Annotated in this window: 46 protein-coding genes and 2 pseudogenes (1 of these 48 running past the window's edge); 21 read left to right on the top strand and 27 right to left on the bottom strand. The window is 70.7% G+C overall.

Annotation, left to right across the window (positions count from 1 at the left end; translation table 11 throughout):
* Positions 1–871, top strand: the final stretch of a protein-coding gene (locus AB0O21_RS29005; protein ID WP_365175816.1) for a hypothetical protein. It extends 32240 nt beyond the left edge of the window; 871 of the gene's 33111 nt are visible here — the last part of the coding sequence; its start codon lies off the left edge, out of view; it ends in the stop codon at positions 869–871.
* A gap of 155 nt (positions 872–1026) precedes the next feature.
* On the opposite strand, the gene AB0O21_RS29000 is transcribed toward AB0O21_RS29005, so the two are convergent.
* The 5 genes from AB0O21_RS29000 to AB0O21_RS28980 all read right to left on the bottom strand — a co-directional run bounded on the left by AB0O21_RS29000 (position 1027) and on the right by AB0O21_RS28980 (position 7753).
* On the bottom strand, positions 1027–1890 hold the full coding sequence (locus AB0O21_RS29000; protein WP_365175814.1) for a carbohydrate ABC transporter permease: 864 nt from the start codon (positions 1888–1890) through the stop codon (positions 1027–1029).
* The gene (locus AB0O21_RS28995) at positions 1887–3230 is read right to left on the bottom strand and encodes an ABC transporter permease subunit (RefSeq protein WP_365175812.1); all 1344 of its coding nucleotides are present in this window, start codon (positions 3228–3230) and stop codon (positions 1887–1889) included. Before AB0O21_RS28995 ends, AB0O21_RS29000 begins: the two co-directional genes overlap by 4 nt.
* A gap of 9 nt (positions 3231–3239) precedes the next feature.
* Positions 3240–4574 carry an ABC transporter substrate-binding protein gene (locus tag AB0O21_RS28990; RefSeq protein WP_365175810.1) on the bottom strand — a complete coding sequence of 445 codons (1335 nt, stop codon included), beginning with the start codon at positions 4572–4574 and terminating at the stop codon, positions 3240–3242.
* A gap of 29 nt (positions 4575–4603) precedes the next feature.
* Positions 4604–6283: a glycoside hydrolase family 13 protein gene (locus tag AB0O21_RS28985; RefSeq protein WP_365175808.1), complete on the bottom strand. Its 1680-nt coding sequence runs from the start codon at positions 6281–6283 to the stop codon at positions 4604–4606.
* Between the two features lie 198 nt (positions 6284–6481).
* Positions 6482–7753, bottom strand: coding sequence for an ABC transporter substrate-binding protein (locus AB0O21_RS28980; protein ID WP_365175806.1), 1272 nt, complete (start codon positions 7751–7753; stop codon positions 6482–6484).
* A 166-nt stretch (positions 7754–7919) separates the two neighbouring features.
* Between AB0O21_RS28980 and AB0O21_RS28975 the strand changes: the two genes are divergently transcribed.
* The 9 genes from AB0O21_RS28975 (at position 7920) to AB0O21_RS28935 (ending at position 18942) form a co-directional block, all read left to right on the top strand.
* On the top strand, positions 7920–8426 hold the full coding sequence (locus tag AB0O21_RS28975) for a PadR family transcriptional regulator (RefSeq protein ID WP_365175804.1): 507 nt from the start codon (positions 7920–7922) through the stop codon (positions 8424–8426).
* On the top strand, positions 8423–9199 hold the full coding sequence (locus AB0O21_RS28970) for an ABC transporter ATP-binding protein (protein ID WP_365175802.1): 777 nt from the start codon (positions 8423–8425) through the stop codon (positions 9197–9199). The genes AB0O21_RS28975 and AB0O21_RS28970 overlap by 4 nt, the downstream gene beginning before the upstream one ends.
* 2 nt (positions 9200–9201) lie before the next feature.
* Positions 9202–11544: an FtsX-like permease family protein gene (locus AB0O21_RS28965; RefSeq protein WP_365175800.1), complete on the top strand. Its 2343-nt coding sequence runs from the start codon at positions 9202–9204 to the stop codon at positions 11542–11544.
* A gap of 149 nt (positions 11545–11693) precedes the next feature.
* Positions 11694–12671 carry a 4-hydroxy-3-methylbut-2-enyl diphosphate reductase gene (gene ispH / locus AB0O21_RS28960; RefSeq protein WP_365175798.1) on the top strand — a complete coding sequence of 326 codons (978 nt, stop codon included), beginning with the start codon at positions 11694–11696 and terminating at the stop codon, positions 12669–12671.
* 248 nt (positions 12672–12919) lie between these two features.
* Complete coding sequence (locus tag AB0O21_RS28955; protein ID WP_365175796.1) at positions 12920–13282, top strand: hypothetical protein; 363 nt, start codon at positions 12920–12922, stop codon at positions 13280–13282.
* A gap of 233 nt (positions 13283–13515) precedes the next feature.
* Entirely contained in the window at positions 13516–14196 is a 681-nt protein-coding gene (locus AB0O21_RS28950) for an alpha/beta hydrolase (RefSeq protein ID WP_365175794.1), read from the top strand.
* Between the two features lie 144 nt (positions 14197–14340).
* Positions 14341–17262, top strand: a complete 2922-nt coding sequence (locus tag AB0O21_RS28945; RefSeq protein WP_365175792.1) for a LuxR family transcriptional regulator — start codon at positions 14341–14343, stop codon at positions 17260–17262.
* 56 nt (positions 17263–17318) lie between these two features.
* Complete coding sequence (locus tag AB0O21_RS28940; RefSeq protein WP_365175790.1) at positions 17319–18008, top strand: alpha/beta hydrolase; 690 nt, start codon at positions 17319–17321, stop codon at positions 18006–18008.
* 175 nt (positions 18009–18183) lie between these two features.
* Positions 18184–18942, top strand: a complete 759-nt coding sequence (locus tag AB0O21_RS28935; RefSeq protein ID WP_365175788.1) for an alpha/beta hydrolase — start codon at positions 18184–18186, stop codon at positions 18940–18942.
* An 83-nt stretch (positions 18943–19025) separates the two neighbouring features.
* Here AB0O21_RS28935 and AB0O21_RS28930 read toward each other — a convergent pair whose 3' ends face one another.
* Positions 19026–21860 (bottom strand): AAA family ATPase, encoded by a 2835-nt coding sequence (locus tag AB0O21_RS28930; RefSeq protein ID WP_365175786.1) that lies wholly within the window; start codon positions 21858–21860, stop codon positions 19026–19028.
* Positions 21861–22196: 336 nt separating this feature from the next.
* On the opposite strand from AB0O21_RS28930, the gene AB0O21_RS28925 reads away from it, so the two are divergent.
* The 3 genes from AB0O21_RS28925 to AB0O21_RS28915 all read left to right on the top strand — a co-directional run bounded on the left by AB0O21_RS28925 (position 22197) and on the right by AB0O21_RS28915 (position 24507).
* A complete protein-coding gene (locus AB0O21_RS28925; protein WP_365175784.1) occupies positions 22197–23075 on the top strand; it encodes a hypothetical protein in 879 nt (292 codons plus the stop codon).
* A gap of 204 nt (positions 23076–23279) precedes the next feature.
* Positions 23280–23948, top strand: a complete 669-nt coding sequence (locus AB0O21_RS28920) for a LuxR C-terminal-related transcriptional regulator (RefSeq protein WP_365175783.1) — start codon at positions 23280–23282, stop codon at positions 23946–23948.
* A gap of 58 nt (positions 23949–24006) precedes the next feature.
* The gene (locus AB0O21_RS28915; protein WP_365175781.1) at positions 24007–24507 is read left to right on the top strand and encodes a DUF3224 domain-containing protein; all 501 of its coding nucleotides are present in this window, start codon (positions 24007–24009) and stop codon (positions 24505–24507) included.
* Here the strand turns inward: AB0O21_RS28915 and AB0O21_RS28910 are convergent.
* From AB0O21_RS28910 to AB0O21_RS28885, 6 genes are all read right to left on the bottom strand, one after another.
* Complete coding sequence (locus AB0O21_RS28910) at positions 24474–25430, bottom strand: PfkB family carbohydrate kinase (protein ID WP_365175779.1); 957 nt, start codon at positions 25428–25430, stop codon at positions 24474–24476. The two genes, AB0O21_RS28915 and AB0O21_RS28910, sit on opposite strands and share 34 nt — an antisense overlap.
* Entirely contained in the window at positions 25427–26419 is a 993-nt protein-coding gene (locus AB0O21_RS28905; protein ID WP_365175777.1) for a zinc-dependent alcohol dehydrogenase family protein, read from the bottom strand. Before AB0O21_RS28905 ends, AB0O21_RS28910 begins: the two co-directional genes overlap by 4 nt.
* Complete coding sequence (locus tag AB0O21_RS28900; RefSeq protein WP_365175775.1) at positions 26416–27243, bottom strand: carbohydrate ABC transporter permease; 828 nt, start codon at positions 27241–27243, stop codon at positions 26416–26418. The genes AB0O21_RS28905 and AB0O21_RS28900 overlap by 4 nt, the downstream gene beginning before the upstream one ends.
* On the bottom strand, positions 27240–28193 hold the full coding sequence (locus AB0O21_RS28895; RefSeq protein WP_365175822.1) for a sugar ABC transporter permease: 954 nt from the start codon (positions 28191–28193) through the stop codon (positions 27240–27242). The genes AB0O21_RS28900 and AB0O21_RS28895 overlap by 4 nt, the downstream gene beginning before the upstream one ends.
* A gap of 8 nt (positions 28194–28201) precedes the next feature.
* Positions 28202–29575, bottom strand: coding sequence for a sugar ABC transporter substrate-binding protein (locus AB0O21_RS28890; RefSeq protein ID WP_365175773.1), 1374 nt, complete (start codon positions 29573–29575; stop codon positions 28202–28204).
* A gap of 72 nt (positions 29576–29647) precedes the next feature.
* Positions 29648–30409, bottom strand: a complete 762-nt coding sequence (locus AB0O21_RS28885; RefSeq protein ID WP_365175771.1) for a DeoR/GlpR family DNA-binding transcription regulator — start codon at positions 30407–30409, stop codon at positions 29648–29650.
* Positions 30410–30710: 301 nt separating this feature from the next.
* Here AB0O21_RS28885 and AB0O21_RS28880 point away from each other — a divergent pair, with 301 nt between their 5' ends.
* Both AB0O21_RS28880 and AB0O21_RS28875 read left to right on the top strand, forming a co-directional pair.
* Positions 30711–31502 carry a LamG domain-containing protein gene (locus AB0O21_RS28880; protein ID WP_365175769.1) on the top strand — a complete coding sequence of 264 codons (792 nt, stop codon included), beginning with the start codon at positions 30711–30713 and terminating at the stop codon, positions 31500–31502.
* A 388-nt stretch (positions 31503–31890) separates the two neighbouring features.
* Entirely contained in the window at positions 31891–32436 is a 546-nt protein-coding gene (locus AB0O21_RS28875) for a sigma-70 family RNA polymerase sigma factor (RefSeq protein WP_365175767.1), read from the top strand.
* Positions 32437–32443: 7 nt separating this feature from the next.
* On the opposite strand, the gene AB0O21_RS28870 is transcribed toward AB0O21_RS28875, so the two are convergent.
* Entirely contained in the window at positions 32444–33400 is a 957-nt protein-coding gene (locus AB0O21_RS28870) for a hypothetical protein (protein ID WP_365175765.1), read from the bottom strand.
* Positions 33401–33606: 206 nt separating this feature from the next.
* Between AB0O21_RS28870 and AB0O21_RS28865 the strand changes: the two genes are divergently transcribed.
* The gene (locus tag AB0O21_RS28865) at positions 33607–37986 is read left to right on the top strand and encodes an FtsK/SpoIIIE domain-containing protein (RefSeq protein ID WP_365175763.1); all 4380 of its coding nucleotides are present in this window, start codon (positions 33607–33609) and stop codon (positions 37984–37986) included.
* A gap of 66 nt (positions 37987–38052) precedes the next feature.
* Here the strand turns inward: AB0O21_RS28865 and AB0O21_RS28860 are convergent, their stop codons facing one another.
* From AB0O21_RS28860 to AB0O21_RS28840, 5 genes are all read right to left on the bottom strand, one after another.
* A complete protein-coding gene (locus AB0O21_RS28860; protein WP_365175761.1) occupies positions 38053–39489 on the bottom strand; it encodes a hypothetical protein in 1437 nt (478 codons plus the stop codon).
* A 21-nt stretch (positions 39490–39510) separates the two neighbouring features.
* Positions 39511–40149, bottom strand: coding sequence for a hypothetical protein (locus AB0O21_RS28855; RefSeq protein WP_365175759.1), 639 nt, complete (start codon positions 40147–40149; stop codon positions 39511–39513).
* 13 nt (positions 40150–40162) lie between these two features.
* Positions 40163–40450, bottom strand: coding sequence for a hypothetical protein (locus AB0O21_RS28850; protein WP_365175757.1), 288 nt, complete (start codon positions 40448–40450; stop codon positions 40163–40165).
* 94 nt (positions 40451–40544) lie between these two features.
* Complete coding sequence (locus AB0O21_RS28845) at positions 40545–40841, bottom strand: WXG100 family type VII secretion target (protein WP_365175755.1); 297 nt, start codon at positions 40839–40841, stop codon at positions 40545–40547.
* A gap of 101 nt (positions 40842–40942) precedes the next feature.
* Complete coding sequence (locus AB0O21_RS28840) at positions 40943–41704, bottom strand: DeoR/GlpR family DNA-binding transcription regulator (protein ID WP_365175753.1); 762 nt, start codon at positions 41702–41704, stop codon at positions 40943–40945.
* A 309-nt stretch (positions 41705–42013) separates the two neighbouring features.
* Between AB0O21_RS28840 and AB0O21_RS28835 the strand changes: the two are divergent.
* The 3 genes and pseudogenes from AB0O21_RS28835 to AB0O21_RS28825 all read left to right on the top strand — a co-directional run.
* A pseudogene (locus AB0O21_RS28835) lies at positions 42014–42268 on the top strand (hypothetical protein); the annotation flags it as partial.
* A 159-nt stretch (positions 42269–42427) separates the two neighbouring features.
* Positions 42428–44038, top strand: a complete 1611-nt coding sequence (locus AB0O21_RS28830) for an IS1182 family transposase (protein ID WP_365175820.1) — start codon at positions 42428–42430, stop codon at positions 44036–44038.
* A 411-nt stretch (positions 44039–44449) separates the two neighbouring features.
* A complete protein-coding gene (locus AB0O21_RS28825) occupies positions 44450–44878 on the top strand; it encodes a DUF3052 domain-containing protein (protein ID WP_365175751.1) in 429 nt (142 codons plus the stop codon).
* Positions 44879–44957: 79 nt separating this feature from the next.
* Here AB0O21_RS28825 and AB0O21_RS28820 read toward each other — a convergent pair whose 3' ends face one another.
* From AB0O21_RS28820 to AB0O21_RS28810, 3 genes are all read right to left on the bottom strand, one after another.
* Complete coding sequence (locus AB0O21_RS28820; protein WP_365175749.1) at positions 44958–45245, bottom strand: DUF6233 domain-containing protein; 288 nt, start codon at positions 45243–45245, stop codon at positions 44958–44960.
* Positions 45246–45412: 167 nt separating this feature from the next.
* The gene (locus tag AB0O21_RS28815) at positions 45413–46582 is read right to left on the bottom strand and encodes a cysteine desulfurase family protein (protein WP_365175747.1); all 1170 of its coding nucleotides are present in this window, start codon (positions 46580–46582) and stop codon (positions 45413–45415) included.
* On the bottom strand, positions 46579–47247 hold the full coding sequence (locus AB0O21_RS28810; protein WP_365175745.1) for a metalloregulator ArsR/SmtB family transcription factor: 669 nt from the start codon (positions 47245–47247) through the stop codon (positions 46579–46581). Before AB0O21_RS28810 ends, AB0O21_RS28815 begins: the two co-directional genes overlap by 4 nt.
* A gap of 86 nt (positions 47248–47333) precedes the next feature.
* Between AB0O21_RS28810 and AB0O21_RS28805 the strand changes: the two genes are divergently transcribed.
* Both AB0O21_RS28805 and AB0O21_RS28800 read left to right on the top strand, forming a co-directional pair.
* Positions 47334–48698: a rhodanese-like domain-containing protein gene (locus tag AB0O21_RS28805; RefSeq protein WP_365175743.1), complete on the top strand. Its 1365-nt coding sequence runs from the start codon at positions 47334–47336 to the stop codon at positions 48696–48698.
* Positions 48695–49993 carry an MFS transporter gene (locus tag AB0O21_RS28800; RefSeq protein ID WP_365175741.1) on the top strand — a complete coding sequence of 433 codons (1299 nt, stop codon included), beginning with the start codon at positions 48695–48697 and terminating at the stop codon, positions 49991–49993. Before AB0O21_RS28805 ends, AB0O21_RS28800 begins: the two co-directional genes overlap by 4 nt.
* A 118-nt stretch (positions 49994–50111) precedes the next feature.
* On the opposite strand, the gene AB0O21_RS28795 is transcribed toward AB0O21_RS28800, so the two are convergent.
* The 6 genes and pseudogenes from AB0O21_RS28795 to AB0O21_RS28770 form a co-directional block, all read right to left on the bottom strand.
* A complete protein-coding gene (locus tag AB0O21_RS28795; RefSeq protein ID WP_365175739.1) occupies positions 50112–52415 on the bottom strand; it encodes an XRE family transcriptional regulator in 2304 nt (767 codons plus the stop codon).
* Positions 52412–52738 carry a helix-turn-helix transcriptional regulator gene (locus tag AB0O21_RS28790; RefSeq protein ID WP_365175737.1) on the bottom strand — a complete coding sequence of 109 codons (327 nt, stop codon included), beginning with the start codon at positions 52736–52738 and terminating at the stop codon, positions 52412–52414. The genes AB0O21_RS28795 and AB0O21_RS28790 overlap by 4 nt, the downstream gene beginning before the upstream one ends.
* On the bottom strand, positions 52735–53763 hold the full coding sequence (locus AB0O21_RS28785) for a tyrosine-type recombinase/integrase (protein ID WP_365175818.1): 1029 nt from the start codon (positions 53761–53763) through the stop codon (positions 52735–52737). The genes AB0O21_RS28790 and AB0O21_RS28785 overlap by 4 nt, the downstream gene beginning before the upstream one ends.
* A gap of 675 nt (positions 53764–54438) precedes the next feature.
* A complete protein-coding gene (locus AB0O21_RS28780) occupies positions 54439–55038 on the bottom strand; it encodes a hypothetical protein (RefSeq protein ID WP_365175735.1) in 600 nt (199 codons plus the stop codon).
* A gap of 438 nt (positions 55039–55476) precedes the next feature.
* Entirely contained in the window at positions 55477–55998 is a 522-nt protein-coding gene (locus tag AB0O21_RS28775) for a hypothetical protein (protein ID WP_365175733.1), read from the bottom strand.
* A gap of 26 nt (positions 55999–56024) precedes the next feature.
* A pseudogene (locus tag AB0O21_RS28770) lies at positions 56025–57389 on the bottom strand (NF041680 family putative transposase); the annotation flags it as partial.
* Positions 57390–57485 lie beyond the last annotated feature (96 nt).

The raw sequence follows: 57485 nt of genomic DNA, 5'->3' as shown, positions 1-57485 counted from the left end.
CGTACGCGAGGGCCTGGACTTCGCCGGCGCCGAGGAGGCCAAGCCCGGGCTGCTCAACGCCGTCCAGCCGCTCGGCTTCTCCGGCCTGCCGGACCTGCGCGAGAAGATCTCCCGACTCGTCCTGCCACCCGCCGCGCTCTACCCCGCCAAGATTCACGGAACGGGAGACTTCTCCTCCTACGTCTCCGCCCTGTGGCAGAACTACGTCTCCAACCCACCCCCCGGCTCAAGCTGGTTCAACCCGAGAATGAACCTGCTCCGGCAGGCCGGCGCGGTCGTCAACAAGGCCTTCCTCGGCCCCCACTTCAAACAGCTGGTCACCGACGGCGTTGCCGTCGAGATCGAGGTGCCCGGCCGCTTCTCCACCCTCAAAGCCGACCTCGAGCTGATGATGGACGTCCTCGAAGTCCACGAGGGCAACCGCACCGTCAACGAGGCGATGCTGAAGAACTCCCTCGCCAGCTCCTCGAAAGCCGGCTTCAACACCGAGGTCCTCGAGGGCTTCTACGCGGGAACCTGGCTCCAGCTCGCGGGACAGCTGGGGCCCTTCGGCGAACACGACAACGTCGGCCCCATGCTGGGCCTGGACCACCTCGCTTGGGCAACCGAAGAAGCCCCCTTCAGTGCCCAGAACGCCGAAGTCACCGGCCTGAAGACCACCGGCCGCGACCTCACCCTCCTCCACCTCGACGTCAACTGGAAAGCCGCACTCACCCCGCACAACCCCACCGCCTGGTGGAACCCCGGCAACTGGCTCAACCCTCACACCTACCAGCACAAAAAGCGCGAACTCTTCGAGAACGACCTGCCACGCCGAGTCAGCGTCTGGGTGCCCACCGAACTGAAACACCACCTCCTCAACCTCAGCTGAGTCCCCTGGACGGCGACGGGAGGGAGCGGGGAGCCGGCCGGGGCGTGGTCCACAGGGCACACATGCAGGCGGAGGCGGTTCCGGTGATCGGAACCGCCTCCGCCGCGCAGGCACCACTGAGGCCGGTCACGCGATCGGCCTCACGAGGGCTCCGGCTACTTGACCGAGCCCGCCATCACCCCCTGCACGAAGTGCTTCTGGAAGGCGAAGAACACGACGAGCGGAATCACCAGCGAGAGGAAGGCGCCCGGGGCGAGGACGCCGATGTTGCTGCCGAACTGCCGCATCTGCGACTGGAGGGCGACCGTCAGCGGCTGCGAGCCACTGTCCGCGAAGAGCAGGGCCACCAGCATGTCGTTCCACACCCACAGGAACTGGAAGATCGCCAGGCTTGCGATGGCCGGCCGGCCCAGGGGGAGGATCAGCCGGGAGAAGATCCGCCATTCGGTGCCCCCGTCCAGCCGGGCCGCCTCCAGCATCTCCTTCGGGATCTCCGCGAAGTAGTTCCGCAGCAGGAACACCGCGAACGGCAGTCCGTAGGCCACGTGGAAGACCACCACACCGGCCACCGTGCCGAAGAGGCCGACGGCGCCGAAGAGTTTGGCCACCGGGAGGAGGCCGATCTGGACGGGGACCACGAGGAGTCCCACGACCATCAGGAAGATCCAGTCCCGGCCGGGGAACTCCAGCCAGGCGAAGGCGTATCCGGCCAGGGCCGCGATGCCGACGACGAGCACCGTCGTCGGTACCGAGATCAGCACCGTGTTCCAGAACGCCCGGCCCAGCCCCGAATCGGCGAACAGGGCCGTGTAGTTGTCGATGGACAGCTGTGCGGGGTCGGTGAGCGAGGTCCACCAGCCCGTCGAGGAGTTGTCCCGCTCGGAGCGCAACGAGGACAGGAGGAGCCCGACGAGCGGGGTGAGCCAGACGACGGCGACCAGCATCAGTACGGCCTGGACGGCCGAGTTGCCCAGCCACCGGCCCGCCCGGGTTCCCCTCGTGGTGGTGTGGCTGCTCATGCTCCGCCCCTTCGGAACCGACGTATGTTGAAGATCATCGCGGGTACGACGAGGAGGAGCAGCAGCACGCTCAGCGCACTGCCCAGGCCCTGGTTGTCGCCCCCGCCGAAGGAGACCAGCCACATGCGGGTCGCCAGGACGTTGGCCTCCTCCTGCACCGGGCCCGGCGCGATGATGTAGACGAGGTCGAAGACCTTCATGACGTTGATCACGAGCGTCACGAACACCACGGTCAGGACCGGGGCCAGCAGCGGGACGGTGACCCGGCGGAAGATCTGGCCCTCGCTCGCCCCGTCCACCCGGGCGGCCTCCAGTACGTCGCGCGGGATCGCGGCCAGGCCGGCCCCGATCAGCACCATGGAGAAGCCCATCCAGACCCACAGGTAGGCGCCGATGATGGCCGGCGTGACCAGGGCCGGGCCGAGCCAGTCGACCCCCGCGTAGCCGGCGGCGAAGTTCGAGGCGGGCAGGCGCAGGGTGTACGGGGCCGAGCCGTCGAGTCCGGCGAGCCGGAAGGAGCCGTCGGGGCCGGTGGTCGCGGTGGCCGCCACCTTCCCGTCCCGCAGGGCCTCCACCCGTACGCCGGGCAGGCCCTTCTCGCCGGGGTCGACCGCGCCCTGGGTGCCGGTGGCGCCCGGGGTGACGTCCAGGTAGACGGTCCCCGTCACGGAGCCGTCCGAGCCCGCGGCGGCGGGCGCCGCCGCCGGGCGGGCGCCCGTCGGCACCGCACCGGGTGCGATGCCGACGAGCGGCAGGGCCAGGCCCTGGCCCCCGGGCCGGACGGTGCCCGGGGAGGTGTAGGGGCCGCCGGGACGGCCCGTCAGGCCCTTGCCCTCGCGGGCACGGGCCGTCGGGTACGGGGCCGGTTCCTTGAAGGCGTCGTGGACTCCGACGACCGCCGCGTTGATCACGCCCCGGTCGGGGTCCTGCTCGTACGCCAGCCGGAAGATGATGCCGGCGGCGAGGAAGGACACCGCCATGGGGAGGAAGAGCACCAGCTTGAACGCGGTCGCCCAGCGCACCTTCTCGGTGAGCACGGCGAGGACCAGACCGAGCCCTGTGAGGAGGGTAGGGGCGACGACGATCCAGACGGCGCTGTTGCGGACCGCCTTCAGCGTCGCCGGATCCCGGAACATCTCCACGTAGTTCGCGGCCCCGACGAACCGGTCGCCACGCGCATCGAAAAGGCTGCGGCCGACCGAGAACACGACCGGGTAGACGACCAGCGCCCCGAGCAGGAGCAGGGCGGGCAGGACGAAGAGGACGGCGAGGCGTCTCCTTCTGCGCCGGGCACGGACCTGTGGATCCGCCGTGCCGCGCGCCTTCGCGATGTGCGCCATGGAGCTTCCTCAGTTCCCGTAGGCCTTGGCGGCGGCTTCTTCGAGCTTCGCGGCGGTGCCCTGGGGGTCGGACGGGTCGCGCAGGAAGTCCTGGAGGAGCTTCCACTCCCCGGCGCCCTTCGTGCCGCCGAAGGCCGCGGGAGCCTGGTCGGACATGTCGAAGCGGACGGAGTCGCCGGCGGCCACCAGAGAGGCGGCGGTGGCACGTGCCGTGTCGTCCGCGTACGCCGACGCCTTGACGTTCTTGTTGGGGGAGAGGAAGCCGCCGACGCCCGCCCAGACTTCCGCCGCCTCGGGCGTGGCCAGGAACTCCAGCAGCTTCATGCCGACCTCGGCGTTCTTGCCGTCCTTCAGGACGACGGCGGCGTCGCCGCCGCTGACGACCGGAGCCAGACCGGGGCCCACGGGCGGGAACGCGAAGAACTTGGCGTCCTCACCGGGCTTCTTGCCGAACTGGTCCTTGGCGACACCGCCGACGAAGTCACCCTCGAAGACCATGCCCGCCTTGGGCTCCGGCCCGAAGACCTGGCCGACGGAGGCGGGGAAGTCGGTCCGCAGCGCGCCGCTCGCGCCGCCGGAGACCAGCTGCTGGTCCTTGAAGACCTCGGCCAGGGCGGTGAGGGCGTCGATGACGCTTTGGTCGGTCCACTTCAGCTTGTGCTGGGCGAGCTGGTCGTACCGCTCGGCGCCCGCCGTCGAGAGATAGATGTTCTCGAACCAGTCCGTGAGGGTCCATCCGTCCTCACCGGCCACCGCGAAGGCGGGCAGCCCGGAGTCGGCCAGCGACCGGCCGGTCGTGAGCAGCTCCGCCCAGGTCTTCGGCTCGGCGACACCTGCCTGCGTGAAGGCGGCGGGGGAGTACCAGACCGTGGACTTGTGGGCGGCCTTGAAGTAGAGGCCGTAGTAGGTGTTGTCGACGGTGCCGTAGTTCTTCCAGACCGGGGCGAGCCCCGCCGAGGCGGTCTGCGCGGTCTGTTCGGACAGGGGCTTCAGCCAGCCCTTCGCCGCGAACTGCTGGAGCACGCCCACCTGCGGGACCAGCACCACGTCGGGCGCGTTGCCGCCCTCGATCTTGCTGCCGACGAAGGTGGAGACGTTGTCGCCGGAGGGGACGAACTCCGTCTTCGCCCCGGTCTTCGCGCTGAAGGCGTCCAGCACCTTCTTGAAGTTCTGCTGCTCGCTGCCGGTCCACACACCCGACACGGTGACCGTCTTGCCCTTCAGGTCCCCGCCGCCCGACGCGGGCTCGGTGCTGCCGCCGCAGGCGGCGGCGGTCAGGCCGAGCACCAGGGCGGTGGAGATGGCGGCTGCGCCGCGCCGTGCCGTTCTGCTGGATCGTCCCATGACGAATCCTTCCTTGTCCGAGCCTGGGGTCAGGCGGTCTTGAGGTCCGTGATCCACCAGGCGGCGGTCGCGCCGGGCAGTACGCCGTGGGGGCAGGGCCCGCTGGCGAGGAGGGGAGCCCCGCAGGTGGGGGCGGGTACCGGATCGGAGCCGAAGTTCACCGCGCAGACGAGCCCGTCACCGCGGACCATGGCCAGCACCTGCGGGGGCGTCTCCAGCCAGCGCAGCGGCCCTTCACCCAACTGGGGCATGCTGCGGCGCAGTTGGAGGCCCTCGCGGTAGAGGTGCCAGAAGGAGCTGGTGTCGGCCAGGGCCCGGTCCGTGGCGTGCTCCGCGAACCAGGAGGGCTGCGGTAGCCAGGGCTGGGCCCCGGCCGCGCCCTGGCTGAAGCCGAACGGGGAGGCGTGGCCGGACCAGGGCAGCGGGACCCGGCAGCCGTCGCGCACGTGCTTGCGGCTGCCGGTACGGGAGAAGATCGGGTCGGTCAGGACGTCGTCGGGCAGGTCGAGCACCTCCGGCAGCCCGAGTTCCTCCCCCTGGTAGACGTAGGCGGCGCCGGGCAGGGCCAGCATCAGCAGGGCGGCCGCCCGGGCCCGGGCCGCGCCCAGTCCGCTGCCCTCGACCCCGGGCTCGCCCGCGTAGCGGGTGACGGTGCGAACCTGGTCGTGGTTGTTCAGGACCCAGGTCACCGTCGAACCGGTGCCCGCGATGTCGCGTATCGCCGCGTCGATGGTGGTGCGGAAGGCGGCGGCGTCCCAGGGGGCGCTGAGCAGGTCGAAGAAGAAGGCCTGGTGCAGCTCGTCCGGCCGTACGTACAGGGCGTGTTCGCGGGCGGTCGGTACGGACACCTCGCCGACGAGCAGCCGGTGCTGCCCGTCCCGGGCGGTGTACTCCTCGCAGACGGCCCGCCAGCGCCGCCACACTTCGTGTACCTCGGGCTGGTTCCAGGCGAGGGGGTTGACCGAGTCGCGGGAGCGCTCGTCTGCCTCCGGGTCCTCGGAGTCCGGCAGTTCGGGGTGCTTGTACAGGCCGGCCGCGACATCGATGCGGAAGCCGTCGACCCCGCGGTCCAGCCAGAAGCGCAGCACCTGCTCGAACTCGTCGCCGACCTCGGGGTGGCGCCAGTTGAGGTCCGGCTGTTCAGGGGTGAAGAGGTGGAGGTACCACTCGCCGGGGGCGCCGTCGGGTCCGGTCACCCGGGTCCAGGCCGGACCGCCGAACATGGCGCGCCAGTTGTTCGGCGGTTCGCTGCCGTCCGCACCCCGGCCGGGCGCGAAGTGGAACCTGGCGCGGGCGGCCGCGCCGGGTGCGGCGGCGAGGGCCTCGCGGAACCACGGGTGCTCGCTGGAGCAGTGGTTGGGGACGATGTCGAGCAGGACCTTCAGTCCGATCCGGTGGCTCGCGGAGACCAGCCGGTCGAACTCGGCGAGATCCCCGTAAACCGGGTCCACCGCACGGTAGTCGGCGACGTCGTAGCCGTGGTCGTGCTGCGGGGAGGGGTAGAAGGGGCTGAGCCAGATGCCGTCCACGCCGAGCTTCTTGAGGTACGGGAGGCCCGCACGGACACCGGCCAGATCGCCGATGCCGTCGCCGGTGCTGTCCAGGAAGCTGCGGACGTAGACCTGGTAGATCACCGCGTCACGCCACCAGGGAGCGGCGGTCGTGAGGGGGGAGGGATGGCCGGTGCCGGCCGGAAGCGTGGTGAGCATCTCGCGTCGACCTGTCTGCTGAATGCGAGGAGGCGTCTCGAACATCACGCCTCGTTATGCATTCATGTTAAGTATCAGCGACCGAGAGATGTCAACGATGTTGCGGCCAACTCGGGCTTGAGACAGGGGGGTTTGCCCTTTAGGGCTGCACGAAAGTGCAGAGACAAGCTCAACATGTAACTAAGGGCCGGTCGTGGCTCAGCGAGCGCTGGTGATCGTCCCCAGCTCACGGGCCAGCCGTCGGGCCGCCTGCTCCGGCGACTCGCGCTGCGCCAGCAGGTCCTGACCCACGGCCTGCACGGCGAGGCTCACCTGCCCGTAGCGCGGGCTCTTCGGGCGCGGTACGGCCGACAGGATGCTCTGCCGCAGGGTCGGCAGGTACGGATGGGCTGCGACCAGCGCCGGATCCTCGTAGAGGGCGGCCCGCACCGGCGGCTGGGCGCCCTGGGTCAGCACGCGGCGCTGCACCGCCTCGCTGGTCAGGTACGTCAGCAGGTCGGCCGCCGAGGCGCCGTGCCGAGACCGGGCGGACACCGCCAGGTTGGAGCCGCCGAGCACACTGGAGCCCGGCCCGCCCCGGCCGGGCAGGGGCACGGCGCCGAAGTGTCCCGCGACCTTCGACCCGGGCGCGCCCGCGTCGGCGTAGACGTAGGGCCAGTTCCGCAGGAAGAGCAGCCCGCCGTTCTGGAAGGCGGTGCGGGACTTCTCCTCCGTGTACGTCAGGGCCTCCGGGGCGATCCACCCCTCGCGCACCCCGCCCGCCAGGAACTCCAGGCCCGCGCGGGCCGCCTCGGAATCCACCGCGACCCGGTCCCCGTCGTCTCCGAGCACGGTGCCGCCCGCCGACTGGATCGCCTCGGTGACGTTCACCGTCAGCCCCTCGTAGGGGAGGAACTGCCCCGCGTAGCCGTCGATTCCGTACCGGGGGGCGAGCGTGCGGGCCTGCCGCTCCAGCTCGGCCCAGGTCCGCGGCGGCTGCTCGCCCGCCTCGTCCAGGATGTCCTTGCGGTAGTAGAGCAGTCCGGCGTTCGTCACGTACGGGAGGGCGTACAGCCGGTCCCCGTACGTGGCCGTGTCGACCACCGGCGGCAGGAAGGAGTCCACCGGGAACCGTCCGCGCTCCAACGGTGCGATCCACCCGGCCGCGGCGAACTCGGTCGTCCAGGCCACGTCGATGTTCAGCACGTCGAACCGGCCGCTGCCGGAGCGGAGTTCGCTGATCATCTGGGCCCGGGTCTCGTCGGCGGAATCCGGCAGCTCGACCAGGGTGACCCGCTCCCCGGGGTGGTCGCGGTTCCAGTCGTCGAGCAGCGGGGCCAGGTAGTTGGTGAGGTCGCCGGCCGTCGCCAGCGTCAGGGGGCCGCGGTCACGCTGGTCCGCGCCCTGCGCCCGCTGACCGAGGCCCGAGTAGCCGGCCAGTACCACCGCCGCGGCCAGGAGCCCCCTACCCGCGGCACGCATCCACCGCAAAGGTTCCTCCCGGTGCGAATCGCGGCCGCGTCGCCATACTCGCAGCCCATGTATACCCGTTAGCGATAAGCGATACTAGACACCCGGTCGGCAGGACTGTTTCGTGGTCCCGTACGGGTCGGTACCCGTTAACAGGTAACTACGGAACCACGAGAAAGGGGAGCGCGTGCGGCTACAGCTGCTGGCACTCCTCACCCGCGGCCCCGCCCACGGCTACGAGCTGAAGCTGGCCCTTGAACAGCTGTTGGGTGCCGCGTACCCTCAGCCCAACGTCGGCCAGATCTACGTGACCCTCGGGCGCCTGGAGAAGACCGGCCTGATCGAGGGTGAGGACGTCGAACAGACGGGCCGGCCCAACAAGCGCACCTACCGGCTGACCGAGGCCGGGCAGGAGGCCGTTTCGGCGTGGTTCGCCGAGACGGCCGACGAACCGCGGGTGCGCGACGAGTTCTTCATGAAGCTGGCCCTGGCCCCCGTCTCGGGCCTGGCCGACCCGATCGCCCTGATCAACAGACAGCGTCGGCAGTACCTCAACACCATGCGCGACCTCTCCAAGCTGGCAGCGTCGGAGGACCGCGAGAACAAGGTCTCCCAGCTGCTCATCGAGGGCGCCATGCTGCACCTGCAGGCCGACCTCGACTGGCTGGAGCGATGTCAGGAGGAGCTGGAATGAGCCCGGCCGCCACAGCCCCCACGGCACCTCCGCACGGTGCGATCGTCCACGCCGAGGGCCTCACCAAGACCCACGGTGGCGACAGCGCCCCGGTGCACGCCGTCCGGGGCGTGGACCTGACCGTGCGGCCGGGGGAGTTCGTCGCCGTCACCGGCCCCTCCGGAGCCGGCAAGTCCACCCTGCTGCACCTGTTGGGCGGCCTCCAGCAGCCCGACCAAGGGCGGCTCTGGGTGGACGGCACACGCGTCGACGGTTTTTCCGAGGCCCAGTGGGCCGTCCTGCGCCGCCGGCGCATCGGCGTCGTCTTCCAGTTCTTCAACCTGGTCTCCAACCTCACCGTCGCCGACAACGTCGAACTGCCCGCCCTGCTCGCGGGCGCCTCCACCCGGACCGCCCGCGCCCACCGCGCCGAGCTGCTGGCCGAACTCGGACTCGAAGGCCGCGAACGGGCCCTGCCCGGAGAGCTGTCCGGCGGCGAACAGCAGCGGGTCGCGCTCGCCCGGGCCCTGGTCAACCAGCCCGCGCTGCTCCTCGCCGACGAACCGGCCGGCAGCCTCGACAGCAAGGGCACCCGCGAGGTCCTGCGCCTGCTCTCCCGCTTCCACCAGCGGGGCCAGACCATCCTCATGGTCACCCACGACGCCCGCATGGCCAGCGCCGCCGACCGCGTCATCAGCTTCTTCGACGGGCACATCGCCGACGACGCGGAACTCGGCGGCGGCGGCCGGCCCGGTCGCGGCGGAGTCTCCGGCACCCTCGAACTGAAGGACTGAGCGTGCGGGCCACCCTGCGCTGGGCGCACGCAGACTTCCGCGCACACCGCGGCGAGGCCCTCTTCCTCGTCCTGGCCAGCGCGGGCATCATCGCCTCCCTCCTGCTGGCCGGAGCCCTGTTCAGCTACGCGACCAACCCCTGGCAGCGCGTCTTCAACCAGTCGCAGGGCGCCCACATCTGGCTGCACACCCGGGCGGACCCGGACACCGGCCGACTGGCCGCGCTCGACGAGGTCGACGAAGTCGCCGCGGTCTCCGGGCCGTTCGCCACCGCCCCGGCCACCGTCGAGGCGCACGGAACGCGCGGGCGCGTCACCCTGCGCGCCACCGATGACCACCCCCCGAAGGTGGGGCGTCCCCTGATCACGGAGGGACGCTGGCTCGCCGCCGCAGCCGTGAACGCCGACGAAGGGGACCGATCCGACGAGGTGGTCCTGGAGACCAGCTTCGCCCGCGCCGTCTGGGCCAGGCCCGGGGACACCGTACGGTTCACCGGCGCGCACGGAGAGCCCGTCGACCTCCGGGTCGTCGGTCTGGCGGAGGCCGCCGAACCCCACTACCGGCCCGGCTTGGCCCCCGGCGTGGCCTGGGCCCCGCAGGCGGCCCTGGACCGCTTCGGCCCGACGGACAAGGGCCGGAGCATCGGGCTGCGCCTGAAGGACCCGGCCGACACCGACTTCGTGGTCCAGCGGGCCGTGACCCTGCTGGGCAGCGACAACGTCGGACAGGTCACCACATGGCAGCAGGCGAGGGCCGACGCGGGTGGCGACGATCAGCTGCTGGGACGGATGTTCGCCGCCTTCGGCATCAGCGCCCTGATCGCGGCGGCCGTGACCGCCTCCGGAGCGGTCACCGCCCGGGTGCGCGGGCAACTGCGGGACATCGCCGTCCTCAAGGCGATCGGCTTCACCCCCGGACAGGTCATCCGCGGCTGCCTCGTGCAGCACCTGGCCTTCGCAGTCCTGGGCACGGCCCTCGGCACGGCCGCGATCGTGTTTCTGGGCGGCTGGATACCCGGCCGGATCGGCGACGCGGCCCGTCTGTGGAAGGACATGCCCGGCCACACCGCCCTCACCATCGGCCTGCCGGCCGCCACCATCCTGCTGATCGCGGGCGCCACCGCCCTCACCGCCTGGCGGGCCGGCCGCGTCCCGCCCGTACCGGCGGCCAGGGCGGCCCTGCCCACCGGAACCCCCATGACGGCCCTCGGCCGCCGCGCCCTCGGCTTGCGGCTGTCACCCGCGCTCGTACTCGGCTGGCGCGCCGCGTTCACCCGCCCCGGGCACGCGCTGGTCCCGGTGGTCCGCCTCGCCCTGCCGATCGTACTGATATCCGTCGGCCTGGTTTCCTGGTTCACCCTCGACCAGTTCCGCACCGACCCGGCCCGGATGGGCGTCCCGGCCGCCCTCACCGTCCGGTCCGGGGAGTCCACCCTGTCCGAAGCCGACCTGGACCGGGCCATCGCCTCCGTACCGCAGATCGCCACCGCCCACCCCGGCATGGAACTCGCGGCCCTGGCCCCCGGACAGACCGGCACCATCGTCCTGCGCGGCCTGGGCCTCGGGGACGTGCCGTACCCGCACACGGTGGTGGAGGGCCGCGCGCCGCACGGCAGCGACGAAGCGGTCGCCGGCCAGGGCCTCCTCGACCTCCTCGGCGTACGCGTGGGGGACTGGGTCCGGCTGACCGTCCAAGGACGCCCGCAGATCCTGCACATCGTGGGACGCAGCATCGAGCCCGACTTCGACGGAAGGGTGATCTCCACCTCCCTCGACGTGCTGCGCGAGCGCGATCCGGCGCTGCGCCCCGAGTTCCTGGCCCTCGTCCTGCGACCCGGCGCGGACCCGGGGGAGGTGCGGGACGCCCTCACCCGGGAGGCCGGAGGCACCGTTGACGTCCGCGAGACCTCCGACCCCGCCGTCCGGCTCGGCCCGGCGCGGGGCGTCATCGCGGCCCTGATCGCGGTGTCGACGCTGATCGGGCTGATCGAGCTGCTCGCCCTGATCGGCGCGGACGTACGGGCCCGCTCCCGGGACCTGCTCGCCCTCAAGGCCATCGGCCTGACCCCCCGGCAGGTCGGCGCGGTCATCGTGACCGCGGCGGGTCTGACCGCGCTGGCCTCGGCCGTTCTGGGAACCACCGTCGGCACCCTCGCGGGCGGCTGGCTGGTCGATGCCCAGGGCCGGGCCGACGGGACCGGATCGGGCATCGCCGGCCACCCGCCGACTTTCGTACTGCTCACCCTGGTGGCGGGCGCCGTGCTGGGCGCCGTGGCGGCCGCACTGGTGCCGGCCGCGCGAGCGGCCCGGCGACGGCCGGCCGACTCCCTTACCGAGACGATGTGATCCCGGGTTCCGCGCGCCCCGGCGGGTGAGCGCCCGCACCCCTTCGGGCGCCGCCGGTTCCCGTTGGTGCAGGTTTCGGACCGCGCCCGTGTCGCCGCCGGGCGCGCGGTGCTTCTCTCCTCCTCAGCCGACGAGTCCTGGAGGACGGCATGGGGAACGGGTCCGCGCGGCCGTCCGGAGCACCCGGCGCCAGATCGGTTCTGCTCGCAGTGCCCAGCGGGTTCTGCGCGGGCGTTTCCCGGGCCGTCGAGACGGTCGAGCGGGCCCTCGCCCGCCACGGGGCGCCTGTCTACGTGCGCCGCCAGATCGTGCACAACCGGCAGGTCGTGGAACGGCTGCGGCGCGCGGGCGCCGTGTTCGTCGCCGAGGTCGACGAGGTCCCGGCGGGGGCGGTCCTCGTCCTCTCCGCCCACGGAGTGGCCCCGGGAGTACGGGAGGCGACGGCGGACCGGGGCCTGCGGGTCATCGACGCCACCTGCCCGCTGGTGACCAAGGTGCACCGCGAGGCCAGGCGGTACGCCGAACTCGGCTACGACATCCTGTTGATCGGGGACCCGGACCACGACGAGGTCATCGGGACCGCCGGGGTGGCCCCCGGGCGCACGCACATCGTGGACGGCTTCGAAGCCGCACGCGTTCTGGATGTGCCGGACCCGGGGCGGCTCGTCTGGCTCGCGCAGACCACCCTCACCGTGGACGAGACCGAACGGGTCGCGGCGGAGCTGCGCAAGCGGTTCCCGGGGCTCGTGGACCCGCCGAGCGACGACATCTGCTACGCCGCGCAGAACCGGCAGGCGGGCGCGAAGCACTTGGCCGGGGCGAGCGACCTCGTCCTGGTCGTGGGCTCCGCGAACTCCCACAACTCCTGCCGCCTGGTGGAGGTGGCGAGGGCCTGTGGCACCCCGGCCCACCTGGTCGACGACCCCGCCGCGATCGAAGACGGGTGGCTGCACGACGCCGTCGCCGTCGTCGGCGTCACGGCGGGGGCCTCCGCGCCCGCGGAATCCATCGGGGCGGTGATCACGGAGCTGGCCGCCCGCGGCTACCGGGACGTGCGCACGGTGGAGGTGGCGCGCGAGGGCCAGCACTTCTCCCTCCCCCGCGAACCGGCCGAGACCCGCCCCTGATCCGGCGGCCGGAAAGAGGCTCTGCCCGCGCGCCTGGGGGTGACGGGCCCGGGCAGCGCAATCCGTTGCGGAGCCCGGCCGTTGGCCGCGCCCGATCGGCGGAACCGGCCCCTCACCTGGGGCATGGGGCGAGTCTTCCCGTCCGGGCAGAAGACCCCGTTGAACGGGCAAGCCCCGATAGGTTCTGGTCCTGCGTCCGACGACCGAGGCAATCATGAACTGACGATTTTCCAGGAAAGGGCGTCCCCATGAATCTGACCACCCGCATCAAGCGTGCCGGCGTCGCCGGAGCCACGGCCGTCGCCGCAGCAGCAGTGGTGATGGGGGTGGCGGTCCCCGCGTCCGCCGCCACTGGCACGGCCACCGTCTGCGCGTCCGGCAACTACAAGGTCCACTTCGAGTTCCCCCAGCAGGGCAGCTCCGGCGACGTTCCCCGGGGAGTGTGCCAGTACGTCCCGCTGCAGTCGGGTACCAGCTACGTCAAGATCTGGGGCTACTGGAACACCAACCCCGGCACCTTCTACGTGGGCACCGGGCACCCCCAGAACCCGGGTTCAACCTGGTTCTACGCCGGGGGCACCACGACCAATCCTTACCTCACCTTCGGCTGACCGGTCGGGTCGCCCGGAGCTGGGACTCCCCGGGCGACCCGACCGCCTGGAGCGGGCCGACGTGTGACGACCGTCATGACGACCCGGCGACCGCCGCCGACTGACGCGTCGCGCAGTGTTCGGGTGCGGAAGTTCTGCGTGCTGTTCTGCATGGGCCCGAGCACTCCGGGCGCGTTGACTGGGGCCAGTCCGACGGGCCCGCGGGGCCTGTCCATCCGCCCCGGGGAGAGAGCATGCCGTCCATCGGGAACGTTGTGATCGTGAACGGTGGATTCGTGGACGGATCCGGCTGGCGGGACGTCTACGACGACCTCGCCGGGGACGGCTTCGGCATCCGGATGGTCCAGAACCCGACGCTGTCGCTCGAAGGTGACGTCACCGCGACCCGCCGGGTGCTGGATTCGCTCGACGGCCCGGCTCTCCTGGTCGGCCACTTCTACGGCGGGGCCGTCGTCAGCCAGGCCGGTACGCACCCCAACGTCGCGGCGCTGGCGTACATCGCCGCTTTCGCCCCCGACAAGGGCGAGTCGGTCGGCACGCTCATCGCCGACCTGGCGCCCGGGGCGCCCGTGCCGCCCATCCTGCCTCCGCAGGACGGTTTCCTCTTCCTGGACCGCGACAAGTTCCACGAAGCCTTCGCCGCCGATCTGCCCGCACACCAGGCCGCGTTCATGGCCGACGCTCAGGTCCCCTGGGGCGTGAACGCCCTCAGCGGGGCGGTCACCGAACCGGCCTGGCAGCACAAGGCCAGCTGGTACCTCGTCGCCACCGAAGACCGCATGATCCCGCCGCCGGCCCAGCGGGCCATGGCCGAGCGCGCAGGCTCGACCGCCGTCGAGGCCATCGGCAGCCACGCCGTCCACGTCTCACAGCCCGGCGCGGTCGCCGGTCTCATCCGCGAGGCCGCCGCCTGACCGGACCAGTGGACGCGGCGCTCCGCGCGGCGACACTCCCACCGACTTCACCCGTTGCGACAGGGCAAGCGCCGGCCGTCGGCCACCGCGCTCCCGCCGTCGCGCCCATCTCCGGCGGCCGGCCGCCGTTTGCAGGTGAGAGTGATGAACAACCTCCTCCAGACACCCCCATTCCGTGGTTCTGCGACGGCCGGCACGTCCGGCGTCGTCCCGATGGCCGAGTACGCCATCGCTCAGAGCCGGCCCGATGGCAGCACCGGCCGTCTCGTCGGGCGATCGGCGGAACTGGCACTGGTCGACGCGATCTTCGCCGAGGCCACCACACGGGGCGCCGCGCTGTTCCTGACCGGCGCAGCCGGAGTGGGCAAGAGCGCGCTGCTCGATGCTGCGGCGCGGCGGGCGGCGCACTGTGGATTCCGCGTGGTGCGGGCCGCCGGAGCGCGGTTCGATCAGAATGTCGATTTCGCGGGGCTGAATCAGATCCTGTTGCCGTTGGCGGGAGAGCTCGCTTCCCTGCCCGCGCGGCAGGCACACACCCTTCAGGCGATCCTGGGCCTGTCGGGGGGCGAATCGCAAGAGCTGTCGGCTGTCGCGTACGCGGTACGGGCTCTGCTGTGCCGGATCGGTACCAGGAGCAGCCCCCTGGCCCTGGTCATCGACGACTACGCGTGGCTGGACCGGTCCAGTGCGGTGGTGCTCGGTACGGTCGCCCGCCACATCGACACCGGGCGCGTTGCGCTGCTGGCCGCCTCCCGGCGGGACGAGGCCCTTCTCCCTGACACGGGGACCCGGGTGCACGAGGTGCCGCCCCTCGACGCGAAGTCGGCGATGGAGCTGGTGGCGGAGCGTTTTCCGGCGATGACCTCCACGGTTCGCCGACGGCTGCTCGCGGATGCCTGCGGGAATCCCCTCGCGCTGCTGGAGCTGCCCGTCTCGCTCAGTCTCGCGCAACAGACGCAGCGACGTTCGCTGCCGATGGTGCTGCCGCTCACCGAGCGGCTGCGGATGACCTTCTCCGAGCGGGTCAGGGCCCTGCCTGATGCCACACGGAAACTGCTCCTGCTGGCCGTTCTGGATGACGCGGGCGACCTGCACTTGCCGCCGCGGATCGGCGAGGGACCCGGAGCTCTCACCGGGCTCGCGCCTGCCGAGCGTGCCGGGCTGGTGCGGGTCGACGCCCGAGCGGGGCGCCTGGTGTTCCGGCACCCGCTGACCCGCTCCGCCGTCATGGAACTCTCGACCAGCGCCGAGCGCCGCTGGGCGCACATGGCGCTCGCCGACGTACTCCCGGACGGATCTGAACGCCGCGTCCTGCACCTGGCCCGCGCCACCGTGGGGCCGGACGACAGGTTGGCCGGCCTGCTGCACGAGACTGCCTACACCACCCTGCGCCGCGGCGACGCGGTGGGCGCCGTCTCCGCTCTGCTGCGCGCCTCGGAGCTCAGCAGCTCGGGAGTGGCCAGGGGAAGGAGACTGGCCGAGGCTGCCTGCCTGGGCGCCAACGTCACCGGCGATCTGCGCAAGGTACGCGCCCTTCTCGACGATGTCGCGGCAGTCGACCCCTTGGGCGGCGCGTCGCCCGCTGCCGCCGCGGCGGCAGCCGGGGAACTCCTCAACTGTGACGGTGACGCCGACGGCGCCCACCGGCTGCTGGTCGGAGCCATCACCGACCAAGTCCCCGCGAGCCGGGCCGAGGACGTCATGCTCCGCGAGGCACTCCACACCTTGCTCTCGGTGTGCTCGTTCAGCGGGCGGCCGGAACTGTGGGACTCCTTCGACATGCTCCTGGCGCGACTCGGCCCGCACGTCTCCGACCCCCTGCTACCGGTTCTGCGCGGCACCCTCGGCGACCCGGCCCACGCGGCGCTGCCGGTACTGCCACGCCTCGACGAGCTGATCTCCGGCCTCCATCGGCAGACCGACCCCACCCGGATCGTCCGTACGGCAGCCGCCGCCGGCTACGTCGACCGTCTGTCGGGCTGCCGCAGCGCATTGATGCGCGTCGTCGAGGACGGCCGCGGCGGAGGAGCGGTGGCCTCGGCCATACCAGCTCTCCACCTCCTGGCCAACGATGCCTACGCCAGGGGACGGTGGGGCGACGTCACCGAACTGACCGACGAGGCCCTGGAGTGGTGCGCGACCCACGACTACCGACTCCAGGAATGGCCGGCCCGGTTGCTGCAGGGGCTGCTCGCCGCCGCACGAGGTGACGAGGAAGCCGCCCGGAACATCGCAGACCGCCTCGCCTCCTGGGGCAACCCACGAGGGCTGGCAGCGCTGCGCGTCCACTCCTCCCACATCAACGCCCTCTCCGCGCTGGGCCGCGGCGACTTCGAAAGCGCCTACCGGCATGTGACATCCGTCAGCCCGGCGTACCGGCCGGCGCCGCATGTCCCGCACGCCCTGTGGCTCATCTGGGACTTCACCGAGGCCGCGACGCGCACCGGGCACCACGCCGAGGCTGCCGAACATCTGGCGGCCGTCCGGGACGCCGGCATCCCCTCCATCTCACCGCGCCTGGCCATGGTCACAGAGGCGGCGACCGCCCTGGCCGACCCGCACGTCGTCGATCGCGATCTCTTCGACGAAGCCATCGCCACACCCGGCGCAGAGCACTGGCCCTTCGATCTGGCGCGGATCCACCTGGGGTACGGCGAACGACTCCGCAGAGCCCAGGCGAGCGTCGCGGCACGCCCCCACCTGGAAGCCGCCCTCAGCACCTTCGAACGCCTCGGAGCCGCCCCGTGGAGCGCACGCGCGGCCGGCGAGCTACGGGCAAGCGGCCAGGTCGCGGCCGCCGCCACGCCCGTCGAGGGCCCTGGCGCGCCACTGACCCCGCAGGAATGGCGGATCGTCCAGCTCGCTGCCACGGGGCTCACCAACAAACAGATCGCCGCCCAGCTCTTCCTGTCCCACCGAACCGTGGCCGCCCACCTGCGCAGCGCCTTCCCGAAACTGGGCATCGCCGCCCGCGGCGGGCTGCGCGACGCCCTCACCGGTACAGCGTCTCGTCCATGGCCGGTTCGCCGCGTACTAGGTCATTCAGCCGAAGCTCAAAAAGACTGAACGAGCTAGCTTTTCACGTGCATCACAGGTTCTTTACGGACAACAGGAGCCATGATATGAGTTCGCTGAAGAACGTCGTCCTCGTGCACGGAGGGTTCGTCGACGGTTCCGGCTGGCAGGCCGTGTACCGTCTCCTCACCCGCGAGGGCTTCAAGGTCAGCGTCGTGCAGAACCCGACCCACTCCCTCGAGGGCGACGTCGCGGTCACGCGGCAGGTCCTCGACGCCCAGGACGGGCCGACCGTGCTGGTGGGCCACTCCTACGGCGGCGTGGTGATCACCGAGGCCGGCCGGCACCCCAACGTCGCCGCGCTCGCCTACATCGCTGCCTTCGCCCCCGACAAGGGCGAGTCGGTCAGCTCGCTGATCGCCGACCCGGCGCCGGGCGCACCCGTTCCGCCGATCCTGCCGCCCCAGGACGGCTTCCTCTTCCTCGACCGTGACAAGTTCGCGGACTCGTTCGCAGACGATGTGGCGCCGGAGGACGCTCGGTTCATGGCTGACTCGCAGGTTCCCTGGGGCGTCGAGGCACTCAACGGGGCGGTGGCGGAGGCCGCTTGGCGCACCAAGCCGAGCTGGTACCTCGTGGCGACCCTGGACAGGATGATCCCTCCGCCGGCGCAGCGCGCCATGGCGGAGCGAGCGGGAGCCACCGTGAGCGAGGTCCCCGGTAGCCACGCCGTCTACGTGTCCCGGCCCGAGGCCGTCGCGGAGCTGATCGAGCAGGCCGCGGGCGTCCAGGGCTGACCCGATTCAGGCACACCTGCACCACAGGTGTGCGATCCGCCCGGTTGATCGCCTCAGCTGCGGCAGGGGCGACTTCCGGAATGACGAGAGGCAAGACATGCGTAGCAAGGTCGTACGCCGCGGTCTGATCGCGGCAGGCGCTTCCGGCGCAGCGACGTTCACCCTTCTAGGGTCGATGGCTTCAGCGACAACGCCGGAGCCCCAGTCCGGCGGCACCAAGCCGACGGTCGTCCTGGTGCACGGCGGTTTCGCCGACGCGTCCGCGAGCTGGGAGGGAGTGATCAAGCGGCTCCAGGACGACGGATACCCGGTCGTCGCGACCGCCAACCCGCTGCGCGGGCTCCCTACCGACGTTCCGTACCTGGAGAGCGTCCTCAAGTCGATCGACGGCCCCATCATCCTGGCGGGCCACTCCTACGGCGGCGCCGTGATCACCAACGCCGCGGCTGCCCATCCCAAGGTCAAGGCGCTGGTCTACGTGGCCGCCTTCGTGCCCGACGAGGGTGAGCAGCTCGGCGAACTCATCAACAAGTACCCGGGCACCGAGATCCCCGCCTCGCTCAATCCCGTACCGTTCCCGAACCCGGACGGCAGCACCGGCACGGACCTCTACCTCAAGGCCGACAAGTTCCGCAGCGCTTTCGCGGCGGACCTCCCGGTTTCGGTCACCAACGTCATGCAGGCGGCCCAACGGCCGTTCAGTGCCTCCTCCTTCACCGACGTCACCAAGGCCGCCGCCTGGCACGACATCCCCTCCTGGGGACTGGTCGCCGCCTCGGACAAGGCCATTCCGCCGGCCCTTCAGCGTTTCGAGTACCAGCGGGCCCACGCCCGCGGCACGGTCGAGGTCTCCGGAGCCTCGCACTCCGTCATGATCAGCCACCCGGACGCGGTCACCAAGCTCATCAAGAACGCCGACCGCTCCACCCGCTGACCTGTTCAATCTTCGGCGACAGCCCGCCTGTTCCGGGCGGGCTGTCCGTCGTGCGCTTCCGCCGAGCGGGTCTGCCGCTTGCGTCATGAAGAGGCCGGGCTTCGCGTGAGCGCGTCGCGCAGCCCCGCACGAGAGGTGACGTTCAGCTTCGGAAAGACACTGCGCAGATGTGCCGCCACGGTGCGGGGGGACAGGAACAGCTGGGAGGCGATCTGTTTGTTGGTCAGTCCTGTGGCGGCCAGCTGCGCGATCTGCTGTTCCTGCGGAGTCAGCGGCGTACGCCCGTCCTCAGCCGATGCCACGGTGGTGACGTGGACGCCGCTCGCCCGCAGCTCGTTCGCGGCTCGTGCGCACCAGGGTTGGGCCCCCAGGCGCCGGAACGTGCTGAGCGCGGCCTCCAGGTGGACGCCGGCGGCCCCGCCTGCTTTGGCTCTGCGCAACCTCTCGCCGTAGGTCAGGCAGATCCGTGCCCAGTCGAAGGGCCATCGCTCGGCGCCGGGGGCGGCGACGGCTCTCTGGAACAAGTCGTGGTCGATGGCGTCCGGGGTGGCTATGGCCTCGGCGGCGTCGGTCATCATGGCCAGGCGCGGTGAGATGGACGGGATGCCGGACGCCCTGACCGCCGCGATGTGTTCGACGGCCTCGGCATGGTGACCGGTCCGAGCCGCGGCTTCGGCGAAGTTCCAGAAGAGCCACAGGGAATGGGGCATGTGCGAGGGCAGCCGGCCAGGGGTGCTCAGGGCTCGCAGACAGCGGTACGCGCTGTCGAAGTCCGCGCTGCCGAGCGCGGCCAGCGCTCGTATGTGGGAGGCGTACACATGAAGCGCGCCAAGCCCTCGGGGGTTCCCCCAGCACACGAGGCGGTCGGCGATCTCCAGCGCGGTCTGGTTGTCACCTCGCGCGGCGGCCAGCAGGCCCCGCAGGAAATTCCCCGACCACCCCAGCAGACGGTAGTCGTGTGTCTCGCACCAGCGCAGACCTTCGTCGGTGAGGTCCGGAAGGTCGTCCCACTGTCCGCCGGCGTAGGCGTCGTTCGCCAGCAGGAAGTTCGCCTCTATCGCCGTGGCGATGGCTCCCCCGTTACGGCCGTCTTCGACGACACGCCGCAGGGCACTACGACAGCTTGGCAGCCGGTCCACATAGGCACCCGCGATGGCCGTCCGCACGATGCGCCGGGGATCGGTCTCCCGGGTGAGGCCGAGGATGAGGTCATCGAGCACGTCCAGAACCGACGACGCGGCGTGAACGGGATCACCGAAGGCGCCGCGAAGCACGCGCAGCAGGGGATCGGGAGAGTGCCGCAGGACATCTGTCACCGCGCTGTCGAAGGCAGGCCACAGGTCCGGCCGGCCGCTGAAGAAGCACACCATGAGCAGGGTGTGCAGAGCTTCGCGCAGGATGTTGTCGTCCGTGTGGCCAGGTTGGGCATGGCTGCGGATCGCGCCGACGAGCAGCCGGTGAGCGGTGTCCGCGTCGCCTTCCCCGTTGAGGAGCCGGCTGGCTGCCGCGGCCGCCGCGGCCAGCGAATCCGTGCCCACGGGATCGGCGGACACGGCATTGTCCAGCAGGGCGCGTACGTTGCGGAGGTCACCGGTGATGTTGGCGCCGAGGCATGCTGCCTCGGCCAGCATGCGGCCCTTGGCCGTCCCTGCGCTGCTCAGCTCGGAAGCGCGGAGCAGGGTGGTGATGGCGCCGACGGCGTCGCCGCGCCGCAGAGTCCTGTAGGCCACATCGTGCAGGAGCGCAGCCACTTGATCGTCCGGGCCGACGGCCGCGGCGGCCAGATGGCGGACCCGGCGTTCCGAACCTTCCGGGAACTCTTCGGCCAGATCCAGGTGCACCCGTCGACGCTCCGCACTCGTCGACAACTCCATGACCGCGGAACGGGTGAGCGGGTGCCGGAAGACCAGGCGGCCCGTCAGGGGGTCCACCTGCACCAGGCCGGTCCGCTCGGCAGGGCCCAGGCTGGTCAGGACATCCGAGCTGTCGACGGCCCGCTCGAGGACGTGCAGATCACCGGAGCCGTCCAGAACGGCGAGCAGGAGCAGCTCCCGTGTCGCGCGCGGCAGGGCACTGACCCGTACGGAAAAGATCTTCTTGAGGCGCTCGGAGAGCGGCAGCACGGCCGGCAGCGGTCCCCGTTCGGTCTGCTGAGCCTCGTTGAGCGGGACGGGCAGTTCCAGCAGTGCCAGCGGGTTGCCGGCGGCCTCCGTGACAAGACGCTGCCGGACCCTGGCCGTCATGGCCGGGAATCGCTCTGCCACCAGCGCCTGCGCGGATTCCTCGTCCAGGGCCCGAACCTCGTACGAGGGTATTCCGGTGCTGCTCAGGAAGGATTCGTCGCCGGTCCGGGATGCCGCGAGCAGGGCCAGTGAACCGGTCCGGACGTTACGGGCGACGGTGCCCAGGACCACGGCGCTGGGCCGGTCGAGCCAGGCCACGTCATCGATGACCAGCGTGACGGGGCCACGCTTCGCCGCGGTCTGGGTCAGCAGGACCTGCACCGCGTTGGCGATGGCGAGCAGCTCGGCGGGCTGCTCCTCGGACAGTCCTCGGACTGCCTGGAGCGTCCCCGCCTGCCGCGGAGGCAGCGCCGGGATCTCCTCCGCCAGCGGCTGGAGCAGCTGGGCGAGACCCGAGAAGCTGACACTCTGCTCGAACTGTGAGCCCACGATCCGTACGACTGCCAAGCCCGCCTCGGACGCCCGTTCCGCCGCGATGTCCAGCAGGGCGCTCTTCCCCACCCCTGCCTCTCCCGTCAGCACCAGCGCGGCGCCCCTGGTGGCGGCGGAATCGAGGAGGTCGTCGATGAGTGCCAACTCCGCCGACCGTCCCACGAGGCGGACCGCTGAACGCACGCCGTCGTCGCCTGCGGGGTGACTGCGGCCGTCCGAGGCTGGTAACGAAGGGAATGGCATAAAGACCTTCCATTCTGCTCGAGTTGCATCAACGACATGACGGAAGGGTCGCCCGGAAGTTCGCTTGCGATCGTATGAGCTACATCACGCTGTCAGATCTTGCGTCGCCCGCCAAGACCTCCGGTCCTTCGCCTCGTGCGCGAGCCGACGGCGCGACATGTCGGCGTCGAGGGGCCGCGGCCGACACGAACAGGAAGCAACACATGCCCCTTAGCGCTGAAGTGGCCCTCGCATGTGTCCTGGACCTCATGGCGTTCCTACAGTCTTCGAGAGAGCCACTGACGCGGCCCTCCTGCCGGCTCCTCCACCCTCCGTGCTCCAGGGAGAAGCGACGCCATGAACGTGACGAAGAAGTCCCTCGGCACAGAACTGGACACGCGCGCGACGATCCTTCCGTCCGGCCCCGGGACCGGTCCCGAGATCCGAATGCAGCCGGTCCCGCGCGCCGCTGCCCGGATCGTCTCCCACGGCGGGCGCGGCATCGCCCAGGACCGGCTCCGGCTGTGGAGCCAGTACGGCAGCCGATTCCGCAGGGCCATGTCGGACATGAGAGGGGTGCTCCCGAAGGAGGGGCCCTGTGGGGACGGCCGTCCCGTCGACGACGTCGGCGCCCTCGCGGACCTGGCCGCGCTCCGCCTCTACCTGGCCGAGGAATGGGCATGGCTGGATCCGACGCTGCTCGAGGGGAAGCCCGGAGCTCACATGCCCCTTGCCCGTTGCGTCGCATCGGGCCTGCGCAGGCTGCCTGCCCACCGAGGTCCCGCGATCGTGCGCACCGGTGTGGCCGAGGGCCTGGTGAAGTGGCACCGCGACAACCCCGTGGTCGTCGACCAGGGTTTCTGGAGCGCGACGTCGTCCCCGGCGGCGCTCGGCGCGGGTGGACCCGGGTATCTGGTGTGGTCGCTCACCGGCCGCCGTACGGACTCTGTCGATCCGCACGCCCGGGGAAGGCTGGTGTTCGTTCCCGGCACTCGTTTCAAGGCCCTCAAGGTGCTCGACGGCCGGAGGCCCCTCGTGCTGATGCGCGAGATGTTCCCGCAGGAGCCTGCCGAGGAGCGTCCGGGCGGCCCCGGCACCCGCCGCACCGAGTGGCTGGACCGGACCACGGTGGAAGAGCTGACGCAGGCGACGGCCGGGCCGTCCGGATTGATCTTCGCCGAGTTCACGGGCCCCCGGAACCGTCCCCCGGGGCTGATCGGGTACGAGCCCGCTTGAGACCGGCGCATAGTGTCCCAAGAGGGTCGAGTCGACTGAATTCATACTGGGTCATTTGACCGAAGCCGCGCCACTGGCTGTCGCCGTAGTGTGCCGATGTAGCTCGAAGTCCACTCGCAGGCCCCGTCGTCCAGGCGGCGGGCCGGGGGCGGATCCAGGTGTGCATGTCGGTTCTATCCGGGGATTGCCGAAGTGACTGTGACTGTGACTCAGACGAATGGAACGGGAACCGCGCCGGCAGCTCCGATCCGCGTTGTCCTGAGGGCGAGCGACGCCTTCCTGGAGCGTGCGACCGGCGCCTACCTGCAGTCGAGTTCTGGCGTGAACATCGTTCCCCAGCACGGACTTCCCGATGCGGACGTGTCGGTCATGCTGCTGCACAGCCTGAACGACGACTGGCTGAGGGTTCTCAGGCAGGACGCCGCCGCGCGCGCCGGCGGCGCGCCGGTCCCGGTCGTGGTGATGGCCGATCGCGTCAACGAGCGGCAACTCACCCTGGCAGTCGAATACGGACTGACCAGCCTTCTCTACCGAAGCAGCTCGAGCCTTGAGCAACTCCTCGACGCGACGATCGAGGCGAGCTCCGGACGCAGTCGTATTCCGGATGAACTGGTGGGCCATCTGATTGCCGAACTGGGGCATCAGCAACGACAGCAGACGCTTGCGCAGTTGTCGCGGAGTGGCGGACTCGCGGTTCGGGAGGTCGAGGTGCTCCGCATGCTGTCCGAAGGGATGAACACGCTTGAGATCTCCGAGAAGATGAGCTATTCGGAGCGGACGATCAAGGGAATCATCCATGACACCCTGAAGCAGCTCAACTGCAAGAACAGGACGCAGGCAGTGGCGCGCGCGGTCAGGACGGGCATTCTCTGAGCAATCCCGTCCGCCTCCGGCAATTCCTTGATAAACCATCAGAGACAGGTGCAGGGAAATGAATTGGAGCACAACCAGAGCGGCCGGCGTGGTGGCGCTCGCTCTCACAGCGCCCGTGCTCGCCGCGACGCCCGGCAGTGCGACGGGCTCGCAGATCCTGAGTCACTACTACGATCCGGGCACGGAGATCGTCCCTTCGACGGACATGGTCTGTGCTCCGGGTGGCACGGCGATCCACGGGACCGCCACGTTCGGGACGCAGCCGGGCGATGTCTGGCAAGGCACGACTACGTACGACTACTGCCTGTACCCAGAGCCTACGCCGGGTCAGTACCGCTACGTCGGGACGGAGACGCTCACCGGCTCGGTCGAGGGGTGCGGAACGGGATCGTTCACCTGGATCGGGTGGGGCAGCACAGCGGGTGGCGGAACTTGGCGGGTCGTCCCGGGATCGGGCACCGGTGACCTGGCCGACGCACGTGGCAGGGGGACGAACACCGCGACGACCAGCCTGACGTTGGAGAACTACGGGCACTTCGAGGGAGCGTTGGACTGCTGAGACCCGGGGCGAACGGGGCGCTGAGCAGCCGCCCGTGCGCCGAGTGCGGGGGCTTCCCGCAGGTCCGCCCCGGCGTGTCCGCACACCGCCGCCGCGGCCAGGGACCCCTGTTCGAGGAGGGCGCGTGCTTCGTCCGCGGACAGGTCGGCCGGGGACCGCGGGAGGTGCGTGAGGAGAGCCGCCATGAAGGCGTCGCCCGCACCGATGGTGTCGATCACCGTGACCGGCGCCGCCGGGACCGAAACCGGGGGTGTGTCGCGGAGGAAAGCGGTGCTGCCGCGGGCCCCCCGCGTCAGCACGACCAGGCGGCCGTCCTGGGCGAGGCGCCGGCATGCGGCGTCGGGGGTCTGGGAGGGCCACAGCAGTTCCGCGTCCTCGTCGCTGGCCTTGATCAGATGGGCGAGGGTGCACAGGTCCCGGAGCCGGTGCAGGCTTTCCTCGCGGTCGAGCGTACGGTCCTCCCGTACGTTGGGATCGACGGCCAGTACGGTCTGCTCGGCGGCCGCTCGCGCCGTGGCGAGTACGGCGGCGGCGGCCGGTGGCACGACCGCGGCGAGGCCGCCGACGTAGACCGCCGAGAAGCTCGACAGGTTGCCGGTCACCGCGGTGAGTCGGAAGGTCGCCGTGTCGTGGAGGTGGAAGGCGTAGCGGGTGCCGGCCTCGGAGACCCCGGCGACGGCCAGTGCGGTGGGCAGCGGGGAGCGGGCGCACAGGCTCAGGTCCACTCCCGCCGCGGCAAGCCGTGCCGCGTTGAGGTCACCGAAGTCGTCGTCGCCCAGCGTTCCGGCGAACACCGCCCGTACGCCGAGCGCCGACACCCCTGCCGCCACGTTCGCCGGGGCGCCGCCCGGCAGCGGTGTGAGGCTGCCGTCCGGGGCCGGGACCAGATCGCACAGGGCTTCGCCCATCACCAGGACGGTCACGGCTCCACCACGATCTTGCGGCCCTGGCCGGCCCGGAACCGCTCCAGTGCTTCGGGGTACTGCTCCAGTGGCAGCCGGTCGCTGATGAAGACCGCCGGGTCCAGCACCCCGGAGGCGAAGAGCGCGGCGGCGCGTTCGAAGCTGTGCAGGACCGCCATCGAACCGGTGATGGTGATCTCCTGGTTGTAGATGCGGTACGGCTCGATCACCGCGGTGGTCGCATAGTCGGACACGCCGAACTGGAGGAAGGTGCCGCCCTTGGCGACCCGGCCGAGCCCGTCCTGGATGGCGGCAGCGCTGCCGGTGGCGTCGATGACGAACTCCCAGCCGTCCGGGCGGTCCAGCTCGTCCGCGTGCGCCGCGGTGGCGGAAACTCCCAACCGGTGGGCCGTGGCGAGGCGTTCGGGGTTGATGTCGAGGACGGCCACCGAGGCGGCCCCGGTGCGCTTGGCCAGTTCCAGCATCATCAGGCCCATGGTGCCCGAGCCGTAGATCAGAACGTCCGAGCCGAGCGTGCTGTCGCGGAGCACGTCGTAGCCCCGTACCGCGCACGACAGCGGTTCGATGAGCGCGGCGTCCCGTACGTCGACGTGGTCTGGCAGCCGCACGCAGTTGGCGACGGGCGCCAGCGCGTACTCGGCGGCGCCGCCCGGGACCGATACGCCGATGGCGTTCCAGCGGTCGCACAGGTTGCCCCGCCCGGCCCGGCAGTAGCGGCACTCGTGGCAGTAGAGGGACGGGTCCACCGCCACCCGGTCGCCCACCCGGAGCTCCGTGACCTCGCTGCCGAGACCCACGACCACGCCCGCGAACTCGTGGCCGGGCACGACGGGCAGCGTGGGCGCGAACTCGCCCTGGAGGATGTGCAGATCGGTGCCGCACAGTCCGCACACCACGACCTCGACGACCACGTCCCGAGGCCCGGGCACGGGATCGGGGACGGTGGTGACGACGACCTTGCCGGGCGCCTCGATGAGCGCAGCCCTCATTTGACAGCTCCAAGGGAGAGGCCCTGGACCAGTTTGTCCTGGGCGGCGAACCCGGCGACGAGCACCGGGAGGGAGACGACGACCGAGGCGGCGCACAGCTGGGCGAGGAACAGGCCCTGGCTGGTGACGAATCCGGTCAGGAAGACAGGCGCGGTCTGCGCGGCCACCCCGGTGAGCACCCGGGCGAAGAGCATCTCGTTCCAGCTGAAGATGAAGCAGATCAGCGCGGTCGCGGCGATACCGGGAGCGGCCACCGGCGCGACGATGCGGGTGAGGACGGTGGGCAGTCCGGCGCCGTCCACCTGCGCCGCTTCGATGATCGAGACCGGCACGTCGGCGAGGAAGGACTGCAGCATCCACACCGCGATCGGCAGGTTCATCGAGGTGTACAGGAGGACGAGCAGCCAGATGTTGTCCAGCAGGCCGGTGTTCTTGGCGAAGAGGTACAGGGGGAGCAGACCGGCCACCACGGGCAGCATCTTGGTGGAGAGGAAGAAGAACATGACGTCGGTCCACTTGCGCACGGGCCGGATCGACAGCGCGTACGCGGCCGGCAGCGCCAGGCAGAGCACGAGGAGCGTGGACATCACGCTCGCCGTCATGGAGTTGATCAGCGGCGGCCAAGGTCCGTCCGCTCCGCCGGAAGTGAAGAACTTCCGGTAGCCGTCCAGGGTGAGGGCGGCGGCCAGTGAGGGCGGGTTGGTGGCTGCGTCCGGTTCGGAGTGGAAGGAGGTGAGGAGCATCCAGCCGGCCGGAAGGGCGAAGGCGATCCCGGCGGCCCAGGCCAGCAGGCCGAGGCCGGCCGATCGTCGTGCGGCAGTCATGCGCGGCCCACCTCCTCGGCGAACAGGGAGGAGACCACCCGCAGCGCGAAGGTCGCGATCACGATGGTGCCGGCGACGACGACGACCCCGGCTGCGGAGGCGAGCCCGTACTCGTGGGCCTGGTAGAAGGTCTGGTAGATCGTGTAGGGGAGGTTGGCGGTGCCCAGACCGCCCGAGGTGATGGTGAAGACGGCGTCGAAGTTCTGCACGATGTAGATCGACCCGAGCAGGATGCCGAGTTCGAGGTAGCGGCGCAGATGGGGCAGGGTCAGATAGCGGAAGGTCTGCCAGGGGCCGGCGCCGTCCAGCTTGGCCGCCTCCATCATCTCGGCCGGCCGGCTCTGCAGCCCCGCCAGCAGGATCAGCATCATGAACGGGGTCCACTGCCACACCAGCGCGGCCTCCACGGCCAGGAGCGGGGTGTCGGAGATCCATTCGGGCTGGGCGGGGGAGTCGTCGCCGAACAGACCGGCGATCCAGGTCGAGGCGCCGTTGAGGAGCCCGTACTCCGGGTTGTAGAGGGCGTGCTTCCACAGCAGCGCGGCGGAGACCGGCACCAGCAGGAACGGCGTGATCATCAGGGTCCGTACGATGCCCCGGCCGCGGAAGCTGCGGTCCAGGAGCAGTGCCAGCAGCAGCCCGAGCAATACGGACGCCAGCACCACGGTGGCCGTGAGCAGGACCGTGGTCAGCACGGACCCACGGAGGTCGGGATCGGTGGCGACGGTGGCGTAGTTGTCGAACCAGGCGAAGCCGCGGGCGTCGGGGGCCAGGGAGTTCCAGTCGAAGAGCGAGATCACCAGGGTGGCCACGAAGGGCAGCTGGGTGACCGCGATCAGGAAGATCAGGGCGGGCAGCAGCGGTGCGCGGGTGGCCCAGGCCCGCGCCCGCCCGGGTGCGGCGGGCGCGGTGCGCGGCGGGGAGGCCGCCGCTCGGGGTGCCGCGCTCACGGAGAGCGTCACCGGTGCTCCTTCGCGACCTTCTCGGCCAGTGTCTGGGACTTGGCGAGGGCCTCGTCGACGCTCTGGCGGCCGCCGATGGCGGCGCTGATCTCCTGGGAGACCTTGGTGCCGAGGTCGGTGAACTCGGGGATGCCGACGAACTGGATGCCGGGTGCCGGGCGGGGCTGTACGCCGGGGTCGGCCGGGCGGGCGGAGCGGATGGCGCCGAGGGTGACGTCGGCGAAGGCGGCCGCCTCCTTGCGGTACTCCGGGTTGTCATAGGTGGAACTGCGCTTGCCCGCCGGGACGTTGGCCCAGCCGAGCTGTGCGCCGACGAGCTCCTCGTACTTCTTTCCGGAGGCCCAGGAGATGAACTTCCAGGCGTTGTCGCCGTTCTTGGAGGCCTTCTGGATGCCCCAGGCCCAGGTGTAGAGCCAGCCGGAGCTCTCGGTCTTCTCCACCGGCGCCTGTACGTAGCCGATCTGGCCCTTGACGGGGGAGTCGGCGGCTTCCAGCGAGCCCGCCGCGGCGGTCGCGTCGTACCACATGGCCGTCTTGCCCTGGGTGAGGCTGTTCAGGCATTCCGCGTAGCCGGACTGGGGGGCGCCGGGCTGGCCGTGCTCGCGCACCAGGTCGACGTAGAACTGCGTGGCCTTCTTGAACTCGGGGGAGGTGAGCTGGGCCTGCCAGTCATTGGTGAACCAGGTACCGCCCATGGTGTTGACCACGGTGGTGAGCGGGGCCATGAGCTCGCCCCAGCCGGGCAGCCCGCGCAGGCAGATGCCCTTCATGCCCGGCCGGGCGCCGTCGGCCTTGGCGGCGAGGTCGGCGACCTGCTGCCAGGTCGGCCGGTCGGGCATGGTGAGGCCCTTCTCGGCGAAGACGTCCTTGCGGTACATGAGGAAGGAGGACTCGCCGTAGAAGGGCTCGGCGTACAGCTTGCCGTCCGCGGCGGTGAGGGAGGTGCGCAGTGGCTCCAGGATGTCGTTCTGCTCGAAGGCGGTGTCCTTCGCCACGTACGCGTCGAGCGGATGGAGCCAGTTGTTCTTGGCGTAGATCGGCACTTCGTAGTTGCTGATGGTGGCGACGTCGTACTGCCCGGCCTGGTTCGAGAAGTCCTGGCTGATCTTGTCGCGGACGTCGTTCTCCGGCAGCACGGTGAAGTTCACCTTGATGCCGGTCTCCTTGGTGAAGTGCTCGGCGGTCAGCTTCTGCAGCTCGACCATCGGCGGGTTGTTCACCATCAGTACGTTGACGCTCTGGCCGTCGCCGGTCTTGGACCCGCCGCCCGCGCCGGCGCAGCCGACGGCCGCGGTGAGCAGGGCGGCGACGGCGAGGGCCGCGGCACCGCGGCGGACGAGGGGGAGGGGTCTTGAGGCGGGTCCGGGCATGACGGCTCCTGGTGTTCGGGGTGTGGGTGGTGAAGGTGGACAGGGGGGTGGGGTGGGGCGTGCGGGGTGGGGTCAGACCCGGATGACCTGGGGGCCCAGCAGGGTGTAGCGCTGGGCCTCGCCGGGCGGCAGACCGGTGTCGGTCACGATGGCCTCGATGTCCCGCACGTCGGCGAACCGCGCGAAGCTGACGGCGCCGAACTTGGTGTGCACGCCCGCGAAGACGCGCCGACGGGCGCCGCACACGGCCTGTGCCTTGACCGCGCTCACGGCCGGGTCGGGGGTGGTGAGCCCGTGCTCGCGCGAGATGCCGTTGGCTCCGATGTACGCCAGGTCGATGACGAACCCGGCGAGCATCCGCGTCGCCCAGTGGTCGACGGTGGCCATGGTGCCGCCCCGCAGCCTGCCGCCCAGGACCAGGACGGTCGTGTGCTGGGCTCCGGCCAGTGCGTGGGCGACGGGGAGGGACGCGGTGACGACGGTCAGCGGCCGGTCCCTGGGCAGTGCCTCGGCGATCAGCTGAGGGGTGAACCCCTCGTCGATGAAGACGGTCTCCGCGTCCCCGAGGAGTTTGGCGGCGGCGGTGGCGATACGCGTCTTCTGCGGAAGGTGGCGGGTGGTGCGTACGGCGAGGGTGGTCTCGAATCCGGAACTCTCCACCGGATAGGCGCCGCCGTGGGTGCGCCGGACCATTCCGTGTTCTTCCAGTACGTGCAGATCGCGGCGGATCGTCTCCTTGGCGACGGCGAATTCCTCCGCGAGTGCGGACACCTCCGCCGAACCGGTGCGCCGGACCAACTGCAGTATTTCCCGTCGGCGTTCTTCGGTGTCCACGGCGGCTGTCCCCGTTCTGCGGTGCTGTGCGGTGCCCGTTCGGGCCGCTGCAAGTTTTGTACAAGCTGAAAGGCGGCGCTGAACAGGGAACTCGTCAAAAGGTGTGCGCCCGTTTCTGCCCGCTTCCCGATCCGGTTCCCGCTGGTCCGGATGCCCGCGCGGGCCCGCAGCGGCCGTTCGCGTGCCCGTTTGCCCGCCGGTGCCGCTCCGCTCGCCGCCCGTTCGGGAGTGAACCGGTTGCCCGCCGCGTCCGTCCACCGCAGCGCACGCCTCGCCCATACGAGATCCTGGAGCACCCACCATGACGCGCAGATGGTCACTCATCGCCTTGATCGCGGCGCTCGCCGCCGCCCTGGCCTTCGTCCTGCTCGGCGGCCTGGGCGACGACAAGGGGGATACCGCCCCGGTCGCCGAGAAGGCGGCCAAGGGGTCGGCGGCGCCCTCGAAGGCCCCTGACACGTCGAAGCTCCGCGGCATGGCCTGGTGGCCGGCCCACGAGAACAAGGGCGCGGTGATCAAGGACGCGGTCGGCAGCCGTCCCGGAACCTTCCAGGGGCGCATCGGGTGGACGGCGGGGCCCAATGGAGGCGCGCTCCAACTCGACGGTGTCACCGGCCATGTGGTCGCCGACTCGGCCGTGGTCGACACCACGAAGGCCGACTTCTCGGTGGCGGCCCGGGTGCGGATCGACAGCAAGGGCTTTCGCAGCGCGGTCACGATCGACGGCGACCGGCACAGCGTCTTCTACCTCCAGTACTCCGGCACCGACAACCGGTTCGCCTTCGCCTTCCCGAACGTCCGGGCCGTCGGTTCCGCCACCGGTGAGCCGGAGTTGGGCCGCTGGTACCACCTCACCGGGACGTACAGCCGGTTGAACGGCACCCTCAGCATCTACGTCGACGGGGTGCTCGCGGGGACGGCGCAGGGAATGAGCGAGGAGAAGCCGTCCGGCAAGTTGGTGATCGGCCGGGGGAAGTTCGAGGGCAAGCCGGTCGACTTCTGGAGCGGGGCGATCGCCGATGTCCACGTCTACGACCGGGCGCTGAAGGCGGCCGAGGTCACGGCGCTGGCGGCCCGCGAGCCGTCCCGCTAGCCGGCCGGGCCGCGGCGGCCGCCCCACCGGCGGCGCCGCGGCCCTGCGCGGACCCGGGACCCCTCCCGCCGTGCCGTTCCGACCGTTCGGAAGCAGAACGGGCGCGCCCGGAGGGATGCGGGCGGAGTCGAAACGGTCCGGGGTCCTGCCCGATCGGGCAACCGGGATCCTTGGGAATCAGTCACCCCCTGCTGTGAGCTCGGCATTTGACGGAAGGTAAGCGGGCGAACTCGGTCGCGGACTCCTACGGAACGGACCATTACGGCCTGTCCGAATGCAGGTACACATGTTCTGCGGCCCTCACCGGCAATCGCGCCGGAACGTTTCACCGCCCGCACTCCGCTCATTCGTCATGGCCCGGGGAGGGAATTCCTTGCCGTATTCAGAATTGTCCGAAAACACCGCTATTGAGTCGTTAGGGACGCGACCTGCCGAGGATTTCCTCAAAGCCCTCTACGAACAGCACGGCGCGGTACTGACCCGTTTCGCCGCCCGCCTGCTCGGCGGCGACTGGCACCGCGCCGAGGACGTCCTGCAAGAGGTGGCGATCCGGGCCTGGAACCACCGCGCCGAACTGGATCCCACGGCCGAGACCGTGCGCCCCTGGCTCTTCGCCGTCGTCCGCAACCTGGTGATCGACGGGCACCGGGCCCGTCAGGCCCGGCCCCCGGAGACGGAGGACCCGGACCTGACGGTGCTGCCGGTAGGCGACGACGTCGACCGCTTCCTCACCACCCACGTGGTCGTCGACGCCCTCCGGGACCTTCCGCACTTCCAGCGCGAGGTGCTGATGCACGTCCACTACATGGGGCGCAGCGTCAACCAGACGGCGCGCGTGCTCGGCGTACCGCCGGGCACCGTCAAATCCCGTACGCACTACGCAACCCGGGCCTTGCGCGAGGCCCTGCAGAGCCGGGGCCTCGCGATGTCCTGATGTGCCGTCAGGCGAGGCGTCCGGCATGGACGTCGATGAGCAGCCCCAGCGGTCCGGTGTCGAGCGAACCGTCCTCGCCGACCCGGAACCGCCAGCCGGCCACCGCAGTCTCGCCGATCACCAACAGCGCGTCCCCCCGCTCCAGCCAATCGAGGGCGTGCCGCTCCTCGGCGTACTGCCCGGCATCGAGGACGAACAGCCTCGGAGCCTGGTCCCGTACCGTGACCGGACCACTGCCCTCGATCATCCGGAACACCTGGGTGACGGCGGGCGTGGCCCCCGTCCTGCCGCCGGCCGTCCCGGGGCCGTCGCCGCCGCGGGCCAGCCCTTCCTCCAGTGTGGCGACCATGTGCAGCCGGGCCGAGCCCATGCCCGCGGCCATCTCCGTCCGTGCCACCGAGCCCACCAGGGTCACCTCCGCCCGGCGCCCGACCGGGCCGGTGATCAGCTCGCTCACGAAGGCCCGTACGAGTTGCTGCACCTCTGCGGCGCCACCGCTCAGGGCGATCCCGGCGGACGCCCGCGACAGGTCCACCAGCACCCGCTCGCCCGCGGCCAGCCCCACCGTGACCGCCAGGGCGTACGGCTGCTCCGCCACGGGACCGCCCATGGCCGACGGCTCGCCCAGCAGGGAGGTGTCCGCATCCCACTCCTCGCCGTCGGCGTCCGCCGTCCAGGGCGCCGGCGCGGCCGGGTCGGGCCCGGTCAGCCGCAGCGACAGCCGCTCACCCGAATAGACGACCGCGTACGCGTCCGGCACCGCGCGGGCCGCCCCCACGCAGGCGTCCGCCAGCCGGCGCAGACCCAGGTCGATCACCTCCAGGGCCTCCCGCCCGCGCACGTTCGCGGGGGCGGGCCGGGGCGGCGCCGCCGGGGACTTCCTCCGTTCCGTGCGGATGAGTTCGAACACGGCGCCGACCAGCGCCAGCCCGATCACGACGGCCAGGACGATGGACAGGTTCATACGACCACCTCTGTCGGGTCCCGGGGCCCGGGACGAGTCACCGACCGGTTACGGCCCCGCCCTCCCGATGGTTCACGCCGCCCCGCCGCACCCACCCCGTGAACCACCTGGCCCCGCGGTCCGTAGGGGCCGGGGAGCGGGGCCGGACCTCCCCTCCACGACCGGCCCCGCCATCCCGACGTCCCCCTTGCTGCCTGGAGAGCCCCGTGCCTTTGCTGCTCACGGTGGTCGACGAACTCGGCCACGCCTTCGACGTCCACCTGGACGCCGACCCCGACACACCGGTGGCCGCGATCGCCGAGGCCATCGCCGCGACCGAGGGCATGTCCATGCCGTTGCCCGGAAGCGGCCTCTACCTCGGCGCCGAGGAGCTGCCGCCGGACATGTCGCTGCGCGAATCGCCCTTGCGGGACGCCGCCGTCGTCGGTCTCGGCCGACCGGTCGGAGCGCCCGCCGCGGAACCCGGCGGCCTGGTCGAGGTCCGAGCGGTCGGCGGGCCCGGAGCCGGCGCCGTCCACCGCCTCGACATGGGCGAGTACCGGATCGGGTTCGAAGTGGACGGGTCCGTGCGGATCGCCCGCTCCGGCCACGGCCCGCACCTGGTCGGGCTCCGGGTGGGCCCGGGCGGGCGCTGCGCGGTGACCCCGGAGGCCTCGGGAGCCTCGGGATCCGTACTGCGCCTGGACCGCGAGGACCTCGACGAAGAGCGGCCCTGGCCGGTCGGCGGACAGCTCCAGCTGGGAGACTCCCTGCTCGAACTCGTCTCCCCCGAACGGCCCGACGCGGCCCTCCAGCCTTCGGAGGACGGCGCAGGCTGGGACTACAACCGGCCGCCGCGCCTGCGACCGCCCAAGCCCGAGACCCGGTTCACGCTGCCCGCCCCGCCGACCGCGCCCAGCAAGCGGCCGCTGCCGTACATCGCCGCGATCCTGCCCCTGGTGATGGCGGGCGCCGGTGTGCTCATCTTCGGCAGACTGTCGATGCTGCTGTTCGGCCTGCTCTCCCCGATGGCCGTCGTCGGCAACTACCTGACCAACAAGCGCAGCGGTCGCCAGTCCCACGCCGACGCCGTCCGCGAGTACGAGGAGAAGAAGGCCCGCATCGAGGCCGACGCGGAGGCCGCCCTGGTCGCCGAGCGCACCGCACGCCGCACCGGCTTCCCGGACTCGGCCGCCGTCCTGCTCACCGCAGTCGGCCCGCGCCGTCGGCTGTGGGAGCGCCGGACCGCCGACGCCGACTTCCTCGAACTGCGCGTGGGCACCAGCGACCAGCCCTCCGACGTCGTCCTCCAGGACCCCACCCGGGACGAGCACAAGCGCAAGTTCGCGCGCATGGCCTACGACGTGCCCGTGACGGTCGCCCTGCGCGAGCACAAGGTGCTCGGCATCGCCGGCGGCGGCCCGGGGGCGGCGGCCGCCGCCCGCTGGGTGGTGGCCCAGGCGGCCGTCCTCCACAGCCCCCGTGACCTGCACATCCACGTGCTGACCACGGGGAACGGCGGCGAGGACACCTGGACCTGGGTCCGCTGGCTGCCCCACGTACGGCAGCGGCCCGGCGACACCCTCGCCAATGTGGGGACGGACACCGAGACCTCGGCGCGCCGGGTCGCCGAACTGACGGCACTGATTGCCGCCCGACATGCGGCCGGGCGCGAGCGCAACGCCTCCCGCGAGCCCGACATCCTGGTGGTCCTGGACGGGGCGCGGCGGCTGCGCTCGCTCCCCGGGGTCGTGCAGATCCTGCGCGACGGGCCGGCGGTCGGCGTGCACGCGCTCTGCCTGGACGCGGAGGAGCGGCTGCTGCCCGAGGAGTGCCAGGCGGTCGTCGCCGAGGAAGCGGGCGGCACGCTGCGCGTGGGACTGTCCGGTGCGGAGGTCCGCAGCGGAGTACGGCCGGACGCCGTGTCCCTGGACTGGTGCCGGTCCGTCGCCCGGGCGCTCGGCCCCCTGCGCGACCCCGGAGGCCAGGCAGAGGAGGCGGCCGTCCTGCCGCCCGCCGCGCGACTGCTCGACGTACTGGCCCTCGATCCGCCGACCGGGGAAGCCGTACAGACCCGCTGGAAGGCGGGCGGCCGCAGCACGTCCGCCGTCGTCGGGATCTCCCTCGACGGGCCCTTCGCGCTCGACCTGCGGCGCGACGGCCCGCACGGCCTCGTCGCCGGTACCACCGGCTCCGGAAAGTCCGAACTGCTCCAGACCATCGTCGCCTCGCTCGCCGTCGCCAACCGACCCGACGCGATGACCTTCGTCCTCGTCGACTACAAGGGCGGCTCGGCCTTCAAGGACTGCGTGGACCTGCCGCACACCGTCGGCATGGTCACCGACCTCGACGCGCACCTCGTGGAACGGGCGCTGACCTCCCTGACCGCCGAACTCAAGCGGCGCGAGCACATCCTCGCCGAAGCGGGCGCCAAGGATATCGAGGACTACGTCGACCTGCTCCACCGGGAACCCGGACGTACGGCCATGCCCCGACTGCTCATCGTCATCGACGAGTTCGCCTCGATGGTCCGGGACCTGCCCGACTTCGTGAAGGGCCTGGTCAACATCGCCCAGCGGGGCCGCAGCCTCGGCATCCACCTCATCCTCGCCACGCAGCGGCCCAGCGGTGTGGTCTCGCCCGAGATCCGCGCCAACACCAACCTGCGGATCGCCTTGCGGGTGACCGACCAGAGCGAGAGCACCGACGTCCTCAACGCGCCCGAGGCGGCGGGCATCTCCAAGGCCACCCCGGGACGGGCCTACGTCCGCCTCGGCCAGACCTCGCTCGTCCCCTTCCAGGCCGGCCGGGTGGGCGGCCGCAGGCCCGGCACCACCGCCGACTCGGCCCCCGCCCCCTTCGTCGTGCCCGTCGGCTGGGACCAGGTGGGCCGGCCGCTGCCCGCCCGGCCGAGCGGCGGAAGCCGCCAGGCGGACGATGTGATCACCGACCTCGCGGACCTCGTACGGGCCATCGGCGACGCCAACCGGGACCTGAACATCCGCCCCCAGCACAGTCCTTGGCTGCCACCCCTGCCCACCGTCCTCGTCCCGCACGAGCTCTCCGGGACCACCGAGCGCAGCGCCTACGACCTCCAGCCGGTCGTGTACGGCATGGTGGACCTGCCCGCCGAGCAGGCCCGCCACCCCCTGGCCCTGGACCTGGCCACCCTCGGACACCTGCACATCATCGGCTCCCCGCGCACCGGCCGCTCGCAGACCCTGCGCACCATCGCGGGGACCCTCGCGAGCGCCCACTCCAGCGCCGACGTCCACCTGTACGGCATCGACTGCGGCAACGGCGCGCTGCTGGCGATGGAAGCGCTGCCGCACTGCGGGGCGGTGGTCCAGCGGACCCAGCCCGAGCGGGTGGCGCGGCTGCTGAGCCGGCTGACGGCGGAGGTGACCCGGCGCCAGGAACTGCTCGCGACGCGGGGCGCGGCCGACCTGCCGGAGCTGCGCAACGCACTGGAGCCGGCGGACCGCCCCCCGCACCTGGTCGTGATGCTGGACCGGTGGGAGGTCTTCGACAAGACCCTGGCCGATTACGACAGCGGCAGCCTGCTGGCGAACGTGCTGACGCTGCTGCGGGACGGCGCCAGTGTCGGGGTGCACGTGGTGCTGGCCGGTGACCGTACGGTGTTCTCCTCGCGGGTCGGGTCCTCCACAGAGGACAAGCTGGTGCTGCGCCTCAACGAGAAGGCCGAGTACAGCATGATCGGCGTGCCGCAGCGGTCCGTACCCGACGAGATCCCGCCGGGCCGGGCCCTGCGGGCCGCCGACAAGGCGGAGGTGCAGATCGCGCTGCTGACCACCGACCCCACCGGGGCGGCCCAGGCCGCGGCCCTGCAGCAGATCGGTGCGGACTGCCGGGAGCGGGACGCCGAAGTGCCCGCCGGGCGGCGCCCGTTCCGGGTGGATGTCCTGCCCGACCGGCTCGGGTACGCGGAGGCCGCGGCCTACGCCCAGCAGGCGCAGCCGGGCGCCCTGTGGGCGATGGTCGGCGTCGGCGGTGACGAACTCACCGCCATCGGGCCCGACTTGTCCCTCACCCCCACCTTCATCGTGGCCGGCCCGGCGCGCTCGGGACGCAGTACCGTCCTGCTGGCGATGGTCCGCTCGCTGCTGGCCGCCGGAACCTCGGTGGTGATCGGCGCCCCGGTCCGCTCGCCGCTGCGCGAACTCGCCGGACAGCCGGGCGTACTGGCCGTCTTCGAGGGGCCCGACATCGAATCGGAGGAGCTGGAGGCGGCGCTCGCACAGGCGCCCGCCGGAGCGGTCGTGGTCCTCGACGACGCGGACCTGCTGCTGAAGACCAAGGCCGAGGCGGTGCTCAACCGGATCGCGCGCACGGGCGCCGAAACCGGGCAGGGGCTGGTGCTCGCGGGCCAGATCGAGCGGCTGGCGTCCGGCTATTCGGGCTGGCACACCGATGCCCGGCGCAACCGGCAGGGCGTGCTGCTGAGCCCGCAGAGCGTGGGTGACGGGGAGCTGATCGGAACCAAGGTGCCGCGCAGCCGGCTCGGGGGAGGGCGCGCCGGACGAGGGATGGTGCACCTCGGCGACGGGGTGCTGCGTACGGTGCAGATCCCGGAGTCCGGGGCCTGAGCGACCCAATGAGAGAGGGGCTCCCGCGCCGGTCGTGGCGCGGGAGCCCCTCTCTCGTCGTGCTGCTCAGGTGCCGTCGGTGCGGGTGTTGCCCACCAGCGGTCGGCCGTGGGCCACGGCCCAACCGCCGTGGCCGGCGGTGGCGGTCGGCCCGTAGAGGGAGCCGAGGAAGGCCGTGCTCGCCCCGATCATGCCGGGGATCGAATGGCCCTTGAGGCTTTGCAGGTAGGCCGCGATCGCACCGGGATTGTTGGCGATGGACGGCGGCAGGTTCGGGATGTTCGGGGGCGGCAGCGGAGCGGGCGGCGGCGGGGGCGGCCGGGTCGGCATCGGCGGCGGTGGGGGCGTTCCCGGCCGGAACACCCCGTTGCCGATGTGCGGCATGTCGTCCAGAAAGCCGGCACCGGGCAGGTTGACCGTGACCTGCGGCGGGTTGGCCGGGAGGGGAGTACCCGGCCGGGAGGGCGGCAGCGGCGGCAGGTTCTGCAGCGGGATGTCGTCCCCGGCCCCGCCCGGGCCACCGTTGCCCTTGGGGCCCTTCCCCAGCCAGTTGACCTTCGGCATCCTGCCGGTGGTGACCAGTGTCTGGAGTCCCTTTCCGACCGCGGCGATGGCGCCGCTCAGCGCCACCCCGCCGAAGGCGGCGCCGACGGTGCCGAGCACGATGCCCACCACGTCCCAGTTTCCTGTCACGGCGCCTCTGGCGATGTTGATGCCCAGCGGGACGAGACCGGTCACCAGGCTCATGATGCCGAGGGCGATGGAGAGCCCCTGGAGTCCGGGTATCAGGAAGGAGATGACACCGAGGATGGCGCTGATGATCCCGAAGGCCGAGCCGATCGAGTCCCACAGTTTGTCCCAGAAGTTCTTCTTCTTGACCGCCTCGTCCTCCGCCTCGCCCAGCTTGGTCACCGCCGTCCGGGCGTCCGTCTCGCGCAAGGCCTTCGCGTCGAGGGCGAGTTGGCGCGCCGCGTCCAGCTCGGCCTGGGCCGAGTCAACGGCCCCCTGGGCGTCCCTCGCCGCGTTCCGGGCGTCGTCCAGGGCCCGGCGGGCCTCGGACTTCGCCTTCTCGTCGTCGGGGGGCGGCGGCGTGGCGTTGTCGAGGCTGCTCACGTGGGCGCCGGCCGCGCTCGCCGTGGCGATCGCCGAGGCGAGCCGGTCCGCCGCCTCCCTGCCCTTGGTCAGCGCCTCGGCCGCCTTGGCCTGATGGTCCCTCAAGGTGCCCGCGTAATCCTTGAGGGCCTTGGCTGCCATCTCGTAGGAATCGCGTAACGCGCCAACCTGATTGGGCAGTTCGGAGAGCGTCTCCTTGAGCTTCTCCATGGACTTGCCCGAGCCCAGCTCCTGCGCCTGGACCCGGGACACAACGGAGAAGGCGGATTCCGCGTCGTCGGAGACGGCCTGGTACTCCACGACGAGGCGGTCGATCACCTCCGGATCGCCGGGTGTCGGGTCCTCGGTGAGATCGAGGACCTCCCAATCGGCCACGGGTGGCCGTGCCATGGCACCGACCTCTCTTTCTGTTCAGTCCTCGAAACGGAGGGTGCTGCTGATGGCGTCGAACACCTCGAAGAACTCCGTCACCAGGCTCAGATTGGGCGTGGTGCTGGAGATGACCAGGAAGTCCCGGCTGTTCGGGACCGCCGCGATGGTGTGCATCAGCGCGGTGCGCACGTGGCCCCGGCCGAAGTAGTCGACGTCCTCGATGGCCGTGACCCGCCCGGCGGGCCCGGCCTCCGGCAGTTCGATCATCTCCACGCTGTTGGCCGGGGTGCCCCGGCCGAGCGGGTTGCGTGCGTTCTTCAGCGCGACCGGCATCAGGAGCTCGGCCATGTCCGCCGAGCCGTCCTCGGGGGCGCGCACCCGCAGGACGACGGTGGCGGCCATGAGGGTGGAGCCGTCGTCGAGGAACCGGAACATGCCGGCCGCCCGCAGCGCGCCCTGCCCGTACGCCTCGCGCGCGACCGAGCGCGTCGTACGGACCATGGCGTCCACGTCGTCGGCGCTGACGTAGTCCTGGCCTTGGGTCTGCTCCTCGATGCGGCGGCGGATCGCGTTGTCACGGGTACGGGGGTCCAGGTCGAGGTGCCACCAGGACTGCGGGAACTCCAGACTGAAGTGTCCGGGCGCTCCGGGGGGTCTGTCCGTCAGGGGCTGGGTCATGGGACTGCTCCCGTCACTGTTCGAGCGCCTGCCCGAGTTCGTCGTCGGTCTGCTTGAAGTTGTCGATGATCCCCTGGGCGGCTTCCTGGAACGTCTTGACGTTGTCCTGCACCCGCTCGTGGCCGCCGTGCCAGGCGCCGTCGAAGCTGTTCACCGCCCCGATCAGCGAGGAGTCGCCGATGTCGCTCTCGGACCCGACCTTCGACAGGCCGGCCGTGTTGGCGATCCGGTTCTTGATGTCTTCGAGCATGTCCAGGGTGTCCTGGAGGTCGTCCAGCGGAATGCTGATGGGGCTGCCCATCTCCTGATCCGCCCTTCCTGTCGTCCGGGGTGACGCCACAGGCCGGGTCACGGGCCGGAACGCGGCCCGTGACCCGGCCTGTGGCACGGGGGGATCAGCCGATGGCGCCGGCAGTCTGGTCGTCGGTGTCGACGAAGGCGGCAGCGACCTTGTCGAGGAAGTCGCCGACGCCCTGGAGGCCCTCGATGGCGTCGTTCGTGCCGGTCTTGTACTCCTCCCAGAACGGCTTGAACTTCGTCTCGGAGCCGGGCGTCGCGTAGGCCGCCGCGACGACCTCCTCCATCTTCGTGTTCGCCTCCTGGAGGCTTTGCTGCATCATCTCCTTCTGGTTCCGCAGCCAGGCCGCCGCCGCCTCGATCTCCTCGGGCTCGATATTGATCCTGCCGGCCATGCCGTCGCCTCCGTCTGCTCGGGAACCGCCGCGGCCTCAGTGCTGCGGCACCGGCTCTACGGAGGCCCCGCCGAAACGGTTCACGAGCCCGGACGGGCGGTTCAGACCCGGATGACCTGGGGCCCCAGCAGGGCGAAGCGGTGGGCCTCCGCCGGGGAGAGGGAGCAGTCGGTGATGACGGCCTCAAAATCCGCCACCTCGGCGAACCGGTGGAAACTCACGGCGCCGAACTTGGGGTGGATGCCGGAGAAGACGCGGCGCCTGGCCGACTTCAGGGCCTGCGCCTTCACGTGGCCGACCGCGGTGTCCGGGGTGGTCAGACCGTACTCGCGGGAAATGCCGTTCGCTCCCACGTACGCCAGGTCGATCACCATCTCCGCCAGCATGCGGATCGCCCACTGGTCCACCGTGGCGAGGGTGCTGCCCCGCACCCGCCCGCCCAGCAGGAGTACGTGAATGTTGGAACGCGCCGCGAGTACGCCCGCGGTGGACAGCGAGGCGGTGACCACGGTCAGCGGCCGGTCGTGCGGCAGTCCGTCGGCGATCAGCTGCGGGGTGAAGCCCTCGTCGATGAAGACCGTCTCGGCCTCGCCGAGCAGACCGACCGCCGCGACGGCGATGCGTGTCTTCTGCGGCAGGTACCGGGTCGACCGCTCGGCCAGCGTCGTCTCGAAGCCGGCGCTCTCCACCGGATAGGCGCCACCGTGGGTGCGCCGCACGAGACCGTGGTCCTCCAGCACGCGCAGATCGCGCCGTACGGTCTCCAATGAGACGCACAACTCCGATGCGATCAGGCCGACTTCGACTGACCCTCGCCGACGGGTGGCGGCGAGTATCTCCCGGCGTCGTTCATCCGCGTCCACGGTCGATTCCTTTCGACAGAACCAGTCTGGCCGGTTCCGATGGCGCGCGCCCGGTGGAGAGTATGCAGGTGAGCGGGGCCGCAGTCGATGAAGTCGGCACAAGATCAAGCAAGTTGGCCGGTCTTGATCCTTTCCGGGACGGCCGGGGGCCAGTTCCGTGCCGGGTGTCGCGCCACGCGCGAACGGCCCGCGGCGCGTCCGCCGCAGCGCGCAGGTCCACGAGGTGGTTGCCGGGGTGGGCGGCGGCGAGCCGCGGTCACGGCATCCGCGAGGTCGGGCACGGCGACGCGCCGAGCGATACCAGAAAGCTGGTCGTTCTCGGCAAGGGAGTGCCGGGTGTCCATGGCCTACGGATTCATGGTCGGCCCCGACGGGGCGTTCGGGATCGACGCCTACCGCTGGACACCTCTGCATGCCGGCACGGAGGGGTGGGTGGAGTCCCTGGCCCTGGCCGCCCATGCCCGGCGGTGGGCCAAGACCGTCACGAAGATCAAGGGCAAGGCCGTGGAGACACTGGATCTCGGCGGCTTCGAACCGGTGCCCGAGGTGCGGGGTGTGACCGACGCCGGCGGGGCAGCATGATCAACGGGCATGCTCGGCTCTGTTCAAGGACCGATGCAGTTGTCGAGGTGCCCGTTGTCGCTCCGTGCCCGTTCTGGTGAGCAAGTCCCTTCTCTGACCGCGCGGATGGCGCGCGCGAGCAACCCGGGCGGTACGACGGCGATGTGGGTGAGAGACCACCTGGGCGGGCTGTGGCGTGACGAGGACTTCGCCGACTGGTATCCGCGCGACGGCCGCCCGGGTCTCTCGCCCGCCCAGCTGGCCACCGTCTGTGTGCTGCAGTTCCTGCTCGGTCTGTCGGACCGGCAGGCGGCCGAGGCGGTTCGATGCCGCATCGATTTCAAGTACGCGCTGGCCATGGAACTGGACGATCCCGGCTTCCACCACAGCGTGCTGGCCGACTTCCGCGACCGTCTCACCGAGGGCGGCCGAGCCGACCGTCTCCTCGACCTCGCGCTCGCGCGCCTGCAGGAGGCCGGTCTCGTCCGCGAGCGCACCACCCAGCGCACGGACTCCACCCACGTCCTGGCCGCGGTGCGCGACCTGACCCGGCTGGAACTGGTCACCGAAGCCGTCCGCGCCGCGCTGGAAGAGCTGGCCGGCATGGCTCCGCACCTGCTGGCCGGCCTGGTCGACGAGGAATGGGGGCGCCGCTACGGCCGCCCGGTCCGCCTGGGCAAGAATCCCACCCGCCCCAAGACCAGGATCCTCGCCACTGGGAGTGACGCCGTCCGGCTGATCGAGCGCCTCGGGCAGTACGGGGCGGATCGCCTGTCCGGTCCCCGGGTCCAGGCCCTTCGGCAGATCATGGTGCAGAACTACTACCGCGACGGGGCCGGCCGCCTGCGCTGGCGCACTGCGGAGGACGGCGGGCTACCTCCTTCGTCGGCTGCGGTCGTCTCGCCCTACGATCCGACGGCCCGCTACGCGCGCCGCGGTCACGTCATCCGTTGGAAGGGGTTCGTCGCGCATCTCACCGAGACCTGTGATCCTGACGGCGTCAACGTGATCACAGATGTGGCCACGACCGACGCCACCGGCTACGACGCGAAGGCTATGCCCGGCATCCATACCCGGCTCAAGCGCCGCGGGCTGCTGCCCGCCGAGCATCTGGTCGACGGCGGCTACACCTCCCTGGTCCATCTGGAACAGGCAGCCCGCGAACACCAGGTCACGGTCACCGGGCCACTGCCGGTCAACTCCACCCGCCAGCACCGCAAGAACGACGGCTTCGGCCGCGACGACTTCCACATCGACTTCGACCGCCGGCAGGTCACCTGCCCGCAGGGCGAGACCAGCGCGGGATGGCACGGCCCCTATCCGACCTCCTCACCCACAGCGGCACCTCTGATCGTGGCACGGTTCACCAAGAGCCAGTGCCGCCCCTGCCCGGTCCGCACCCGCTGCACGACCACCACCGACAGCGCCCGAACCGTGGGCTTTCCCCCGCGAGAACTCCGTGACCTGCAACTCCGCGTCCGCGCCGAGCAACAGACACCCGGATGGCGGGCCCGCTATGCGGTCCGCTCCGGAGTGGAAGGCACCATCAACGAGCTCGCTCACGGACACGGCATGCGCCGCTGCCGCTACCGGGGACAGCACAAAGCCCACCTACAGCACGTGTTCACAGCCATCGCCGCAAACATCGAGCGCCTCAGCCGACGGCCGCCGACCGGAGAAACACCCCCATCCCGGCCGCCCACCGCCTTCCAGAACTTCCTGGACCAGCACGGAATCACCCGGCCGAGGTCCTGGCGGTCCGCCAGAGACTGAGCAGACGACACCAAGATCCCCGACAGAGTCAGCGTCTCCGAGGGGTGGCGGCCCGCACTGCTGCTCTCAAGACTTTCCGGGGTCGGGGCTCCAGACGGCCGGGCCGCCGCCGCGCCATTCGATCAGCAAAGGGTCGTCCAGGCGGACGTTGTCCGGCCGGCCCCGGCGCTCTGGCCGATGCGGTGCTGTTCCTGGACTGGCATGGTGACGGCCGCGGCTACGGGCGCCACGACTACACCGGATCACCCGTCGTCTGAAGTACCTGTCTTTTGATCCCCTCGTCCGTCGGCATCCGGTCTTGGTATCGCCTGGGTGAACAACTGTGGGTTGAGGGTGCGGCGCGGGTGCGGCGCGCTGAACCTGGGCCTGGTCCTTTCAGACCATGGCGCCTGACGAGAAGGAGATGGAAGGGTGGCAACAGCTGGAGAAACGGGCACGGCCGGTATCGCGGACGCGCTCCGCATCGAGCCCCAGATGGTGGTACAGGAACTGGGATGGGATGAGGACGCCGACAGCAACATTCGCGCCTCGGTGGAGAAGCGGACTGGGCGCCCGCTCCTGGACGGGGAGGCCGCCGAAGCGGTGGACGTAGTTCTCCTATGGTGGCGAGACGCCGATGGCGACCTGGTCGACGGCCTCATGGACGCGACAGGGTCGCTCACCGAAGCCGGCGTCATCTGGGTCCTCACCCCCAAGGCAGGCCGAGAAGGCTATGTCGAGCCGAACGACATTGCCGAGGCGGTCCCCACCGCAGGCCTTGCCCGGATCAGCAACATCAGCCTTAGCGAGGACTGGATGGGCACCATGGTGGTGCCGCCGACCTCCAAAGCACCGGGCTGACGGCCGGGCGAGCAGTGCGTGGTGATCCACCGCCAGCCCGCTCCCTGTAGCCCCTGCCGGAAGCCGACCCGGCAGGGGCTCACCCATGCCTTCGGTCGGATCCGGGGACGTCGTCCTGGCCGTGGCGAAGGATCGGCAACAGCGCTTCGGCTGCGTCGCACCCGGTGCACGCGGTCGTACCGGGCCGCGCGAGCGCGTCGAGTGCCTGCATCGTGCCCAGGGGCGTTGCGCGTCCGGTGGCGAGCCGGCAGCCGGCGGCGTGAACGGTGGCGGGCCGCTGGTGGGTGCGGCCGTCGAGCAGCCACGACCACCGCACCGGCGCCGTGGCGCCCTGGCGGGGGTGGGCGGGCACGCCGTCCAGGCTCACGCCGGGGATCGGGCGCAGCTGCGCGGCGGTGACCCACGTGCTGTATTCGGCAGCCTCGGCGCCGCCGCCTGACTGGTGGAGAGGCGGTATTTCGACCCTGCGCAATTCCGGGCAGGCAGCTGGGCTCGGTGAGGTCGGCATGTTGCCGTCAGCGAGCCTCTCGTGTGTCAGGTGCTGAAGGCTGGACTTGCGGCAGCGATGAGCTGCGTGGCCTGATCGACTTCCTCGGGGGTGCTCCAACGCCCCAGTGAGAGTCGCAGGGCGGAGAGGCCTCGTTCTTCGTTCAGGCCCATCGCTCGCAGTACGGGTGAGGAGGTTTGCTCGCCGCTGTGGCAGGCGGATCCGGTGGAGGCAGCGAGGTGGGGGATGGCGGCGAGGAGTTCATGCCCCCGCGTGCCGGTGATGCTGATGTTCAGGGTGTTGGGCAGGCGGGTCTGGGCGGGGCCGTTGAGATGGACCCTGCCCGGCAGGGCTTGGGCCAGTTGCGCGTGGAGGAGGTCGCGCAGTTCGGTGATGCGCCGGTCTTCTCCTGCCGCGAGCTCGTCGGCAGCGAGGTGGGCGGCGGTGCCGAGGGCGACGGCGAGGGCGACGTTTTCGGTGCCGGCGCGCAGCCCGTTCTCTTGGCCGCCTCCGTAGACGAGGGGTTCGAGGGGGATGCCGGTGCGGATGTAGAGGGCGGCGATGCCCTTGGGCGCGTACATCTTGTGGCCGACGACGGTCAGCAGGTCTACGCCCAGCTCGGCGACGTTCATGCGGATCTTGCCGGTGGCCTGGGCCGCGTCGCAGTGGAAGAGCGCGCCGTGGGCCCGGGTGATCCGGGCCAGTTCCGTGATCGGCTGGAGGGCGCCGGTCTCGTTGTTGGCCGCCATGACGGAGACGAGCACGGTGTGCTCGGTGAGGGCGGCGGCCAGGGTCTCCGGGTGGACTCGGCCTTCGTGGTCGACCGGGAGGTAGGTGACGTTAACGCCGTGGAGGCGTTCCAGCGCGCGGCAGGTCTCCAGGACGGCGGGGTGTTCGGTGGTCTGCGTGACGATGTGGGGGCGGGGGGTGCGGGCTGCCAGTACGGCGCCTCGGATGGCGAGGTTGTCGGCCTCCGATCCGGAGCCGGTGAACACGATCTCCCCCGGATCGGCGCCGATCAGCGCGGCAACTTGGCCACGGGCCCGCTCCAGGGCCTGCTTCGGTTCGGATGCGTAGGCGTGCGTGCTGGAGGGGTTGCCGAACCAGGCGCCGAGGTAGGGGAGTGCCGCCTCGGCGACTCGGGGATCGATGGGCGTGGTGGCGTTGTAGTCGAGGTAGATAGGCCCGCCGCCCAGGGCGGGGTGGGTGAGGCTCATGCGGCGCTCTCCGTGTCCACGGGCAGCTCTGCCAGGCGCCATTCCAGCATGCCGTCGGTGAGGCGGACCGCTTTGCGGCCGCGGTCGTGCAGCAGGCGTACGGCGTCGTAGGCCAGGACGCAGTAGGCGCCCCGGCAGTACGCGACGACTTCCGTGTCTGCGGGGAGCTCGCTGATGCGGTCGGCGAGTTCGGTGACGGGGATGGAGAGGGCGCCGGGGATGTGGCCGGCGGCGTACTCCTCCGCGGGGCGGACGTCGAGGACCACGATTTCGCCGGACTGCGCGCGGGTGATGAGGTCCTCGCGGCTGACCTCTTCGGCGTGGTCGGTGCCGAGGTAGGCCGTGCGGGCGGGCTCGACGGCGTCCTGGTGGGCCTGGGCGACGTTGCGCAGGAGGGCGTAGAGCGCGGCGACGTCGTCACCGGCGAGGCGGTAGTGGATCCGTACGCCGTCGCGGCGGGTGGCGACGAGCCCAGCCTGCTTGAGGGTCTGCAGGTGGGCGGAGGCGGTGGTCAGGTTGAGGCCGGCGGTCTTGGCGAGGGCGTCGACGGTGCGCTCGCCCTGGGCCAGCAGATCGAGCAGCTCCAGGCGCTTGCCGCTGCTCAGTGCCTTGCCCGTGCGGGCGAAGGCGTCGTACAGCGCGGTCTTGCGCTCAGGGTCTCCCATGGCATCCTCCATAGATCCATGGAATATTGTAAATGAGGGCGGGTGCTGAAGCGACCCGGCACCTACCCCGACACCTGGAGGACCCCATGGGCTTCGCCGACGATCACCTCATACCGCTGGTCGACCACGGCCTGGGCAACAGCGCCTACCTCGTCGACCTCGGCGACGGCCGGGCCCTGGCCGTCGACGCCGCCCGGGACCTGCGCGCCCTGCACGCCGCGGCCAAGCAGCGCGGGTTGCGGGTTGCGTTCGCGGCCGACACCCACCTGCACGCCGACTTCCTCTCCGGCGCCGCCCAGCTCGCCCACGACGACGGCGCCGCCGTACTCGCCTCCACGGCCGGGATGCGGGCCTTCGCCCACCGCGGCCTCGGAGACGGCGACGAGGTCGACCTCGGCGGCCTGACGCTGCGGGCGCTGGCCACGCCCGGCCACACCGACGAGCACCTCTCCTTCCTCCTCCTCGACGGGGACCGGGAGCTCGGCGTGTTCACCGGCGGCTCGCTGATCGTCGGTTCCGCCGCCCGCACCGACCTCCTCGGCGCCGACCGCGCGCAGGAGCTGGCCCGCGCCCAGTACCACTCACTGAAGCGTCTGGCCCGCCTGCCCGATGCCGTGGCGGTGTGGCCCACCCACGGCGCCGGGTCCTTCTGCTCCGCCCCGCCCGGGGCCGAGCGCACCACCACCATCGGCGCCCAGAAGCACGCCAACCCCCTGCTGGCCGCACCCGACGAGGACACCTTCGTCGCGCAACTGCTGGGCAGCCTCGGCTCCTACCCCGCCTACTTCGACCGGCTCGGCGAACTGAACCGCCGCGGCCCCGCCGTCCTGGCTGGCGCCCCGCTCCTGCCCGCACTTGACACCCAGCGCGTACGGACCCTGCTCGCCGACGGTGCGCAGCTCATCGACGTACGCCCGGTGGCCGACTTCGCCGCTGGTCACATTCCCGGTGCGATCTCGATCCCGCTGCGGGACCAGTTCGCCACCTGGCTGGGCTGGCTGCTGCCCGACGACGCCCCCCTGATCTTCGTCACCGCCCCCGGCCAGGACCTGGCCGAGATCACCTGGCAGGCATTGAAGATCGGCTACGAACGACTGGCCGGATTCCTGGACGGCGGCATGGACGCCTGGACCGCCCAGGGCGGTGCACAGGAGACGATCGACCTCGTCTCCGCCGACCGGATCGCCGGGCGGCCGGTCCTGGACATCCGGCAGAAGGCCGAGCACACCGCCGGCCACATCCCGGGCGCCATCGGCATCGAACTCGGCGACCTCCACACCCGCACGGACGAGGCTCCGCCCGGGGCAGTCGTCGCATGTGGGCACGGCGAACGCGCCATGACCGCCGCCAGCCTCCTCCAGCGAGCCGGACACCGGAACCTCGCCGTCCTCGACGGCGGCCCCGGCGACTGGGCCGAAGCGACCGGCAACGCGCTCGAGGAGGGCGAGTGAACACTCCCGCCCCCGCGCACCCGACCGCCGGCCACACCGGTATCCGGCTCGGGCTGCGCGCCAACCTCGCCCAGTTCACCCTGCTCGTCGCCGTCAACGCGCTCGTCGGCGGCATGCTCGGCCAGGAACGCGTCGTCCTGCCCCTGCTCGCCGACCAGGTATTCCACCTGGCCGCGTCCGCGTTCGCGCTGACCTACATCCTGGCCTTCGGCGCCACGAAGGCGGCCGTCAACTTCTTCGCGGGCACCCTCTCGGACCGCTACGGCCGCAAGCCCGTCCTCATCGCGGGCTGGCTGATCGCCCTGCCCGTGCCCGCGATGCTGGCCTGGGGCCCGACCTGGGGCTGGATCGTCGCCGCGAACATCCTCCTCGGCGCCTCCCAGGGCCTGACCTGGTCCACCACCGTCATCATGAAGATCGACCTCGCAGGTCCCGAACGCCGCGGCCTTGCCATGGGCTTCAACGAAGCCGCCGGGTACGTCGCGGTCGCAGCCACCTCCCTGGCCACCGGAGCCATCGCCTCCCACTATGGCCTGCGCCCCGAACCGTTCCTCCTCGGCGCCGCCTACGCCGCCCTCGGCCTTGGCATGTCCACCCTCCTCATCCGCGAGACCCGCGAACACGCCCGCGCCGAAGCAGCCCTCCACCCCGTGCAGTCCACCGCCGAATCGGCCCTGACAACCGCCCAGATCACCCGCCGCACTAGCTTCACCGACAAGGCCCTGTCCGCCGCGAGCCAGGCGGGCATGGTCAACAACCTCAACGACGCCCTCGCCTGGGGCATCTTCCCCCTGCTCTTCGCCGCCCAGGGCCTGTCCATCGCACAGATCGGCGTCCTCGCCGCCATCTACCCCGCGGTCTGGGGCGCCGGCCAGCTCCTCACCGGCTGGTGGTCCGACCGCGTCGGCCGCAAACACCTCATCACCGCCGGCATGCTCCTCCAGGCCGCCGCCATCGCCCTGGTCGCCAGCGGCACCACCTTCCCCGTCTGGGCCACAGCCCAAGTCCTCCTCGGCATCGGCACCGCCCTCGTCTACCCGACCCTCCTCGCCGTCATCGGCGACGTCGCCCACCCCGCCTGGCGCGCCCGCGCGGTCGGCGTCTACCGCCTCTGGCGCGACGGCGGCTTCGCCGTCGGCGCCCTCCTCGCCGGAGCCATCGCCGCCGCATACGGGCTGACCGCAGCCATCTGGACCGTCGCCGCCCTCACCGCTGCCTCCGGCCTTGTCGTCGCGGTGCGGATGTATGAAACCCACCCCCGACCGTCCGCACCACGAGGCGATACGGCCCGCTGAGACCACCCCTGGCCTCGGCATTGCTCCGCGCGGCCGCCCCAGCACGTACACCTACGGCGTGCTGGGGCCGAGCTGCGCTCCGGAACCGGTATGCCGTTGGGGACGTGGATTGCCCGGCTCAATCATGTGGCGGGCGCGCCGCGAGGTAGTGGGCCCAGTTGTCGTTGGCGTACGTGGCCCAGCGGGTGGCGGTGTCCGGGTAGAGGCCGAAGAGGTCGGCGACCACGGTGGGCGGCATGTCGGTGACGGCTTCGATCACGGCGGTGTTGCGGGCGGGGCGGACGGGCAGGCCGTGCAGACGCATCAAGTTGCCGGCGCCGAGCGGGTTGCGTGGTCTGCCTGGGGCCTGTCCGGGCAGGAGGTAGTGGGTTCCGTCGTCGAGCTGGCGGCGGAACAGCCGCGCGTTCGGGTCAGTGATCTGCTCTTCGATCAGCCGCGCGAGCCGGGGCGGTAGCAGTACCGGGTGCTGGCCGAGGGTGAGGAAGGCTCCCTGGGCGTCGCAGTGGTAGCGGTCAGTGGTGAGTTCGGTGATCCGGTTGAGGGACAGGGCGTACAGCAGGGTCAGGGCTCCGATGATCCGGACCTCGGGCGGGAGGCTGTCGTCGTTCAGGCAGCGGCGCAGTTGGTGGGTGTACTGGTCTTCGTTGAGGAAGGTGCCGGCGAACGTGCGGGGCCGGGGCGGGAGGGTGAGAGCGGTGGTCAGGCGTCTGCTGGTGGCCCAGTGGATGAAGGAGGTCAGCGGCTTGCGCAAGGTGGGGTGGGCGGTGAGCCAGACCTCGAAGTCGGCCTGGGTCGTGCTGCCGAGGACGAGGCCGTTGTCGTCGAGCCAGGCCAGGAAGGTGATGGTGGTGCGGATCTCCTGGATGTCGCTCTTGGAGGCCGAGAGGCTGTAGCGGTCGCGGGCGGCACGCCGGCGGGCGTCGCGAAGAATGCACCATTCGGCGAACGGCCGGATGATCGTGGTCTGGTGGGGTGGCAGCCCGGGCATGCTGTGGGCGATCCAGCGTTCGAGGTGGGCGAGGTGTTCGTTGCGGCGGGGCAGGACGCCTGCGGCGACCAGTAGGCCGCGGACATGGCGGGTTGGCGAGTTCTGTGGCAGGCCGTCGAGCAGGCTGTGGGTGATCTCCGCGGGTTCTTCGGCGAGATCGGCCAGGATCCGGGCGGCGCGGCTGCGGTGGAGCCAGGTCAGAACCGGATAGGGGTTGGCTGCCCCGGTCAGTACTTCCGTCAGTGGCACGAGCTGGGCGGGTATCACTCCGTCCTCGGTGCTCAGCAGGTCGCGTACGCGGTCGGCGAGTGCGCAGCGGGGGCAGAGTCCAGCTTCGGTGAGATCCCCGGGGGTGTGGCAGGTCCGGCATCGGGCGGCGGGGTTGTCTCGGCCGCAGCAGGCAGCACACAGTCCGCCGCCGTCCGGCATGGTGCCGATGATGATGCGGGAGTTCGCGCAGGCGGAGCAGGGCTGGGGTGTTTTGCGGCGGTGTTGGTAGCAGTGGTTGCAGACGGGGCCGAGGGGCCAGACGGCCTGGGTCCGGCCGGGTTTGTGGCAGATTGCGCACTCGCGGACGGGTCGGGGCCAGCAGGAGCGGCAGTGGAAGGCGCCGCCGCGCTGGCTGACGTTCCCGCCGTGGCGGAGCCGTCCGCAGATGCTGCATTGTCCTATGGGGCCGCGGTAGCAGTCGACGCAGATGTCGGGCTGATCGTCAGTGGCGCGTGCCTGGATCGGGCGGATCTTTCCGCATAGCCCGCACAGCCGGGCCGGGCTCTCGTAGCACGCACCGCAGACCGGGCCTTCGGGTGTGTGGGCGTTGACCTTCTTCGATCTGCCGCAGCCGGAGCATTGCTGGAGCGGCCGGGGCGTGCAGGTGCAGCACAGGGCACGGCCGTCGGGGCCTCGGGAGGCAGGTGCACGCACATGGTGGCAGCGTGCGCATTCCTCCACCACAAGGGGGTCCTTGCGGTAGCAGTGGCGGCAGATCGGCCCGTCTCCGAGGCGGGTGACGATCTGATCGACGCCTCCGCACCGGGCGCAGGTTCGAAACCGGGTACGGGCCAGGCACCATCCGCAGCACCTCCCGAGCTCGGACTGCTCCAGCGGTAGCGGGTTGGTGCGGCCACATAGGGCGCAGGCCAGCTTGGCCACCGCCTCGTGGTGGCCGGCGGCGTCGAGCAGGTGCAGCAACCGCACTAGAGCAACCGGGGAATCGCGCGTGGGAGCGGTCAAGGCGTTGGGGTGGTCGTGGAAGTGCTGAGCGAGGTCCCGGACTGGCTTTGGCCCCCACCCCTTTGCCTGCTCCACCAGCAGCTGGGCCGTGGCGGCGTCCAGCGCCGGGCCCACCTTGGCTGTGAGGAAGGCCACCACCTGGCCGCGGGCACGGAGGAGTTCCTCGCGTACGCGGCGCTGGGCCGGCGTTGCATAGGTCATGGCTGGCCAGGGCGGCGGATCACTGTCCGCCGCGGGGCGATGGGTGTCGGGCCTGTGCTGCCGTCGGCGGTCTTGCGGACCTGGGCGTTGACGACCTCCGGCTTGATCAGATCGTTCGGCGTGCAGTCGAGGATGTCGCACAAGGCGACCAGGGTGTCCATGCTCATCCGCTGCGGCGGGTGGGTCACCAGCCGGTAGACCTGCTCACGCGAGAGCGTGATGCCGCGCTCGGCGAGCAGCGGCACCAGATCCGACGTCTGGTACATCTCCTTCTCGGCCATCAGCCGCCGCAGATGCCACTGGTAGCCCATCTTCTTGATCACGACACCACATCCCAGTCCTGGCCCAGCCGGTTCCTCATCGACGCCTCCAGCAGCGCGTTGCGGTACTCGTTCGAGACACCCATGTAGATCGAGGTCGTCGCCGCGTGCGAGTGACCGACCTGCTCTTGCATGAACCGGGCCGGATAGCCGAACTCCGTCAGGTGCGTGATGTAGCTGTGCCGCAGGCAGTGCAGATCCAGCGCCTGGTCAAGCCCGGCATCCTCGCGGGCGGCCACGAACGCCTCATTGATCGAACGGGGTGCAAGCCGGCCGGCCCGCTCGGACACCCAAAGCGCCGGATGCTTCCCCGGCGACAGCAGCGGCCGCACATCGGACAGGTAGTCGCCCAGCACGTCAACGACCCAGTCCATCTCCGGAACCGTCAGTACCGTGCGCCGCTTGGGCGGCGCCCCCTTCGAAGACTTCCCGAACCGAACCATCAGGCAGCCGAAACCCCCGTACACCGGGGCCTTGCGATTGCGTCGCAGGTCCACCAGATCCACCCGGGACGACTCCGTACGCCGCGTTCCGAAGGCGTAAATCGTCTTCAAGCACGCTGCATCCCGCAGCGCGGTCAGTGCGCCCTTGCGGCCCTGCCCCCGGATCTTCCCCGGCCGCGCGTCCGCGGCATCGAAGAGGGCCTGGATCTCGTCGTAGGTGAGCGGCCGACGCCGTGGATCACCCTCGTACTCGACCGTGTGAAGAACAGAGTTCCCCTCATGGAAGACCGCTTGTGGCACCTCCCCGAACCGCTCCGCACACAGCTCCACCCAGCCGTAGCGGCCATCGAGGAGGTACTCCGTGAACAGAGTGATCATCACCTCGTAGCCGCGGGCGGTCGACATCTGAATCGGCGTCGGCCCACCGCGCAGATCCGCGATGAACGCCTCGCCGTCCGCTGGCGTCCACTGCCACGGATACAAGCCGGTAAAGCTGTACAGCCGCTCGATCACCCGCAGATGCGGCCCGATCGTCCCTTCCCTCAGGAAGCGGGCCGACTGCTGTCTAGCCCACCCCTCTTTCATCGCCTGGTAGACAGCTGGCGCCGGATCCAGATGGACCACGTTCCGAGCCAGTAGGAGCCGCGCCGACCCCGGCGCATCATCAGCCACGAAGGCGTTGTATCAACCGTAACAATGTGAAATCTGCCGTTCCCGCCCCAGGTCATCCCTGTGAGTGACCGGGCAGGTCACATCCACCACCCACGCACGACCAGCCCGGACACGGGTACCGGTAGCGTCCCGAATGTTGCGTCCGATGCAATTCATCCTGATTTCGGCTGTCCGCCACAGGGGCACGCCGATGTGGTACATCCACAGCCCGGAGTCGAGCTGTTGGCGTTCGTAGAGCCTGACCCGCTCGATCTGCTGCCCGTCCGGGAGGAGCAGGGTTATTGGGGCGGGCGGTGGTGCGGAATCGGCCACGGTCAGGGGCGCGCGGACTGCTCTCGGGCGGCCCGGCAGGCCGCGCAAAGCGGGTTCGCCGGGGACCCGTAACGCGCGGTCGGAACGTGGCATTTTGCGCACGGACCCGTCTGCGACGGTGCCCAGGTGACGGGCTGCGGTCTGGCGGAGGGGGTGGGGGTGGGGGAGGTGACCTGTCTCAACGAACTTTGACCGGTCTCACCGAAGTTTGACCGCCTCCTGGGCCACCGAGGTCATCCATATCCTGGCCTCCGTCTGGCCCGGGGCCCTGCTTTGTCACTGGTCCTGGGCAGGCCAAGTCGCCGCCAGATCGGAGTAGCCGGCGAATCGGGGTCCGGGGACTGTCTCCTGCATCGGCTCACCGTTCAGCCAGCAGATCAGCCGGGTGGCACCCTCGGTGTCGAGCACGCAGCACACCCCACCACTGGCGGCTGTGAGACTGGTGAACACCCCGCGGATGTTCGCGGACCGCTCGAACGCCAGGCTCATGCCCGTTGCGGCCGCAGTGAAGTCCAGTGACGCGTAGCCGGGGTGCCACCAGGATGCGAACCTGACCGTGAGGTAGATATACCCGATCGCCAGCCTCCCGCGCTCGTCGCGTTTCCAGTCGTGGCTCTCGGAGAGCTCGCGCATCGCGTCGTCGTCGACGCCGAACATGATCGTGGTGTCGAGGTCCAGTGTGCTGCTCGTCGAGCAGTCGACCGGCTCGCTCTTGAAGTGCGAGGTGAACGGAAGGACCACCTGGTCACCGCCGGGCAGGGTGACCGCGACCCGCGGCCGTCGACCGGTCCGCGGCGCCAGCTCGGCGAGCTCAGTCAATGCACGGGCGACGTTCCGAGCAGGAACGAAGATCTCGTAGCTGTAGTCGATCCCCATGCCCTCCACCTCTCCGTAGATCGAGCCGGATCCTCCCACGTCATGCCGACCCATGGCCTGGGCATTTTCGCCCGTGACGACAGCCCCGGCCCGGGCACTCCACCCCAGGAAGCCCTCTCCGAGAACCCCAACGCTGGCGAGGACGACGCCCTCTGAACCGGCGGTCAAACTTCGATGAGACAAACCCACGCCGGTCAAACTTCGCTGAGACTCGCCAAACTTCGGTGAGACGGGTCAGGAGGTCATGGTGCGCTCCTGAGTGCGACGGACACCTTAAGTAGAGCATGTGTTCGATTTGCGGGCATAGGGCTGGCCTTCTTCCGCGCTCCCGTACGCCCGGCGGGTCTCCCTGAAATCAGGCTGCTACCTGCAACGACGGGGATATGGAACAGGCACTGTGCTTGCCGTTTAACCTAGGCGAGCGAAGGACCTGCTGGTCTATGAATTGTCGGGGCAGTCAGCCGCGGTCCAGGTCGCGACGAGATCACGGCAGACGACGGTGAGTGAGCCGTTCCAGAACGCGATCTCGTGACTGCAACCGTTCTGGTGGGGCAGGACCTCGTCGAGGATGACCGTCCCGACGGTCGCCCAGTCGTTGTCCTCGATGCTTCCGCCATCGAAGCTGGAGACACCTGTGTAGCGGATGACCAGGTCTTCGTCGTGCTTCCAGCAGTTGTGCCGGAACTGGATCTCCATCTGCTGGTCATCGGCTCCGACGCCGCGGATGTGCTGGACCTCCAGATCCTTCACACACCGCTTGCTGGAGAAGTCGTAGTGCTCTGGCGCAGTGGCGAATCCCCGGGCCCCGGCAGGCAGATCGTCAGCCAACGACGGCAGGTGCTCCAGGTATCGAGCAGGAGAAAGGACGCCTGACAGGTTGCCGACCTGCGCATCTAGATTGATGTATTCCATCGTCCTTCGTTCCCGCTCGTGGCTCTGTTGGCCGACGAATCGTCGCACGACTGCCATGCTGTCGGCCCTGAGATTCACGCTGCCGTACTTGGTTCTGAGCTGCGGCGGGGTTTGGTGCCGACCTTGTGGTGTGCGGGTCGGGTGTAGGACTCGCCGGTGGCGAGGACTCGTCCGACGTCGTAGCGGGTGGCGGGCCGGCGGTTCTTCGAGCCCAGGGGGCGGCCGGGGCCGGGCCTGGTGGGTTTCGGTGCACCGGCTGGTGTGCCCGTCTTCGCCCGCAGGTTCCTGAACCCCCGCCTGACCCGAGCCGGGGTGAGCCTGTTCGCTTCCGCCGGCCGCTCCCATGGCCGACGTAGATCCTGAGCGAGTGGGCGGGCGAGACGGAGCTGAGCGTGTGCGGCCAGGACGAGCCAGGTCCAGCGGTCTGCCGCCGCGGAGTCCCGCAGCTTCGGCTTGGTCCAGCCAAGAGTCTGCTTGAGCAGTCGGAAGGTGTGCTCCACGTCGAAGCGGCGGAGGAACGCCTGCCAGCACCGGTCGACGTCGGCGGGGCCGGCGCCGGTGCCCGACCACCACAGCCAGACGGGCTTGTTCACCCCGCCGCTGGGCAGTTTCGTGACCGTCAACCGGATCACGGTGCCCTCGATGACGGGCAACGGTCCCTCATGGTCGAGCCACGCCGCCCTCCGGGTGAGCCGGGGGTGCAGTCGATCCCATGCCTGCGCGGTAGCGGTCCCGTATCGGTCGGTGTCGGTGACGGTCACCGCGGTGACCTCGCCCCAGGTCTCGGGTCGGCCGAAGACGAACTCGCCACCGTGCTTGGGCGGGCGGCCGCCTTGCGGCGGGCAGATCCACGGCACCGGGACGGGCTTGCGCATCACCCGGTCCGAGCGGAGCCGACCCAGCACCTCGACCGGAAGATCGACCAAAAGGTGGGCGATTCGGGGTGCGTCGTAGCCTGCGTCGAGGACGACCAAGACATCAGGATCGCTCTGCCGCCACTGGCCGGCTTCCACGAGACGTTCGATGACGTCGCGGACCTGGTCGGCGGTGACGGCGGCCAGGTCCGCGCCGGGCTCCAGTCGGATCGCGTCCAGCAATGCCGTCCACGAGGTACGGCCGGTCTCCAGGGCAGCGACGATCGAGTACGGCCAGCCGGGAACCATCTGGTGCTTGCCCAGGCCCCGGCCGAAGGTATGGCAGAAGGAGCGGTCCGAGCACATATCAGCGTCCGGCCGCAGCCACGGGGATACGTCCACCGCCAACACCAGGCGGCCGTCCCCGGCCCTGGGCAGAGGCACCCCGGCCAGGGCCCGCCGCAGCCGGGCGACATCGATCCGGCCCCGGTTCAGCCCGGAGTACAGGGCGCCGTGGCCCCTCCGATGCTCGGGTGCGAGGGCCAGGTCCACGAGAGTGCGGACCGGCCCATCGGAGCACAGCAGTGGTGTGTTAACTGCACCAATGACTCTGTTAGACCTACGCCACGAGCTGATCGAGGGCCGGGCCGACGTGCCCCGCATCGGTTCAGTGATCGAGCT

The sequence above is a fragment of the Streptomyces sp. NPDC091371 genome, from assembly GCF_040684275.1.
GTDB lineage: Bacteria > Actinomycetota > Actinomycetes > Streptomycetales > Streptomycetaceae > Streptomyces.
Note: the sequence above shows the minus strand (reverse complement) of the source record. Positions and strands in the feature narration are given on the sequence as shown.

Bases quoted from the DNA above. Each gene is read 5' to 3' on its own strand.
- AB0O21_RS28905 (WP_365175777.1), bottom strand. From the start codon at position 26,419: ATGAGGGCTGCGCTCATCGAGGCGCCCGGCAAGGTCGTCGTCACCACC.
- AB0O21_RS28970 (WP_365175802.1), top strand. From the start codon at position 8,423: ATGAGCCCGGCCGCCACAGCCCCCACGGCACCTCCGCACGGTGCGATC.
- AB0O21_RS28930 (WP_365175786.1), bottom strand. From the start codon at position 21,860: ATGCCATTCCCTTCGTTACCAGCCTCGGACGGCCGCAGTCACCCCGCA.
- AB0O21_RS28850 (WP_365175757.1), bottom strand. From the start codon at position 40,450: ATGGGCAGCCCCATCAGCATTCCGCTGGACGACCTCCAGGACACCCTG.
- AB0O21_RS28940 (WP_365175790.1), top strand. From the start codon at position 17,319: ATGAGTTCGCTGAAGAACGTCGTCCTCGTGCACGGAGGGTTCGTCGAC.
- AB0O21_RS28995 (WP_365175812.1), bottom strand. From the start codon at position 3,230: ATGGCGCACATCGCGAAGGCGCGCGGCACGGCGGATCCACAGGTCCGT.
- AB0O21_RS28830 (WP_365175820.1), top strand. From the start codon at position 42,428: ATGTGGGTGAGAGACCACCTGGGCGGGCTGTGGCGTGACGAGGACTTC.
- AB0O21_RS28870 (WP_365175765.1), bottom strand. From the start codon at position 33,400: ATGAACCTGTCCATCGTCCTGGCCGTCGTGATCGGGCTGGCGCTGGTC.
- AB0O21_RS28900 (WP_365175775.1), bottom strand. From the start codon at position 27,243: ATGACTGCCGCACGACGATCGGCCGGCCTCGGCCTGCTGGCCTGGGCC.
- AB0O21_RS28950 (WP_365175794.1), top strand. From the start codon at position 13,516: ATGCCGTCCATCGGGAACGTTGTGATCGTGAACGGTGGATTCGTGGAC.
- AB0O21_RS28985 (WP_365175808.1), bottom strand. From the start codon at position 6,283: ATGCTCACCACGCTTCCGGCCGGCACCGGCCATCCCTCCCCCCTCACG.
- AB0O21_RS28890 (WP_365175773.1), bottom strand. From the start codon at position 29,575: ATGCCCGGACCCGCCTCAAGACCCCTCCCCCTCGTCCGCCGCGGTGCC.
- AB0O21_RS28925 (WP_365175784.1), top strand. From the start codon at position 22,197: ATGAACGTGACGAAGAAGTCCCTCGGCACAGAACTGGACACGCGCGCG.
- AB0O21_RS28955 (WP_365175796.1), top strand. From the start codon at position 12,920: ATGAATCTGACCACCCGCATCAAGCGTGCCGGCGTCGCCGGAGCCACG.
- AB0O21_RS28935 (WP_365175788.1), top strand. From the start codon at position 18,184: ATGGCTTCAGCGACAACGCCGGAGCCCCAGTCCGGCGGCACCAAGCCG.
- AB0O21_RS29000 (WP_365175814.1), bottom strand. From the start codon at position 1,890: ATGAGCAGCCACACCACCACGAGGGGAACCCGGGCGGGCCGGTGGCTG.
- AB0O21_RS28780 (WP_365175735.1), bottom strand. From the start codon at position 55,038: ATGGGGATCGACTACAGCTACGAGATCTTCGTTCCTGCTCGGAACGTC.
- AB0O21_RS28860 (WP_365175761.1), bottom strand. From the start codon at position 39,489: ATGGCACGGCCACCCGTGGCCGATTGGGAGGTCCTCGATCTCACCGAG.
- AB0O21_RS28945 (WP_365175792.1), top strand. From the start codon at position 14,341: ATGAACAACCTCCTCCAGACACCCCCATTCCGTGGTTCTGCGACGGCC.
- AB0O21_RS28815 (WP_365175747.1), bottom strand. From the start codon at position 46,582: ATGAGCCTCACCCACCCCGCCCTGGGCGGCGGGCCTATCTACCTCGAC.
- AB0O21_RS28855 (WP_365175759.1), bottom strand. From the start codon at position 40,149: ATGACCCAGCCCCTGACGGACAGACCCCCCGGAGCGCCCGGACACTTC.
- AB0O21_RS28795 (WP_365175739.1), bottom strand. From the start codon at position 52,415: ATGACCTATGCAACGCCGGCCCAGCGCCGCGTACGCGAGGAACTCCTC.
- AB0O21_RS28845 (WP_365175755.1), bottom strand. From the start codon at position 40,841: ATGGCCGGCAGGATCAATATCGAGCCCGAGGAGATCGAGGCGGCGGCG.
- AB0O21_RS28990 (WP_365175810.1), bottom strand. From the start codon at position 4,574: ATGGGACGATCCAGCAGAACGGCACGGCGCGGCGCAGCCGCCATCTCC.
- AB0O21_RS28915 (WP_365175781.1), top strand. From the start codon at position 24,007: ATGAATTGGAGCACAACCAGAGCGGCCGGCGTGGTGGCGCTCGCTCTC.
- ispH (WP_365175798.1), top strand. From the start codon at position 11,694: ATGGGGAACGGGTCCGCGCGGCCGTCCGGAGCACCCGGCGCCAGATCG.
- AB0O21_RS28805 (WP_365175743.1), top strand. From the start codon at position 47,334: ATGGGCTTCGCCGACGATCACCTCATACCGCTGGTCGACCACGGCCTG.
- AB0O21_RS28880 (WP_365175769.1), top strand. From the start codon at position 30,711: ATGACGCGCAGATGGTCACTCATCGCCTTGATCGCGGCGCTCGCCGCC.
- AB0O21_RS28810 (WP_365175745.1), bottom strand. From the start codon at position 47,247: ATGGGAGACCCTGAGCGCAAGACCGCGCTGTACGACGCCTTCGCCCGC.
- AB0O21_RS28785 (WP_365175818.1), bottom strand. From the start codon at position 53,763: ATGAAAGAGGGGTGGGCTAGACAGCAGTCGGCCCGCTTCCTGAGGGAA.